Genomic DNA, 44,074 nt, shown 5'->3' on the forward strand with positions numbered 1-44,074 from the left:
GGGGGTGGTGAGGCGGCGTACGACAGAACAGACGCCGGGCCTTCGGGCTTTCGGGCTTTCGGGCTTTCGGGCTTTCGGGCTTTCGGGCTTTCGGGGCAGGGTGGTGAGCGGCGGGGCCGGGTGGAGGCGCCTGCGGCGGGCCGGGACCGGGGTCGCCGGTCGGGGGAAGCCCGGCGCGAGGAGGACCGTCGTCGCCCGGAGGCACGCGGGGTGCGGGTGCCCGGGCCGCGGCGCTAGCGGTTGCCGGGGGTGCGGCGCGGTGGGGCGGTGGTCTCCCGGAGGACGAGGCTGACGGGCATCTCCCGGTACGCGGGTTGGGGGGCGTCCGGGTCCTCCAGCTGCCGCAGCAGCAGTCGGGCCGCCTCCGCGCCCTGCTCCGCGACCGGCTGGGCGACCGTGGTCAGTCCTGCGACCTCGGCCAGTTCGTGGTCGTCGAAGCCGACCACCGACACGTCGTCCGGCGCCTTCAGCCGGTGCATGCGCAGCGCGCGCAGGGCGCCCATGGCCATCTCGTCGGACTGGGCGAACACGGCGGTCGGCGGACGCACCGCCGCGAGCAGTTCCGTCATGGCGCGCTCACCGCCCTTGACGGTGAAGTCGCCGTCCACCTCCAGCGCCGGATCGTGGTCGGCCCTGGCCTCGGCGAGCACGTCCAGGTAGGCGCGGCGGCGCTCGCCCGGCGTCGTCCACCGCTGCGGGCCGCTGGATCCGGAGATCATGCCGATCCTGCGGTGGCCGAGGTTCACCAGGTGCCGTACGGCGAGGGTGGCACCGGCCCGGTCGTCGATGCCGACGGCGGTGAAGCCCGGCCGGGGCCCGCCCACGGTGACGGCGAGCGGCACGCCCAGGGAGCGCAGCGCCGCCGCCTCCTCCTCGTCGGGGATGAGCAGGCACAGCACCGCGTCGACGCGTTTGCGGGCCGGCATGCGGGTGAAGAAGCGCTTCCTGGCCTCGGCGGAGCCGAGGTTGTACAGCAGCACGTCGTAGCCGGCGTCACTCAGCACCTGCTCGGCGCCGTCGAGGACCCTGCCGAAGAACCAGCGCCCCACGTAGGGGGCGACGACGCCGATGGTGGACGTGCGGCCACTGGCCAGAGCGGCCGCGGAGCGGGAGGCGGTGTAGCCGAGCGAGGCGGCGACGGCGGTGATCCGCGCCCGTACCTCCTCCGACACGCCGTCCCTGCCCCGCAGGGCGCGCGACACGGTGGACGCCGACACTCCGGCGGCACGTGCGACATCGGTGATGCTGACGGTCACGGCGGGTCCTCCCGGGCAGTTCTCCTCCGCCGTGCGTCACGGTGGTGTGAGCGGCGGGTGTCCAGACCGTAAACCCGACCTCCCGGTTGCGCAAGCGTTTGCGTTCATATTTACTTGGCGCGCTTTCAGGGCTGCGCTGAAGAGCCCGGCACACTACGCAATCGTTTGAGTTCCCGGCCGTAGGGCGCGGCTTCCCCGCTCGCACGCCCCGCCGGCGCCCCCCGACATCGCGACACCCGCAGGAGTGGTCCATGCGCTACGCCCCGCCCGGTCTCTGTGTGAACGACTTCGCGGTCCTCCGCGCCGGGGACGGCACGTACACCGTGCTGCACCTCCAGGGCCCGTGGACCGAGGACTTCGACCACCTGAGGATGGAGACCTCGTACGGCAGGGCCACCTCGGCGGATCTCGTGCGGTGGGAAGCTCAGGGACCGGCGTTCGGCACCGGCCTGCCGGGCCGCTTCGACCAGCGGGCCGTGTGGACCATGCACCCCTTCCGCCACGGCGACGGGATGGCGATGCTCTACACCGGAATGGGGGGCCTGACCCCCGGCGGCTGGCCGCTCCAGGCGGTGGGCCTGGCGTACTCGGACCGTCTCGACGGCACCGGGTGGCGGCGGCACGGCACGGGGCCGGTCGTCGAAGCGGACCCGCGCTGGTACCGCACCGGTGAACACATGGGCTGGCGCGACCCGTTCGTGGTGCGCAACGACGACGACACCGCCTGGGCCATGGTGGTCTGCGCAAGCGACGCCTCCCTGCCGGTGGACCGCGGCGGCTGCGTCGGGCTGGCGACCTCCACGGACCTGGAGCACTGGGAGGTGCACCCGCCGCTGATCTCACCGGGCGACGTCGACGAGCTGGAGTGCCCGGTGCTCGAACGGCTGGACGACGGGTCGTGGCTGCTGCTCGGCTCCATAGGCGCCACCCGCGGCTTCGAGGCGTGGACGGCGCCCCGGCTGGAGGGCCCGTGGCGGCGCCGCGGGCAGCTCGGCCCGTCCGGCGCGTACGCACCCCGGGTGGTCGCCGCCCCCGACGGCTCCCGCGTCGTCCTGCACACCACTCCGCGGAGGGTCGGCCTCACCGACGCCGGCGCCCCCTGCCGCGGCATGCTCGCGCAACCCAAGCTGCTCGTCACGCCCGCCGAAGCCCCGCCGTACCTGGCCTGGTGGCCGGGGCTCGACCGGTGGCTCGGGGCGACGCCCACCGGCACGGGAGAGCCCGGCGCGGAGGAAGCCGGCGGGGCGGAGCTCCTCCACGCCGTCGGCGACGTGGCGGTCGCGGGGCCGGTCGACGTCGTCCTGCGGCGGCATCCGACCGGCGCCGGTGCCGAGCCGGCGCTCACCGTGTCGTACGACGGCGCGGCGGAGCTGCGGATCAGCGGCCCGGGGGGCGCCGTGCTCGCCCGGACCTCCCTCGGCACGCCGGCCGGGTCACTGCGCGTCCTGACCGTCGGCGAGTACGTCGAGGTGTACGCGGACGGGGTGTTCGTGCTGACCGCGCTCAGCTACTCCGGCCGCCCGGTGGCGTGGACGGCCGCCGCGGAGGGCGGTGTGCACCGGGTGCCGGTGCGGCCGGTCCGGCTGCCGGACCCGGCGCGGGACGACGCGTCGGCCGTGTGGCCCGGTCCCGCCGTGCCGGTCGCGTAGCGGGCCGTGCCGGCCGCCGCTCCGGCGCGACGTTCCGCAGGCCCCGGCCGAGGCTCCACCGCAGGGCCCGCCGCGGTCGTGGGCACTCCCCCGTCACCCCCGGCCCCTCCGGGACGGGGGCCGCGGCGGGGGCGAGGACTCAGGGGCGCGTCGCCGCCTCCAGCATCGTGTGCCGGGACAGCCGTGCGTCCACGGACCACGGGCCCGCCCCCACGGCGAGCAGGAACGCGCTGCCGCACAGCAGCGCCAGGTCCGTGCGGGCCGCGTGGGCGAAGTCCCACCAGCCCGCCATGTCGGTGAACAGCGGGGCGCCGCCCCAGAGGATCGGCACCTTCGTGACGAGGAGGGCCCCCGTCATGTTGACGACCATGGGGGCCGCGGCGAGCCGGGTGAGCAGTCCGGCCAGCAGCAGTCCGCAGACGACCTCCAGCGTGCCGTCGACGTAGCCGAGGAAGCCCGGCACGGGGAGGCCGGCCCGGTCGAAGCGGCCCGCGCCCAGCTCTCCGGGGCGGACGAACTTCAGCAAGCCCTCGCAGACGAACACGGCGCCCGCGGACAACCGGACGAGGAGCACCGCGCCCGGCGCCTCCGTGTGCAGCAGGTGCGTGCGGCGGGACACGGCCGCCGAGGGCCTCGTCAGCGTCCAGGGAGCAGTCATGGCGGGGCACGTCCTTCACACTCGGCTCTGTCCTGCGTCCCCGCCATCCTGCGCGCCCGTGCCGGTCGGCAGAACGGCACATCGGGCCGTTCCCACCTACGGGGGACGCCGGGACCGTCTCCCCGCAGTGCTCCGTCCGGCACGGGACGCCGCGGTGCGGAGGGACCCCCGGCCCGCCCCGGCGGCCCACAGGCCCTGGGACGCGCCGGGGCCGCGGCGGCAGTCTGGACGCAGGAGGATTCCGCGAGGGCGGACCGCGGCCGGACCGGGCACCCGGACGGCAGCGGGGCCGGCCGGGACGCAAGCAGGAGGTGGACGCGATGCTCGCTGCACCGCGCACTGTGAGCGACGTGATGACGCACACGGCGATCGCCGTCGGGCGGCGCGCTTCGTACAAGGAGATCGTGGCGCTCATGGAGCAGTGGCAGGTCAGTGCCCTGCCCGTGCTGGAGGGCGAGGGGCGGGTGATCGGCGTCGTCTCCGAGGCCGACCTGCTGCCGAAGGAGGAGTTCCGGGACGACGCCGGGTCCCTCGCCGGTGGTGGGTCCCTCACGGACGCTGCCAAGGCCGAGGCGGTGTACGCCGAGGACCTGATGTCCGCCCCGGCGGTCACCGTGCACGCCGACGCGACCCTGGCCGAGGCGGCGCGGATCATGGCACGGCGGCAGGTGAAGCGACTGCCGGTGGTCGACGGCGTCGGACTCCTGGAAGGCGTGGTGAGCCGCAGCGACCTGCTGAAGGTGTTCCTGCGCCCCGACGAGGAGATCGCCGAGGAGATCCGCACGTCGGTGCTGCCCGAGGTGCCGGGGGCGGCGGGCACGGGCGTGACCGTGCAGGACGGCGTGGCCACGCTCTCCGGACCGCTGCACGACCGCGCGCTCGTGCCGCTGTTGGCGCGGGCGGTGCGCGCCGTGGAGGGAGTCGTGGACATCCGGCTCGACCTGGCAGGCGGCTGACGGCAGGGAGGCCGCCGGGTGGCCGCTCGACCACTCGGGCGGCCACGCGGCGGCCGGGCGTGGACGGGTGGGCCGGGACACGGCCGCGTGCACCACACCCCGCCTTCACCGCCACCGCCACGCGCCTTCACGACCTGAGCGCCGCGGCCTCCCGGCCGCGGCGTTGCGTACCGGGTGAGGCACCGGGCCGGCGGCGGCTCAGCCGGGACGGTGGACGAAGTGGTGGACGTGGGCGTCCGGGCCGGGGAAGAAGAGCGTCACCCGTCCCGTGTCGGACCATCTGACCTCGAACGGGGGTGTGCCGTCGGCATGGCGTACGGCGACCACCTCGCCGTCGCGGCGGGGCACCCCCAGGACCGGGCCGTCCACGACGATCCGGTCCCCGGGCGCCGCGTGCATGGCTCCGCCGTGTTCCCGTTCGTGTGCGTGCGCGTTCATCGGCGTCTCCACTCGTGGGTGTCTCGTGGGTGTCCCGGGCCGCCTCGTGGGCATCAGCCCGCCGGCTCCGGCACGGTCACGACCGGGCACTCGGCCCGCTGGAGCAGTCCGTGGACGACCGAGCCGAGCCGCATGCCGGTGTAGCCGCCGTGCCCGCGCCGCCCGACGACGACCGCCAACGCGTCATGGGAGGCGAGCGCCAGCTCCTCGACCGGGTGGCCCCGCAGGACGTGACCGGTGAACGGCACCCCCGGGTACTTCTCCGGCCAGCCCGCGACGGCCGAGGCCAGCAGGCGGTGCCGCTCCCCGGCCGCCGCCGCCTCGTCGCCCGCGGGCCCTCCCACGAGGGCGCCCAGGTTCTCCGGCAGCAGGTCGCCCAGCGGCACGCGCGGGTGCGGCCACACCCAGACGGCCCGCACGGACGCGCCGAGCAGCTGCGCCTCCTCCAGGGCGAACGCCAGCGCGGCCCTGGACGGCTCACTCCCGTCGATACCGACGACCAGGTGGGCGGGGCCCCGCGGCGTGCGCGGCTCGTCGGCCACCACGGCGACGGGGCAGGAGGCCCGCGCGCTCACCGGCACCGTCACGGAACTGGAGCTGAACAGCTCCGCCGAGCGGCCGAGCCTCCGCGACCCCAGGACGATCACCAGTGCCCGGTGCGAGCAGCCGCACAGGACGGCCGCGGGTCCTCCGTCGAGGAGTTCCGTGGTGACGGGGAGCCCGCCGTGGGCGGCGGCCACCCAGGCGGACTCGTCGGCGAGCACCTCCGCGCCTTCCGTGCGCAGCGCCGCCCGGTGCGCCGAGTCCGCCACCCGGTGCCGGCGGCTGCCGTGCGGCAGGTCGTGCAGCACCGGCACGGTGAGGACCAGGTGCAGCGGGACGCCCCGGCGGGCGGCCTCGTCGGCCGCCCAGCCCACCGCGGGCCTGGACCCGCCGCGCGGGTCCACTCCGACGACGATCACGGGTGCTTCCCTGCGCTCGTGCTCATGGGGTCCTCGCGGTGCCGTCATCGTTGCTCACTCCTCCCCCTCCCGTGGCGTGGCGCCGGCCGTGCCGCCCACCGCCTCACCCGGTGTCCCCTCCTCCGTGTCGGCGGAGGCGCGGGGCACGATCGCGACGGGGCAGTGGGCGTGGTGCAGTACCGCGTGCGTGACGTGTCCGAGGGACCGGCCGATCCCGAAGGGCGGCCGGTGCGCCCCCAGGACCAGCAGGCCGGCGTGGTGGGAGGCTTCGACGAGGAGTCCGGGGACGGAGCGCGATCCCTCCACCTCGGTGGTCACGGTCAGGCCGGGGAACTCGGCGCGGAGCGTCTCGGCGAGGCGTCCGGTCTCGCGGACCCGGTCCCTGGCGACTCCGTCGATGTCGTCGAGGAGGACGGCCGCCGTTCCGACGTGGGCGAGGGGCGCCCAGACCGTGAGCAGCCGCAGTTCCGCCTTGCGTGCCTCGGCTTCGCGGGCCGCGTAGCGGGCCCACGGGAGGTCGTCCGAGCCGCGCACGGCGGCGACGACGGCGCCGTCGCCCGGCCGTTCGTCGCCGCCGCGCACGACGATGACGGGCACCTTGGCGCGTGCGGCGACACCGAGTCCGACGGAGCCGAGCAGCAGGGCGCCGAACCCGCCGAGGCCCCGGCTGCCGACGACGATGGTGCCGTCCGCGCCCGCCGCCTCCCGCAGGGCCGTGACGGCCTCGCGGGAGCTGTACTCCTTGGTGACGGCCAGGTCCGGGAAGCGTTCCTCGACCAGTTCGGCGGTCTCGGCGAGGAGGTCGCGGCCGGCTTCCCGCGCCTTCTCGATGGTCTCGACGGACGCGTAGAGGGCGCGGTTGTCGGTACCCGACGCGTGAACGAGATGCAGGGGCCGGCGGCGCCGGTCGGCCTCGGCCGCTGCCCACAGGGCTGCGGAGCGGGCCTGCACGGAGCCGTCGACGCCCGCGACGACGGGCCCGAGGTCGCCGGCACCGACGGCCGGTGCGGCCGGTCCCTGGGTGGTGTCGTGGTTCATGGCTCCTCCTGAGGGGCTGGGGCCGGTCGTCCGGCCGCGCGGTGTCCGCGCTGTGCCACCACGCTCGCACCGCGGGCGGCGGGCCGGCAGGGGCCCGCGGGGCAGCGTCACGGGCCGAACGTCCCTGCCGGGTGCCGGGTACCCGTTCCATGCTGGAGAGTGCCTGCCCTTCGCGGGGCGGGGCCGGAAGGACGGTGCCGACCATGTCCGACGTGACCACCACCGACCTGTATGAGGTGACGATGGCCCTCTCGTACGTCCGGGAGGGCATGGACCGGCCCGCCACCTTCAGCCTCTTCGTGCGGGGGCTGCCTCCCGGGCGCGGGTTCCTCGTCAGCGCGGGCCTCGAACCGGCCCTCGACTACCTGTCCGGTTTCCGGGTGACGCGGGCGGACGTGCGGCGCTTCGCGGCCGCCCTGGACCGGGGCCCGGAGGCGCTGGAACCACTGCTGGGACTGGCCTTCGAGGGCGAGGTGCGGGGGGTGCCCGAAGGGCGGGTGGTGCACGCCGGGGAACCGCTGTTGGAGGTGACGGCGCCGCTGCCGCAGGCCCAGCTGGTCGAGACGTACCTGCTGTCGCTGGTGAGCCACCAGACGGCCGTCGCGTCGAAGGCCGCCCGCTGTGTGCTGGCGGCGGGCGGGCATCCGGTGGTCGACTTCTCGTTGCGCCGCACGCACGGGCCGCAGGCCGGCTTCCAGGCGGCCAGGACAGCAGGGCTGGTCGGCTTCGCCGGCACGAGCAACGTCGCCGCGGCGACCCGCCTCGGGCTTCCCGCGTCGGGCACGATGGCCCACTCGTACGTCGAGGCGTTCCCCGACGAGGAGGCGGCGTTCCGCGCCTTCGCCCGCGCCCACCCGGGCCCCGTGACGTTCCTGGTCGACACGTACGACACCGAGCGCGGGGTGGCGGTGGCGGCGCGGGTGCTGCGCGACCTGCACCGCGGCGCGGGCTGCGGCGTCCGGCTGGACAGCGGCGACCTGGACGCGCTGTCGCGGCGGACCCGGGAACTGCTGGACGCGGCGGGCCTGCCGGAGGTGCGGATCGTCGTCAGCGGCGGCCTCGACGAGTACGGGGTCGACGCGCTGGTGCGGGCGGGCGCGCCGGTCGACGTGTACGCCGTGGGCACCAAGGTCGGGACGTCGGCGGACGCCCCGTACCTCGATTCGGCGTACAAGCTCGTCGAGTACGACGGCCGGCCGGTGATGAAGCTGTCGTCGGCGAAGGTGACGGCACCGGGCCGCAAGCAGGTGTTCCGCACGCCGGGCGGGCCCGACGTGCTGGCGCTGCGGGACGAGCCGCGGCCCGACGGCGCGGAGCCGCTGCTGCGCACGGTGATGCGCGGCGGGCGGCGGCTCGGCCCGCCGGGCGACCTGGCGTCCGCGCACGCCCGGTTCGTGAGGGACGTGACGGCGCTGCCGGCGGCCGCCCGGCGGGTGCGCGACCCGGAGCCGCCGGTGCCGCAGGTGTCGCCCCGCCTGGCCGCGCTCACGGAGGGGGTGCGGGAGCGGCTGGTGGAGCAGGCGAAGGCGGCGGGCGGGAGCCGATGACACCGGACGCGGTACCGGCGGGGGCGGTACCGCGTACGCCGGTACCGGCGGCGGTCGGCGGGCCCCTGCCCTCGGTCGGCCCCGCTGAGGCACCGCGGGCCCCCGCGCCGGGTGGAGGCACCCGCCTGACCCGCCGCCGCGGACCTTCCGGGCAGGCCGGGCCCGCAGGTGAGCGGGGCTCACGGAGGCCGTGTCACCGCGCCGCCCGGCTCCGCAGACCGCGTGGGCACGACCTGGCGCGGGCGGGCCCGGCGTGGCGGATCACGGCGGGGAAGGGACGTTCGGACCGCCGACGGACCGGTCGGGCCCTCCCGCCGCGCCAGGGGGGCGGCGAGGCTGGAGGCAGGGAGGCCCGACATGACCGACGCACGGAGCACGACCACGCACGGCCCGCACGCCGTCATGGCGGGGCTGGACGGCTCCCCGGAGAGCGCGGCGGCGGCCGCCTGGGCCGCCGACGAGGCGGCGCTGAGGAACGCGCCGCTCCACCTCGTCCACGCCCTGGAGGAACGCCCCGCGCCGGGCGCAACCGAGCACGCGCAGCGGCTGCTGCGGGTCGCGGTGGCGCGGGCGCAGCGGGCCCACCCGGGTCTCACCGTCGCCACGGGGACGCCGACGGGCCGCAGCACCGCCGCGGCGCTGGCCTCCGGGACGGGACCGGACGGCCCGGCGGGGCTGCTGGTGCTGGGGTCCCGCGGACGGGGCGCGCTGGCAGGCTTCCTCGCGGGCTCGGTGGGCCTCGCGGTGGCCGGGGCGGCTCGCTGCCCCGTCGTACTGGTACGGCGGCGGGGTGGCAGTCACCCGCAGCCGGATACCGCGGCGGCCGCCGGACCCGGCGGTGCCGCGGAGCAGGGCGGCACCGGGGCGCCGGGACGCACCCCGGCCGCGGCCGGGGACGTCGTCGTCGGCGTGGACGTCTTCGAGCCCTGCGGCGACCTGCTCGCCTTCGCGTTCGAGGAGGCCGCGGTGCGGGGCTGCGCCCTGCACGCGCTGCACTGCTGGTCGCTGCCCGCCGCGTACGGCTACGCGGCGGCGGTCGACCCGGACATCCGCACGCAGGTGGCCCGCCAGGTCTCCGGCAGCCTCACCGACCTGCTGCTGCCGTGGCGCCGGAAGCACCCGTCCGTACCGGTGGTGGCGCGCACGGTCCCCGGGCCGGCCGCGGCCGAGCTGGTGCGGGCCGCCGAAGGCGCCGCCATGCTGGTCGTGGGCCGCCGTGCGGCCCTGCTGCCGTTCGGACCGCGTCTGGGCCATGTGGCCCACGCGGTGATCCATCACGCGGCCCTGCCGGTCGCCGTGGTTCCCCACGGCGAGTAGGCGGGCCGCCCGGCCCTGGAGGAGAAGGCCGCCATGCAGGTGCGCTCCCTCGACACCGACACCGTGACGTCCCTCGTCGCGGACGCCACGACGGCGCCGTCCATGCACAACGCGCAGCCGTGGCTGTTCCGGTACGCGCGCGGCACGGGTGTGCTGCGGATGCGGATGGACCCGGCGCGCGCCATGCCGCACGCGGACCCGGACCACCGTGCCCTGCACGTCGGCTGCGGCGCCGCGCTGTTCAACCTGCGGGTGGCGGCGGCCCGCGCCGGATGGGAGCCGGGCATCACCCTGCTGCCCGATCCGGCGGACCCCGAAGTGCTCGCGGACGTGGTATTCGGCAAGCCCGTCGCGGCGGACGACCGGCTCGCCGACCTGTACCCGGCACTCGCCAGGCGGCGTACGAACCGGTTCCCGTTCACCGAGGAGGCCGTTCCGCAGGCGGTGCGCGACGAACTGAGCGGTGCCGCTCTGGCGGAGGGCGCGCGGCTGGTGTTCCTCGACGCCTGGCAGACGGAGGCGGTGCTGGAGCTGGTGCGGGACGCGGAGGCCGAGGAGGCCTCGGACGCGGGGAAGCGGGCCGAGGTGGCCCGCTGGACGTGGCGTGCGGAGTCCGCCGACGACCCGGGCCGGGCCGAAGGCATCCCGAGCTACGCGCTGGGCCCGCGCCGGCACGGGGGACGGGCTCCGGTCCGGGACTTCGCGGCGTCGGAGCGGCCCGCGGGGCGGGGCACGGCGGTGTTCGAGCAGATGCCGTGCCTGGCCGTGCTGGGCACCCGGCAGGACCGTCCCGTGGACTGGCTGCACGCCGGGCAGGCCGTGGAGCGGGTGCTGCTCCAGGCCACGTTGGACGGCCTCGCCACATCGCTGAACTCGCACGCCCTGGAGTGGCCGGAGCTGCGGTGGGCGGTGCGCGACCCGCGGTCGGCGATGGGACACGCCCAGATGCTCATCCGGTTCGGGTACGGCCCGGAGGTTCCCGCGACCCCCCGGCGGCCCGTCGAGGAGGTCCTGCGCGTCGACGAGGCGGGCTGAAGCCGGGGCCCCGGCACGTGGCGGTCGCGTACGCGCGGGGCCGGCCCCGCCGGAGGCGTGCGGCGCCGGCGGCGTACCGCCGGCCCTGCCGGTGCGCCGCGGGTGGGCGAACGTCGGACGGCGGCATTCCGAGCGACACGGGGGCGGCTCCGCAACGCCGTGGCGGCGGCGCTGGCGGGCGTCGACACGGCCGGCGACCGCGGGCCGGTGAGGACCGGGGCCGACCGGGCCGCCGCCCTGCCCACCGCCGGCCCTCCGCCCTGGCGTGGTCCTGGGCCGTCGGAACCAGGGCCGGCGCCCGATGGCACCCGGCCGGGTGATCCCTATGATCACTGCCAGCCACGCCCACGGGTCCGGCCCCCGGCTCCCCGTGGGTCTCTTCTGACGACGAGGTGGGACCCATGCCGGCCGACGCCACGGCTCACATCCGCATCGCACGGCCCTCGCGCGACCTCGGCGCGGCGGAACGCTTCTGGGTCTCGGGGCTCGGCCTCGACGTCCTGTACCGGCACGCCGCGGACGGTACCCCCGGGGACAGTTCGCTCCTGATGGCCGGCTGGCACCTGGAACTCGTCCACGATCCCGCCGCTCCCCTGGAGCCGCAGCCGACGGCGGAGGACCTGCTGGTCGTCTACCTCGGCGAACCGGTGCCCTCATCCCTCGTGGGACGACTGGAGCGGCACGGTGGGAAGCGGGTGCCCGCTCACAACCCGTACTGGGACACCTGGGGCGTGACCGTCCAGGACCCCGACGGCTATCTGCTGGTGCTGTCCACGCGTGACTGGTCCCACGCGTAGGCACCCGCGAACGCGCTGCCGCACGGCCACGCCGGGCCCCCGCCGCGGGGGCCGGATCCGCGGGGCGGGCAGGACACCGGCAGGCGAGGCGACCGGCAGAGCGTGGTCAGGCGCCGTGGGGGGCGGCGCCGCCGTGCCGGTGACCCGGCGGCGGTACCTCGTCCCCGCCCGGCTCGTGGGTGTGGTGCACGTGGATGCGGCGGCCCGTCACGCGGCGGGGCGCGACGGCCACCCACAGGTCGCGTTCGCCGCCCGCCCACGGGGTGGTGAAGGCCGCCTCCTCCAGGACGCGGACCTCGTCGACGCCCGCGACCTCGCGTGCGGGCCCGACGAGCAGCACGCTCCAGCCCTGGCTGAACAGGTCGTCGATGTGGTCCACCTCGAACGCGATGTCGCCCGCGCCGGTGCGTGCCGCCCGTGAGGGCGCCGACCCCGGCTGGGTGCGGAACGCCACCTCCCGGCCGCTGACGAGGTAGTTGACGGGGAGGATGGCGGGGCCTTCGTGCGACGTGACGGCGACCCGGCCGACGCCGTGGGTGCCGAGCAGCTGCCACGCCTCGTCGGCGCCGAGCTCGACGAGCTCCGGGTGGTACGCGGCACGGCCGGTGCCCGGGGTGAGCTCCTCGCCGCCGCCGGTGAGGGCGACGACGGTGGTCTCCAGCGCGTCCGCGAGGCGCAACAGGAACCCCATGCCGGGGGTGGCGGTCTGCTCCTCCAGGTACTGGATGTACCCGGGGGCGGAGCCGGCCCGCAGGGCGACCTCCTCCCGGGACAGCCCGAGCTGCTCGCGGCGGGCGGCGACGCGGCGCCCGATGTCCCCCTTCAGGTGCTCAGGTCCTGGCATGGCATCACGGTATCCGCGCGACCCGCCGCCCGCATGCGCGGCGCGGCAGGGGCGTCCGCGGGGCCGGCCCCGCCCCGGCACGGGGGCCTCTCCTGCTCGCGCCCCGGCTCGGGCCGGCCGGGGCACGGCGGGTCACGGTGCCGTACGGCGCCCGGGCGGGGTGCGGGCCCCCGGAGGGGCGGTCAGCTCGCACCGTACGTCCACGACGCCCTCCACCGCGCGGGTGCGGCGCTCGGCCACCGGGATGAGGGCGGCGTCGCGCACCGCCCCGGTGAGGGTGACCGTGCCCCGGTCGACGTGCACGCCGATGCCCCGGTGCGAGACGACGAAGAGCCGCTCCACGACGTCCCGCCGCACCTCCGCGGCGATGTCCCGGTCCGGCCGCAGGAACCCCTTCAGCAGGTCCGCCCGGCTGACGATGCCGCACAGCACCCCGTCGCCGTCCACCACCGGCAGCCGCTTCACGCCGCGTCCGGCCATCAGCCGGGCGGCGTGCGGCAGGGTGGCCCCGGCTGTCACGGTGACGGCGGGGCTGGACATCAGCTCCGCGGCGGTCACCGCGCCCGCCTTCGCGTAGTCGGTGAGCCGCAGCCGCTGGTCGACCAGCGAGGGATCGGTGTCGCGGAGCTCCTCCTTGGGCAGCAGGTCCGCCTCCGACACCACGCCGACGACGCGGCCCTCGCCCTCCACGACCGGTACGGCCGTGACGTGCCGTGTCCGCAGCGCGGTCACGATCTCCTTGTACGTCGCGTCGGGACCGACGGCGACGACCGGTGACGTCATGACGTCACCGACGGTACGGGGAGCGGTGCGCCGATCCATGGGTGCGCCCTTCGCCGAAGTGCTCAGTACGCTCGTAAGAACCGTCGCACTGTCGGGGGTACGTCCGGTAGGGCCGGTCGGACCGACGCCGGTGTCCCGGGCGGCCCCTGCGGGCCCGTGGCCCGGTGACCGAGGCTGGGGCCGACGTGCGCGGGGTCCGTCAGGAGGTTCCCATGAGCAGAACCGCAGCACCGAGGATCAACAGCGTGCCCGCCCCGCACCGGGAGCGGCTCATGACACTGGCCCGGGAGGTCGCCTTCGAGCCGGGCGACCGGCTGTTCGACGAGCAGCAGCCCGCGGACCGCTTCTGGGTCGTGAAGACGGGGGCGGTCACGCTCGACGCGCGGGTGCCGGGTCGGCGTCCCGCCGAGGTCCAGATGCTGGGCCACGGCGACCTGGTGGGCCTGTCCTGGCTGTTCCCCCCGTACGAGTGGGAGCTCGGTGCCGGGGCCATGAGCCTGGTGCGGGCCTGGGAGTTCGACGCGGTGGCGGTGCGCACCCTGTGCGCGGCGGAGCCGGCGTTCGGGTACGCGTTGACGCTGTGGGTGGGGCAGGTGCTCTCCCACCGGCTGCAGGCGACCCGGGTCAGGCTCCTCGACCTGTACGCACCGCACGCGACCAGCGCGGTGTGATCCGGGCGGCCCCCGCCCCACCCCGGGCGCGGGGCCGCGGGCCGCGCCCCGCGCCGGGGCGGGCGACGGGCGGTCGGCGGCGGAAAGGGCCACCCGCTTCTCGCGGATCCCGATGGCGCGGTGCACGGCCGTCAGTCGCTTGTCCCCGCCTCTCGTCAGCCCTTTCCGCCGCTGCCGGGAAACCACCGCCCGGGGGCGCGCCGCCAGGGCCGAACGGTCCCCGGGCGGCCGGTGGCACCGCGCCGCTGCGGCGCGCGGGGCCGGCCGGGGGGCATCCTCGAAGGCGGCGGGGATTCGTGGAGCGAGCACCGAGAAGGGACGGCGTCCAGCGATGAGGCACCGCAGCGTGGCCGATCTGATGACCCCCGAGGCCGTCGCCGTGCAGCCCGGCACTTCGTTCAAGGAGATCGCCCGGCTGCTCGACGAGTACGGCATCACGGCGGTCCCCGTCGTGGACGACGAGGAGCAGCCGGTCGGCGTGGTGTCGGAGGCGGACCTGCTGCGCCGCCACACCGGGGCCGACGACGGGGCGCGCACCGCGCAGGGGCTCATGTCCAGCCCGGCGATCGTGGCCCGGCCGGAGTGGAGCGCGGTGGAGGCGGCGCGCGTGATGGAGAGGCACCGGATCAAGCGCCTGCCGGTGGTGGACGCGGCGGGGCGGCTCATCGGCGTGCTCAGCCGCAGTGACCTGCTACAGCTGTTCCTGCGGCGTGACCGGGCGATCCAGGAGGAGATCCTGGAGGACGTGGTGACACGGACCCTGGGGCTGCCGCCGTCGGCCGTGACCGTCGACGTGCACGACGGCGCGGTCACGCTCAGCGGCACGCTGGAGCGGCGGAGCCTGGTGCCGATCGTGGAGCGGCTGTGCGAGAGCGTCGACGGGGTGGTGGCGGTGGACACCCGTCTCGCGTACGAGTGGGACGACACGGAGCCGGTGACGGCCTGACGTCCGGCACCGCGCCGGCGGCCCCCGCCCGGCACACGCGTCTGTCCGGTGTGTCCGTCCGGTGCCTGCACGGCCGGTGTGCGGGGCCCTCCGGCACCGGTGCCGGACTTCGGCGGCCGCTCGTCGGGCGGCGCCGGACGCCCGTGTGCGTGACCGGCTGTCGGCGGCCCTCGGCGGAGGGGAGGGCGACCGCCGCGAAGGCCGCGGCGTCGGGAGGCCGTCCTGGGTCCTGCGCTGCCCCGGGAGGGCCGCGCCCGCCCGGCGCCGTACCCGCGCGCCGGCGGCAGGGGCGTACCGGGAGGAAGCCGCACGGTGGCCCCGCGGTGCCGCCCGCTGCCCGCCGTCCGGTGCCGGAACGCCGGGGCGGGCGGGCAGCGGTGTGGCGGGCCGCCTGCGGTGGAGCGCGGCGGCCGGGGCGGGCGTACCCGGGTGGGGGCCTCGCCGTCGGTCCCGTGGGGTCAGCGGCCCGGGGTGGACCAGCCGTACGGCGCCTCCTCCTCGCGTTCACCGGCCAGGCCGGCGCCCTGCTCGCCGATGTCCTTGTAGGCGAGGCGCATCAGCTGCCGCGCGAGATCGCTCATGGCGCGGCTCGCCGCGAGCTCGTCGCCGATCAGCGGGACGTCGGTGTCGTCCGGGTTGCACCGTGCCGTGCCGTGGCCGGTGAGCCTGGACGAGCCCGTGTCGAGGACGGCACGGGCCTCGGTGGTGCCCTCGTCCTCCAGCAGGTCCATGTCGATCTTCCACTCCAGCGTCCGGGTCATGGTGTGCCTCCTCGACGCGTCGGACGGCGGCGGACTGCGAGACGTCCGCTCCTCTCTACAGGATCCCCCCGCGCCCCCGCCTCGACGACCCGGGCGGCCGGCGGGGCGGGGCGCGTCGCCCGGGTCTTCCCTGCGCCGGGCGGGGGGTACGGAACGGCCCCCGGTTTACCGGCGGGTGGCCGGGGAAACGGGGCCTACCGGCCCTTCGCCCGCGGCCCCGGGGGAGGGCAGGCTGGGAGCGCCCCCACCGCAGAGGGGGCACGGGTCGCGTACCCGTACGACGAACCTCACGGAGGAAGCGCCATGGCGAACGAGGCCCCGACGAACCGCGCGATCGCGGTGGGCGTGGACGGCTCACCGGAGAGCCTTGCCGCCGCCGACTGGGCGGCCAGGGAGGCCGCGCACCGGGGGATGCCGCTGCACCTCGTGCACGCCTGGCTGTGGCAGCCCCTGGACGTGCCGCTGGCACAGGACCGCGAGGCGGAGGCGCAGCGGGCGCAGGCGGTGCTGGACGAGGCGGTGGCGGCGGTCAGGTCCGCGCACCCCGGGGCGGCCGTGACGGCCGAGGTGGTGCAGGACACGCCGGTGCCGGCGCTGCTCGCGGCGGCGAAGGACGCGGAGATGCTGGTGCTCGGCACGCGCGGGCACGGTGCCCTCGTCGGGTTCCTGCTCGGCTCCTACGGCCAGCAGGTGATCGCGGCCGCGGAGCGGCCGGTGGTGTCGGTGCGGGCCGCGGCGCAGGACCGGCGGCCCGCCTCGGTGCTGGACGCCGCGGAGGTCGTGGTGGGCCAGCAGGGCGGCCCGCAGGAGAGCGCGGCGGTGCTGGGCTTCGCCTTCCAGGAGGCCGCGGCCCGTGGTGTCGGCGTCCGGGCGGTGCGGGCCTGGAGCCTGCCGCCGCTGTACGCGTACAGCCCGGGATCGCTGCGCCTGGCGGACGAGGCGGGCGGCCTGGAGCCGTACGAGCGCAAGGCGCTGGCGGAGGCGCTGGCCCCGTGGCGGGAGCGGTACCCGGACGTGCCGGTCACCGAGCACGTGGAGATCGGCGGCGGCGGCCAGGTGTTGCTGTCGGCGGCCGAGGGCGCGGGGCTCCTCGTGGTGGGCCGCCGGGTGCGGCACGCGCCGGTGGGGCCGCGCATCGGGTCGGTGGCGCACGCGGCGCTGCACCACGCGCGGTGCCCGGTCGCGGTCGTCCCGCACGACTGAGCCCGGTGCCAGGCGCCCCGGGGACCGCGCGGCGGTTCCCGGGGCGCCTGGCACCGTCACGGGGGCGGCACCGCCTGCCGGGCCGTCGGCCCGTCGCCGGCCGGTGCGGCCCGGCGCCCGCGCGGCGCGGTCGGTCGCTCCCGGGCGGACGCCGGAACCCGCCGCCCGCCCGGGCGTGCCGGCGGCGAGCCGCACGCGAGGGGCGTGCACGGAGTGCCGGGCACACGGACGGAGGGGGTGGTGGCCGCGGCCACCACCCCCTCCGCGGGTCCTTCTTCAGTGTCTGCGGGCTCCCGTGTCCTGCTGGGAACGGCCGCCGAGGGCCTGGGTGGCGATGACGGCGGCCTGCACGCGGCGCTCCACGCCGAGCTTGGCCAGCAGCCGGGAGATGTTGTTCTTCACGGTCTTCTCCGCGAGGTAGAGCCGCTTGCCGATCTCACGGTTGGTGAGCCCCTCCCCCACCAGGGCGAGGATCTCCCGTTCGCGGTCGGTGAGCCCGGTCAGGCCGTCCGGCTGCGCCTCCTCGCGGCCACCGCGCAGCCGGGCCATCACGCGGGCCGTGGCCCCCGGGTCCAGCATGGACTGGCCGGATGCGACCGTGCGGACCGCGTTGACGAGGTCGGTGCCGCTGATCTGCTTCAGGACGTAGCCGGACGCGCCCGCCATGATCGCGTCGAGCAGCGCCTCCTCGTCGTCGAACGAGGTGAGCATCAGGCAGGCCAGCTCCGGCATGCGGGAGCGCAGTTCGCGGCAGACGCTGACACCGTCGCCGTCGGGCAGCCGCACGTCCAGGACGGCCACCTGGGGGCGCAGGGCGGGCACGCGCACGAGGGCCTGCTCAGCGGTGGCGGCCTCGCCGACGACAGTCAGGTCTGGTTCGGCGTCCAGCAGGTCGTGCACGCCGCGGCGCACCACCTCGTGGTCGTCGAGGAGGAACACCCTGACGGGCTCCTGGCCCTGTGCCGCGGCGCCGTGGCTGTCCGTCATCACACTCTCACTTCATGGGTCCCGGGGTGCCGCGGTGCACGGCACGCCTCGATCCTGCCCCGGGTGGGGCCGTCCTGCCAGGGCCGGATGGCCCTCTTGGCCGGTTCGGGCCCGGAAGCGGTCCGCAAGGGGTCCGTTCGGCCCTGGCCCGGGCGGCGGTCGCGCGGGGAGGCTGGGATGTCCGGTCGAGTAGAGGGTGTTTGCAGATGAACCACGAGGCCGTACGGCAGCCGGCGGTGGACCGCCGCGACGCCGTGGCACCGCGCCGCATGAGACAACTGAGCCGCGACGAGGCGCTGCGGCTTCTGGGGTCGGTGTCGCTGGGCCGGATCGTCTTCACCCAGCAGGCGCTGCCGGCGATCCGTCCGGTGAACCACCTGGTGGACGGCGAGGACGTCGTCGTCCGGTTCCACGACGGTGCGACGCTGGCGTCGATCGCGGCGCCGGCGGGGTCGCCGGGGATCGTCGTCGCGTACGAGGCGGACGTCATCGACCCGGACACGCACCTGGGGTGGAGCGTGGTCGTCACAGGCTACGCGGGGCTGGTCGTCGACCCCGCGGAGCGCAGCCGGTACGAGGCGCTGCTGCGTCCGTGGGTGGCGCCACAGGGCACGATGAGCCACGCGTTGCGCATCCGGCCCGACCTGGTGACGGGCTTTCAGCTGATGGTCGCGGACGCGCACGCCGGCGACGGCGCCGCGGCGCGGACGCGCACGGCGGGCTGAGACGTCCGCTCCCCCGCCCCTTGCCGCCGCGCGCGGCGGACGGGGTAGGTCGTCCGCCCGCCCCCGTGGACGTGCGGTCGGCCGGGTGCTTCCGCCCCCTGACGGCGGGGCGCGGCGCGCTGAGCGCTCCGGCGCCCACCCGTTTCGGCACGGCGGGCCGAAGACGTCCGCTCGGTGCCCGGGGCGTGCGGCCGGCCGGGGGCTTCCGCGGCCTTCCGGTCCGGGGCGTGCGGCGGCCGGGTCCTGCCGTGGCCCCGGCCCCGGCCGGCCCGTTCACGCGTCCTGGTTGAGGGGCGCGGCCCAGGTGATCCTGCTGCCGCCTTCGGCGGGGCCGGTGATCTCCATGGTGCCGCCGACGCTGCGGGCCCGTTCCCCGAGGTTGACGAGTCCGCTGCGGCGGCCCTCCTCGGGGATTCCCCGGCCGTTGTCCGTGACGGTGAGGACCACCTCGACGGGGGTGGCCTGGAGGTTCACCTCCAGGCGGGTGGCGTGGGCGTGCCGTGCGGCGTTGCTGAGGAGCTCGGTCAGTGCGGCCACCAGGTGGTCGGCGACCTGCGGGGGCACGTCCGTGTCGAGGAGGCCCTCCATGCTGAGCCGGGGCGGGAAGCCGAGGGTCGTCGCCGCCTCGCCGACTGCGCGGGCGACGCGGGCGCGGAGGCTCGGCCCGGTCTCCTCCTCCCGGGCACGCAGGCCGAAGATGGTCGACCGGATGATCTTGATGGTCTCGTCGAGGTCCCCGACGGCCCGGGCGACGCGTTCGGCCGCGCCGGGGTTCTCGACCAGACGGGCCGCGCTCTGCAGGGTCATGCCGGTGGCGAAGAGCCGCTGGATCGCGAGGTCGTGCAGGTCCCTGGCGATGCGGTCGCGGTCCTCCAGCAGCGCCAGGTGCTCGGCGTCGCGGCGCCGCTCGGCCAGCTCCAGGGCGACGGCGGCCTGCCCCGCGAAGGCGATGAGGGGGCCGAGCTCGCCTTCCGTGAAGCCCGGTTCGGTGTCGGCGCGGGCGAGCAGCAGCACGCCCCGCACGTTCTCGGCGCCGGTGCCGAGCGGGACGGCCACGGCGGGGCCGAGACCGTCGAAGCGGCGGGGGCCGGCGTTGTACCGGTCGTCCTTGGGGAGGTCGGGGGTGACGGCGGGGGTGCCCGCGGTGTAGGCGGCGCCGGACAGGGTGCCCTCGACGGGGACGACGAGGCCGCTGCGGGCGTCCTCCTCGCTGCCCCTGGCCAGTTCGACGACCAGGTCGGTGGTGCCCGGGACGGGTACGGACACGTCGGCGAGCACGGCGCCGGTGATCTCCTGGGCGCGTCGGGCGATCAGTTCGAGGACGTCGAGGCGGGCGCTGCCGGAGAGGAGGCTGCGGGTGATCTCGGCGTTGGCCTCCAGCCAGCGGCGCTGCCGCTGGGAGCTCTCGTAGAGGCGGGCGTTGTCGATGGCGACGCCGGCGGCGACGGACAGGGTGGTGATGATGCCCTCGTCCTCGGCGTCGAACTCCTGCCCGCCGTGCTTGTCGGTGAGGTAGAGGTTGCCGAAGACCTCGTCACGGACGCGGATGGGCACGCCGAGGAAGGTCTTCATCGGCGGGTGGTTCGCGGGGAAGCCGTACGAGTGGGGGTGGGCGTGGATGTCGGAGGTGCGCAGCGGCTCCGGCCGGCGGATGATCTCGCCGAGCAGGCCGTGTCCGGAGGGCAGCGGGCCGATGCGGGCGACTTCGTCGTCGGTGAGGCCGACGGTGAGGAACCGCGACAGGGTGCGCCCGTCGGGTCCGATGACGCCGAGGGCGGCGTAGCGGGCGTCGACGAGGAGCGCGGCGGCTTCGACGATGCGCCTGAGGACCTGGGTGAGGTCGAGTTCGCGGCCGACGGAGACGACGGCCTCCAGCAGGCTGTGGACCCGGTCGCGGGTGCCGCGGGCGGCGTTGATGCGGGCCTGGAGCTCCTCCAGCAGTTCGTCCAGCCGCATCTGCGGCATCCGCGACAGGGCCTCGTCGGCTCCCACGGGCCGCCTCCTTCTTCCGTGCTCACCCGGTTGGCTCACCTCCGTCAGGGTATCGGCCCGCCGTCGCCGCGCGGGGCGGGCCGCGGAAGACCGCGGCAGGGCCGGTCGGTCCCGGCCGCGGGGCCTGCGGACCTGCCGCGGGGACACCGCGACGGGGAGGCTGGTGGGGGCGGTGGCACACGCCTCGGGGGCCGGGCGGTGGCACGCTGGTCGTGGAGGCACCGCCGCCGATCCTCCCGTACGAGGAAGCGAGGACGCACTGCCATGGTCCGCTATGTGTACGACTTCTCCGAAGGCGGCCGGGACAGGGCCGACCTGCTGGGCGGCAAGGGCGCCAACCTCGCCGAGATGGTGCGGATGGGCCTGCCGGTGCCGCCCGGCTTCACGGTGACGACGGAGGCGTGCCGGGTGTACCTGGCGACCGGCGCCCCGCCGCCGGAGCTGGACGGTGAGATCGCCGCGCACCTGGAGCGCCTGGAGCAGGCCGCGGGGCGGCGGCTGGGGCAGGTCGACGACCCGCTGCTGCTGTCGGTGCGGTCGGGGGCGCGGTTCTCGATGCCGGGGATGATGGAGACGATCCTCGACATCGGGCTGAACGACCTGTCGGTGCTCGGGCTGGCGAAGACGCCGGAGCGGGAACGGTTCGCCTGGGACTCCTACCGCCGCCTCGTGCAGATGTTCGGCACGACGGTGATGGGCGTGGACGGCGCGCTGTTCGAGGAGGTGCTGTCGCGGATCGAGCACCAGCACCACGTGGCGGACGACGCGCACCTCGACGCCTGCGACCTGATCAGGACGGTGGAGACGTTCAAGGACATCGTCAGGGAGCAGACCGGGGAGGACTTCCCGCAGGACCCGCACGAGCAGCTGCGGCGCGCGGTGCTGGCGGTGTTCGGCTCGTGGAACGCCGAGCGGGCCCGCGTCTACCGCCGCCGGGAGCACATCCCCGACGACCTGGGGACGGCGGTGAACATCCAGACCATGGTGTTCGGCAACCGCGGCGCCGACTCCGGGAGCGGCGTGGCCTTCACCCGGGACCCGGCGACGGGCCGCCCCGGCGTGTACGGGGACTACCTCGCGGACGCGCAGGGCGAGGACGTGGTGTCCGGCACGCGCGACGCGGTGCCCCTGGAGGAGCTGCGGCGCCTCGACCCGGCGTCGTACGAGGAGCTGTGCGGGCACATGCGGCGGCTGGAGGAGCACTACCGCGACCTGTGCGACATCGAGTTCACCATCGAGCAGGGCCGGCTGTGGATGCTCCAGACCCGCGTCGGCAAGCGCACCGCGCAGGCGGCGTTCGGGATCGCGGGGCAGCTCGTCGACGAGGGGCGCATCAGCCTGGACGAGGCGCTGTCGCGGGTGAGCGGTGAGGGGCTGGCGCGGCTGATGTTCCCTCGTTTCGACACGTCGGGCGCCGGGGAGCCGGTGGCCCGCGGGGTGGCGGCCTCGCCGGGGGCGGCCGTCGGGGCGGCGGTGTTCACGTCGGCGGAGGCGGTGCGGCGGGCGGCGGCGGGCGAGCGGGTCGTGCTGGTGCGGCCGGAGACCACGCCCGACGACCTGCCCGGCATGGTGGCGGCGCAGGCGGTGCTGACCAGCAGGGGCGGCAAGACGAGTCACGCGGCGGTGGTGGCCCGCGGCATGGGCAAGGTGTGCGTGTGCGGGGCCGAAGCGGTGTCGGTGGATGTGCCGGGGCGGCGCTGCACGGTGGGGGAGGTGACCGTCACGGAGGGGCAGGTGGTGTCCGTCGACGGCTCGGAGGGCCGGGTGTACCTGGGCGAGGTGCCGCTGGTCGACTCCGTGGTGATGCGGTACTTCGAGGAGGGCGGGCGGCCGGGCCCGGACGCCGAACAGGTGGTGCGGGACGTGCACCGGCTGATGGAGCGGGCGGACGGGCTGCGTCGCCTGGAGGTACGGGCGAACGCCGACACCCCGGAGGACGCGGCGCGGGCGCGGCGGTTCGGGGCGGCGGGGATCGGGCTGTGCCGCACGGAGCACATGTTCCTCGGTGAGCGCAGCCGCCTGGTGGAGGCGATGATCCTCGCGGCGGACGACGCGGAACGTGAGGCGGCGCTCGCCGCGCTGCTGCCGCTGCAGCGGGGTGACTTCGCGGGCATCCTGGAGGCGATGGACGGGCTGCCGGTGACGATCCGGCTGCTGGACCCGCCGCTGCACGAGTTCCTGCCGGACCGCACGGAGCTGGCGGTGCGGGTGGCGCGGGCGGAGGCGTCGGGGCGGGAGGCCGACCCGCGGGACGTGGCGCTGCTGGCGGCGGTCACGCGGATGCGGGAGCAGAACCCGATGCTGGGCCTGCGCGGGGTACGGCTGGGACTGGTCGTGCCGGGCCTGGTGGCGATGCAGGTGCGGGCGGTCGCCGAGGCGGTCGTGGAGCGCCTGCGGGCCGGCGGTGCGCCCCGCGCGCAGATCATGGTGCCGCTGGTGGGCGCCGTGACCGAACTGCACCTCGTACGGGAGGAGGTGGAGCGGGTGCTGGCGCAGGTGTCCGAGGAGACCGGGGTGCGCGTCGAGTGCCCGGTGGGCACGATGATCGAGCTGCCGCGGGCGGCGCTGACGGCGGGACGCATCGCGCGGGACGCGGACTTCTTCTCCTTCGGCACGAACGACCTGACGCAGACCACCTGGGGGTTCTCGCGGGACGACGTGGAGGCCGCGTTCTTCCCCGCGTACCTGGAGCGCGGCGTCTTCGACGTGTCACCGTTCGAGTCGCTGGACCGGGAGGGCGTGGGCCGGCTGGTCGAACTGGCCGTCGCCGAGGGCCGGGAGGCCCGCCCGGACCTGGAGGTCGGCGTGTGCGGAGAGCACGGCGGCGACCCGGAGTCGGTGCACTTCTTCCACTCCGCCGACCTGGACTACGTGTCGTGTTCCCCGTTCCGCGTCCCGGTGGCCAGGCTGGAGGCGGGCCGCGCGACCCTGCGGGGCCCGGCGGACGGCGACGCCACCCGCTGAGCGGGGGGCGCCGCCGGTCCGTGGCGGGACGGCCGCCCCGCTACGGCAGCGGGGTTCCTCCGGTGGCGTTGACGATCTCACCGGTGATGTAGCCGGCGCCGGACGACGCGAGGAACACGTACGCGGGCGCCATCTCGGCCGGCTGGGCGGCGCGCCCCAGCGAGGCCTGCTTCCCGAACTCGGCGGTCTCCGGCATGGTCGCGGGGATCAGCGGCGTCCACACCGGACCGGGTGCCACCGCGTTGACGCGGATGCCGCGCGGCGCCAGCATCTGCGCGAGGCCCTGCGTGAACGTCACGATGCCGCCCTTGGTCATGGCGTAGTCCAGCAGCGGCGGGCTCGGCTTGTACGCCTGCACGGACGTGGTGTTGATGATGCAGCCGCCCTTCGGGATGTGCGGCAGGGCGAACTTGCTGAGCCAGAACAGGGCGTACAGGTTCGTCCTGACGACCCGGTCGAACTGCTCGGTCGTGACGGCTTCGATGCCGTCCGGCTGCGCCATCTGGAAGGCGGCGTTGTTGACGAGGACGTCGATCCGGCCGAACGCGTCCACCGCCCGGTCCACGAGGTCCCGGCACGCCTGCTCCTCCCGGATGTCGCAGGGCACGGGCACGGCCCGGCGTCCGGCGTCCTCGACCAGGCGGGCCGTCTCGGCGGCCTCCCCCTCCTCCTCGGGCAGGTGCGTGAAGAGCACGTCGGCTCCCTCACGGGCGTAGGCCAGGCAGACGGCCCTGCCGATACCGGAGTCGCCGCCCGTGATGACGGCGGCGCGGTCGGCGAGCACCCCGTGCCCCCGGTACGACTCCTCACCGTGGTCGGGCCGCGGATCCATGGCCTCCGTCCAGCCGGGAGGGCGCTGGTGCTGCTCCGGATAGTCCGGTCGTGGATGGCGGGTGACCGGGTTCTCGGACTCACGGTCAGCGGTCATGGTGATCGGTACCTCCCTCGGCTCGGCGCGGCTGCTCCGCCCGTCCCGCGTTCCCCGCAGGCTCGCGCCGAATCCCCGGGGCGCAGCCCGTGCCGTGCGCCGACCGGCCCCCGCACCGACCGTCCCGGGGGCCCGCGCCGGGGGCCGGGGGCCTTCCGGGGCGGGGCCGGGGGCCCCTGCCGGGCGCGGGGCGGGCGGGACGATCGTCCTCGGGTACGGGACTTTCGGCCTTGGTTCGGCGAAAGGGGTGCTGCCACGGCTCACCCGGCTGCTAGACAGTGAGGGCCTGCGTTTCCGCGGTGAACCCATCCCGCCGCCCTGGCTTTTCGAGGAGTCCCATGCTGTCGGCCGAATCGGCTGCTCTCGTCCGCGCCACCCTGCCCGCCGTGGGCGGCGCGCTGGACGAGATCACCACCCGCTTCTACGCCTCCATGTTCGAGGCCCACCCCGAACTGCTGGACGGCATGTTCAACCGGGGCAACCAGGCCAGCGGGCAGCAGCGCAGGGCCCTCGCCGGCTCCGTCGCCGCGTTCGCCGGGGCCCTGCTGGCCGACCCGGAGGCCCGGCCGGACCGGCTGCTGTCCCGGATCGCGCACAAGCACGCCGCGGTCGGTGTCACCGACGACCAGTACACGATCGTCCACAAGTACCTGTTCGGCGCGATAGCCGAGGTGCTGGGCGAGGCCGTGACGCCGGAGGTCGCCGCCGCGTGGGACGAGGTGTACTGGCTGATGGCCGGCGCCCTCATCGCGCAGGAGGCGCGGCTCTACCTGGAGGCGCAGGTGCGGCCCGGCCACCCGTGGCGTGAGTGGACGGTCGTCGAACGGCGCGAGGAGACCGCCGACACGGTGTCGTTCCTGCTGCGCCCGGCCGACGGCGCGCCCGCCCCCGCCGCCCGCGCGGGCCAGTACGTGAGCGTGCGGGTGCGGATGCCCGACGGGGTGCACCAGCTGCGCCAGTACACCCTGTCGTCGGCGCCCGGCGAGGAGCTCCGGCGCATCACCGTCAAGCGGGTCGAGGGCGCGGGCGGTGCGCCGGACGGAGAGGTCTCGAACCTGCTGCACCGCAGCGTCGCCGCCGGGGACGTGCTGACGCTGTCGGCGCCGTTCGGGGACGTCGTGCTCGACACGGCGGAGCGCCCGCTGGTGCTGGTCTCGGCGGGTATCGGCTGCACGCCGATGGTGGCCATGCTGGAGCACCTCGCGGCCACCGGCTCCGGCCGCCCCGTGACCGTGCTGCACGCCGACCGCTCCCCCGCCGAGCACGCCCTGCGCGCCGACACGGCCCGGCTGGTGGCCGGACCGGCCGACGCCCGTGCCTTCTTCTGGTACGAGGAGGGCGCGGAGGCGGTTCCTGGGGCGCGCTCCGGCCGCATGGACCTCGCGGACCTGGACGGCGTCGATGTGCCGTCGGACGCGGACGTGTACCTGTGCGGTCCGCTGCCGTTCATGCGCGCCGTGCGCGGGCAGCTGCTGGCGGCCGGGGTCCCGGCGCGGTCGGTGCGGTACGAGGTGTTCGGCCCCGACCTGTGGCTCGCGGACGCCGCCTGACGGTACGTCGGCGTCTCCGGGCAGAGGGCACTTGACGGCACGTCAGGGCCCCTTTCCCTCCGCCCGCCCGGCTTCGCACCCCCGGCCGGCCGACACCGGGCGGGCGGGCCCCGGGCGGGCGTGAGTGGTCGGCGCGGGGACGCCGGAGCCCACGCCCGGGACACGCCGCCGCGGCCGCCGGGGCGGGCGGAGCCGGCAAGGGGCACTCCGTCACGGCGCGCCGGAGTGCGTCCCACCGGCGGCGGGCCGGACACCCGGCCAAGCACCGCAGCACCGCACCACGCCCCGCCACGACAGCCGGACCTCACCCCTCCCGAACGGTCGGTGAGCGGAGGAGGTTGGATGGCTGCGTGGTGAGACGAAAGCAGCAGCGACCACCCTTCGGCATGCCGAAGGGCGTCGTCCTGCTCGCGACGCCGGAAGGCTGGCGCCACAGTGTCCACACCGCGGATGGCGGGACGGTCTGCGGGCGCCTCGCCGACGTGCCGGCCGGCGCCGATCCGGCCGAGGCACGGGCCGCCACGGCGACCCTGGTCGCACGACTCGCACGCGACGTCCACGCAGTCGACGTCGACGTGACGTGGGAGCCGCCCCGGGGCCCCGGCTCCTGGAGCGCCCGGGTGACCGTTGCCGCCCCCTCCGAGCACGCGGGGTGACACGACAGGCCAAGGACCGCCCCGCACCCGATCTCCGAAACGCCTCAGGCGTGTTCGGCCACGGCACGGCTCGCGGGTCCTCCCTGGAGGACCGGGTCGCGCGTCCTGGCGAGGACGAGCAGCACGTGGTGGGCGCCGCCGCCTCGGGGACGGCGGCCGCGGAGGATGTTGTCGTCATGCAGGGGACGAGCGTCCGCACAGGTGCTGGTGACGCAGCCGACCGGGAAGGCACCTCGGTCGTCCCGTACAAGCGTTGGACGGTGGCGCTCCTCGTGATGTCCACGGGCGTGGTGCGTGCGCAGCGCTGGAGACGGGTGTCACCTGGCGGGGGGCCGCGTCGTTCGCCGCGGGAAACACCGAGCGGCGGTCCTGCACCTGATCGGGTGACGGGTTCCGAGGACAGCCCCGACGGTGAGGGGGGCGGGCGCCGTCGGCACCGGCACGGAACCGGCTCCGAGGCGGGGAAGTCCCCGCGGCCCGGGAGCCGCCGACGGGCAGAGCCGCCGCGCCGGCCGTGGGCGCGGAGACCCGGGGCGGTGTGGGCGGTCGTTCGCACGGGAGTCGCCGCGCCCGGCCTGCTCACGCGCGGGCGCGTGCGGTCAGGCGGTGTCCGCCCGGTGGTGGGGCGGCAGGGGCCGCAGCCGGCACCGTACGGGGCCCTGCGCGCGCAGGGTGATGCCCGCGGTGACCGGCACGGCGGTGTCGACGGCCTCCAGCCCGTACGACTGGAGGATCATGGCCAGGGACAGGACGGACTCCAGCATCGAGAAGTGCTGGCCGATACAGGCCCGCGGTCCGCCGCCGAACGGGAACCAGGCGTAACGCGGGCGTTCCTTCTCCTGGTCGGGGGTGAACCGGTCGGGGTCGAAGCGCTCGGGCTCGTCCCAGTAACGGGTGTGGCGGTGCGTCACCCAGGGCGCGACGACCACGTCGGCGCCGGCCGGGATGGTGTGGCCGTCGATGCGGGTGGCGGCGACGGCGCGGCGACCGATGACGGGGCCCGCCGGGTACAGCCTCATGGCCTCCTTGAGGACACGGGTCAGGTACGGCAGCGCGTCGAGGTCGCCGGCGGCCGGGGTGCGGCCGCCCAGCACGCGCACGGCCTCCTCGCGGCCACGTTCCTGCTGTTCGGGGTGGAGCGCCAGCAGGTGCAGGGCGAAGGCCAGCGAGGTGGCGGTCGTCTCGTGCCCGGCGAGCAGGAAGACCAGCACCTGGTCGCGGAGCTCGGCCGCGTCCAGGGTGCCGTCCTCACCGCCGTCGGCGAGGGCGAGCAGGCCGAGCAGGTCGTCCGTCCCGCCGGGGTCGCCGGTGGCTCCCGTGGCGCTGCCGTCGCAGCGGCGTGCTCGGATGATGCGGTCGCACTCGGCGTACAGCTCGGCCATCGCGGCGGCCGCCCGGCGGTTGGCGGGGGTGGGCCAGTGCCGGGGGGCGGTGGCGGGTGAGAACGCGCGTCGCAGGACGTAGTCGCCGATGACGGGGAAGCAGCGTTCGACGACGCAGACGGCCGACTCGACGTCGGTGCCGAAGAGGATCCGGGCGACGGCCCGCAGGGTGAGCCGCGTCATCTCGGCGGAGACGTCGACGACGCCTCCGGGCGCGTCCCGCCAGGCCTCGGTGACGGCGGCGGTCTCGGCGGTGACGGCGTCGGCGTAGCCGTCGACCCGGCGGCGGGTGAACAGTGGCTGCACCAGGCGGCGCTGCCGCAGATACACCTCGTCCTGACTGGTGAGCAGGCCGTTGCCGAAGGACTCGCGGACCTCCTGGTAGAAGACGTTGTCCTTGCGGAAGTTGGCCGATTCGGTGGCCAGGACCTGCTGGGCCCCCTCGGCGGAGAACACCCCGTACAGCTCGGTCCGCAGCCCGGGCGGGCCCGCGGTGATCCGGACGACGTCGCCGTGTTCGCGGTACGCGGCGAGGAAGGTGCCGAGCGGATCCCGCTTGAGGTCGAGCATGGAGCCGACGAGCGGCAGCCCCGCGGGGCCCGCGATCTGTGTGCTGGTGATGGTCATGCGTCTCCCCTGAGCCGGTCCAGGCAGCCCTGGACGACCCCGTTGTGGCGGGCCGGGCACTGAGCCGATTCTGCCCCGTGAGCCCGGGCCGGGAAGCGGTCATCCCGGGACCCGGCCGGTTCACCCGCCGCCTTCGACCGGATTCCGGACACATCGGGAAGGTCCGCGGGGGGGGCCCCGGCGGTTGCCCGTACCGGTGCGCGGGAGGCCACGGTGTGCGGGATCGGGCCGCTGCGCGTCGGCGGCGGGCGCTGCCCGGGGCGCGGTGGAGGGCCGGGGCGCGCTCCGGTGCCCGCGGCGGGCCCGCAGACCGGGGTAAAGTACCCCTCCGGGTATGTGGTGAGGAGTGGGTGGCGTGGAACTGGATCTCGCGGGAGCCGAGCTGAAGTCGGTGCTGAACCGGCTGCGCCGGGCGCAGGGCCAGATCTCCGGGGTGATCCGGATGATCGAGGAGGGCCGCGACTGCGAGGCGGTCGTGACCCAGTTGGCCGCGGCGTCCCGGGCGTTGGACCGGGCCGGCTTCGCGATCATCGCGACGGGCCTTCAGCAGTGCCTCACCGGCCTCGGGGACGGTGAGGCACCGGAGGCGGACCGCGAGGAGGTGCGCGCACGCCTGGAGAAGCTCTTCCTCTCCCTGGCCTGAGCCGGGCGGGCCAGGCCGGGCGGCGCTTGGCGCACACGCGCCGACCCCGCCGTCGTGGATCGCCGTTCCACCGGCTGCCTCGGCCGACGGGAGGGCGGGCGCCGTGCGCGCACCGGCCGCACGGGCACCAGCGGCCCGTCAGCCCCGTACGGCCCGACGGGGCGTCCGGAGGACCGGGCACCTGAGACAGCCCGCGGGCCGGCCCGGCCCTGCGTGCCACCACGGCGAGCCGCCCCGGTTCCGGACGCGGGCGGGCAGACGGAGCCCCTCGCGTCAGCGGGGAGTCCCGACCCTGCCCCCTGCGCGGTCGGCCGGCGGCTGTCCCGAGGGACCGGCGCGTCGCCCCGGGGCGCCGGGGCCGCACCGCCCGCGGGCCCTTCGCCTGCTGCGTACCGCTCCGCCGCGGAGGCACCCCCCGGGCTCCGCTCCGTGTGTGTCACCGCCGGGCCGCGTCCGCCGCCATGAACGCCGCCACGGCCAGCAGGAGCCATCCGAACACCCGGCTCAGGGTTTCGGGTCGGACGCGGGCGGCCAGGCGCCTGCCGTCCCAGGCGCCGAGGACGGCGGCGCCGGTGAAGGGCGCCACCACCGCCCAGTCCAGGGCGGTTGCCGCGCCGGAGCGGGCGGTCAGCGCCGCGAGCGCGTTGACGGTGATCACCAGGAGGCTGGTGCCGACGGCCGCGCGCATGCGCAGCCCGACGACCCCCACCAACGCAGGAACGGCGAGGAAGCCGCCGCCGACGCCGAGGAAGCCGGTGACCCCGCCGAGCGCGGCCCCGGCGGCCGCGGCCCGCACCGGCCGGACCGGCGCACCCGCGTCCTCGTCCGCCTGGGGCTTGCCGCGCAGCATCCGCAGGGCCGCCAGGACGGCGACGGCGGCGAACGCGGCGGTCAGGGCGCGCCGCGGGACCCCGTCGGCGAGGGCCCCGGCCAGAGCGGCGGGCCCGACGCCGGCCACGGCGAACAGCGCGCCGGCCGCCCACCGGACCCGCCCGTCGCGGGCGTGGCCGTAGAGGGCCGTGGCGGAGGTGACGACGACGATCAGCAGGCTCGCGGTGGCGGCGTCGACGGGGCGGAAGCCGAGCAGGTAGATCAGCGCGGGCACGGCGAGGACGCCGCCGCCCCCGCCGAGCGCGCCGAGGGCGAGTCCCACGGCCGCTCCCGCGGCCAGGGCGAGGAGCAGTGCGCTCACGCGATCGAGCCGCGGTTGCCGTGCGGGTCGACGACGGGGAATCCGGCCTGCGCCCATGCGCGCATGCCGCCCTCGACGTCCACGGCGTGCGCCCCGCGCTCGGCGAGGAGCCGGGCGGCCTGCTGGGAACGCTGCCCGGACCGGCAGATCACGACGAGGGGGCGGTCCCTGGCCGGCTCGGGGAGGGCCGCCCGGGCGAGGAGGCCGGACAGCGGGGCGTGGACGGCTCCGGGCGCGTGGCCCGCCTGCCACTCCGCGGCCTCCCGCACATCGAGGAGTACGGCTCCGTCACCGCCCCGCAGCCGGTCGTGGGCCTGCTCGGCACTGACCCGGCCCGGGTCCGCTCCGGCCGCGGCCCGCAGCGCGGCGAAGGCGTCCGGGTCGAAGGCGTCGTCCACGGCGACGACGTCGCGGCCCTCCGCGTCCAGCAGGGAGGCGGCGATGGCGGCGCGCATGCCGCCCGCGCAGTGCACCCACACCGTGCCGGCGGGCAGGTCCCGGGTGCGGCGGCGCAGCAGGTGGACGGGGATGTGGACGGAGCCTTCGATGTGGCCGGCGGCCCGCTCGGCGGCACGGCGCACGTCCAGGACGACGAGGCCGGGGTCCGCGGCCAGTGCGGCGGCGAGCTCGGCGAAGCCGGCGCGGCGGAAGGAGCGGGGTGCCTCGCCGGGGCGCAGCCAGTCCGCGGGGGTGCCCACGGAGGCCGCCGCGGGGCGGTCGATGCCGACGCGGGCCAGTTCGCGCTGGGCGTCGGCGAGGCGGGCGGCGGAGTCGGCGAGGAGGGTGACGGGCCGCCCCCAGGGGATGAGCCAGGCCAGGTAGGTGGCGAGTGCGCCGTCGGCCTCCAGATTGTACGCGCCGGCCACGTGGCCTTCGGCGAAGGCGACGCGGCTGCGCAGGTCGACGACCCATTCGCCGGCGGCGAGCCGGGCGGCGATCTCGTGGGCGTCCGCCCGCGCGGGCGGGGTGAGGTCGATCGGGGTGGGGCCGGCGGCGTTCAGGGGGCCCATGTGGGCGTAGTAGGCGGGGATGTCGTCGAGCGCGGCGAGCAGGTCGGCGACGAAGGTGTCGGCGTCCTTGGCGAAGGCGTCGTTGGCGGTCTTCTCAGTGCCGATGGTGGTGGTGTCGGCGCCGTCGACGCTGGTGGAGGAGCAGAAACTGCCGAAGCCGTGGGTGGGGAGGACGGCGGTGGCGTCGGGGAGTTCGCGGGCGAGCCGGTGGGCGGAGGCGTACTGGTCGCGGGCGAGCCGTTCGGTGAGGCGGGGCTCGACGAGGTCGGGGCGGCCGACGGTGCCGATCAGCAGGGAGCCGCCGGTGAACGCGGCGACCGGGGTGCCGGCGTCCTCCAGGACGTACGCCGTGTGGTGCGGGGTGTGGCCGGGGGTGGCCATGGCCCGCAGTTCCAGGGCGTTGTCGACCGGATGCCGGTCGGTGTCGCGCACGGGGGTGTGCGGGAAGGAGACGCGGGCGTCGGCGGGGACGAGGTAGGGGGCTCCCGTGACGCGGGCTAGTTCGAGGCCGCCGGTGACGTAGTCGTTGTGGACGTGGGTCTCCACGACGAGGACGATGCGCACGCCGCGCCGTGCGGCCGCGGCGAGGACGCGGTCGATGTCGCGGGGCGGGTCGACGGCGACGGCGCGGCGGTCGCCTCCGGCGAGGTAGCTCCGGTTGCCGAGTCCTTGCGTCTCGATGGTGTCGACGAAGAACACGAGGGCACTCCTTCCGGTGGTGCCCAGGGGTGCGGGTGTTACCCCCGGGGGTATATAGGCACCCTATCACGGGTACCCCGGGGGGTATTTTTGAAGCGGATTCCGCGCCGGCGCAAGGCGAGAACGAGCCGTCCGCCTCCCACTCCGACGCCGACGGCCCGGCCGCGCCCCTCCGGGCGCGGCCGGGCCGTCGGCGTCGCCCTGCCGGGCGGCGGAGTCAGGGGCGGCGTGGCTCCACGATCATCGGGACGCGGTCCGGGTGGGCCACGGCGGAGGCGACCTCCTTGGGGGTGTGCCCCGGCGCGGGCCGCAGCCGCCACTGCGCGAGGATCGTCGCCAGGGCGATGGTCGCCTCCGTCCAGACGAACGCGTCCCCGATGCACTTGCGGTTCCCGGCCCCGAACGGGATGTACGCCTGCCGGCCGATCTCCGCCCGCCGCTCCGGCAGCCACCGGTCCGGGTCGAAGCGGTCGGGGTCCGGGTACAGCCCGGGGTCGCGGTGCATCGCGTACAGGCTGAACGCCACCTCGGTGCCTTCGGGGAACCGGTGCCCGCCCAGTTCGACGGGAGCGGTCGCCCGCCGCATCAGCAGGGTGACTCCGTGCAGCCGGATGACCTCGTCGAGCACCCGGCGCACCGCCGCCAGCCGCGGGACGTCCTCGACGGTGACGGGGCGGTCGCCGACGACCTCCGCGATCTCCGCCACCAGCTCCTCCTCGACCCCGGGGTGACGGGCCAGTTCGTGGAAGGTCCAGGCGAGCGTGGACGCCGTGGTCTCGGCGCCCGCGAAGAGGATCGTGCTGAGCTCGTCCCGCACCTCGGTGTCCGTGAGGGATTCGCCGGTCTCCGCGTCACGGGCGGCCAGGAGCACCGACAGCAGGTCGTTGTGGTCGGTGGGGCCGGACCTGCGGGTGGTGGCGACCACCTCGTCGATCACCCGCCGCAGGCGCGCGGCCGCGGCGTCGAAGTCGCGGTTGGCCTTGATGGGCAGCCGGTCGAGGAACTTCGGGGACGCCGCCCGTATGAGCATGTTCTTCAGGACGACCGGCAGGTTCTCCCGTACGGCCTCGACCGCGGGCAGGCCGATGTCCGTGGAGAACAGGGTCTTGGCGAGGGTCTCCACCGCGTACCCGGCCATCGCCTGCTCCATCTCGATCTCCTGGCCGGGGGTCCAGGAGTCGGCCAGTGCCCGCGCGTTGTCGCTCATGACCGCGGCGTACGTGTGGATGCGCTGCGGATGGAACATCGGCTGGATGAGCCTGCGGTGCCTGCGGTGCTCCTCGCCGCCCGCGGTGGCGAGCCCGTTCCCGGCGAGCGGGCGCAGTCGGTCGAAGAGACGCCCCTTCTCGAAGCTCCTGGCCTGGCGGACCGTCACTTCGTGGACCAGCTCCGCGGAGGTCACGATGTAGACGGGCATCGTGCCGAGGTCGACCCGGACGACGTCGCCGTCGCTCCGGAGGGACTTGAGGAAGCCCAGCGGGTTGCGCCAGAGCTTCCAGGCGTGCCCCAGCAGCGGTACGGCCCCTGGGGCGCGGGGCACCGATTCCAACCCGATTGACGCCACTGACACCGAAGAATCCTTTGCTCTAGCTGTGGGCGGTCTGTCGCGGCAGCCGGCGGCCGGACCCTGCGCCCGCGTCCGTGTACGCGGCCTCCGGCAGGAGGTCCCACCACCACCGCACGACTGGGATGTCCAGCGGCTTCCTGCTGTCGTCCACGGGGGTGTCGCGGAAGAAGGACGGCATGTCCGCAGGGTCATCGGGCGTCGTGTACCTGACAGAGCTGATGCCCCAGTCCTCGGCCCCCCTGATGAAGTGGCCGATGCTCCGCAGGTACTGCCCCAGCTGCGGGCTGCCGTGCCGGGTCAGGTGCGCGGTCAGGTCCGCGTACAGGCACATCACCCGGTCGCGCTGGGAGATGGCCTCGGCGAGCGCCTGCTCGGGGGTGAGACCGTCGTGCTCCTCCATCACGCGCAGGGCGTTGAGGTAGTAGCCGGTGGCCTTCTTCTCCTTCTTCTCCTTGTGGTACGAGAAGATGTCGTTGTCCCACGTGATGATGAAGGACGCCATCTCGGTGACCGCCCGCACCTCGGTGCGGTCCCGCTCGTGGGGCTGGAGCTCGTAGCCGTGCCCCATCTCCAGCAACGGCAGCACCACTGTGGTGGCTCCGTCGTACAGGCGCATCAGGGTGTAGTCGTTCAGCTGCGGCACCGTCCCGGAGCGGCGGTAGCCGGCCTCCCACACGACGGCGAAGAAGTACTCACGCAGGGTGTCCACCCAGCGCGCGGCCTGCCCTGCCGTGCCGTACCGGTCGACCCGCAGGCGCAGGTCGCGCAGCCCGGCCGCCAGCGGGTCGTCCAGCATGAGCGGCGCCTCCGGGTTGTGCGCGACGCGCAGCAGCCGGTGGAGCTCACCGGCCAGGTCGCCCGGCCGGCGGCCCAGTTCGCCCTCCTCGCAGTGGCCGTCGTCCACGCCGAACAGCCAGAGGATGAAGTCCGCGAGGAGGGAGACCACCTCCTCGCGCCCCTCCGGGAGGATGCGCGCCGCGAATGTGCCGATCTCCTGGGCGACCAGGCGGCCCCGCAGCTCCTCGGAGCCTATGCGGAAGGTCTCCGCCCAGGCCGCGGTCTGGACGTCGGCCTCCGCGTGGCACGGATGGATCGCCGGCGGGATCGGCGAGTAGATCGGCGGCACTGTCAGCCCGGGCCCCACTGCGGCCTCCCTCTCGTCGCGAAGAAGCGACGGGTCACTAGCGCAATATCCGTCAGAGTCCTGTCAACTCACGGCACTTGCACCACAAGAATGATCAACTCTGGCGCATAGTAGTCACCCGTGCACCCACTTCCAACAGGACGATTGCCGTGTAAACGACACGGTCCCGGCCGGTCGGACGCCCTGACCACCGTCAGCGGCTCAGTGGCCGGATCCGAACAGCGCGCTCCACCACGTCCGCCGCACCGGCCTCCCGTCGCCGGTCCGCGCCGCCGGGGGCCGGTCCGAGGCCACCTGCTCGGGCAGCGGCCCCGGGGACGTCGAGGCGAAGTCCCGCGGCGCACTGCCCGGCCCCGACCGGCGCACCGGCGCCGGCGGCGTGAACTGCACGGGCAGGGCGTCCAGACGCTTCGACATCCAGGCCGCCGACCAGCGCAGCTCGGTCTCCGGGACGGCGAGGCGCAGGTCGGGCAGGCGGGCGAGCAGCGTGTCGATGCCGGTGTCGGCGATGGCCCTGCCGATGTCCTGGCCGGGGCACTCGTGCGGCCCGCTGCTGAACGCCAGGTGGGCCCGGTTGCCGAGCAGCGGGCGGTCCAGGTCGGGGCGGATCTCCGGGTCGACGTTGCCCGCCGCCAGTCCCAGCAGCAGCATGTCGCCCTCCCTGATCTGCCGGCCCCCGAGCACGGTGTCCCCGGTGGCCCACCGGCCGGTGATGGCGGAGAGCGGCGGCTCGTCCCACAGCACCTGCTCCAGGGCGTCCGGCAGCGTCATGTGGCCGCCGGCCAGGTTGGCACGGAAGCGCCGGTCGGTCAGCACCAGGTGCAGGGTGTTGGCGATCAGGTTGACCGTCGTCTCGTTCGCGGCGACGAGCACCAGCCGCAGGTGCTCCATGACCTCGTCGTCGCCGAGCCCCGCCTCGTGCGCCATCAGCCGGCTCGCGAAGTCGTGTCCGGGGCGCTCCCGCTTCCGCTCGACCAGCGTACGGAGGGTCTTGACCACGAAGTCGTTGCTGGCGAGCGCGGTCTCACTGCCCTTCATGAGGTCGAGCGCCGCGTCCACGAGCTTCGGTCCGTAGTCCTCCGGCATGCCGAAGAGCTGGGTCATCACCAGCATCGGGAGCTTCTCCGCGAAGTCCCCGATCAGTTCGGCCTGGCCGGTGGCGGCGACCGAGTCGACGAGCTGGTCGGTGTAGCGGATGACGTACCGGCGGATGCCTCGGCGGTCGAACCCGTCCAGACCGTCCCGCACGGCCGACCGCAGCCGCTCGTGGTCCGCGCCGTCCGCGAACACGCACAGCGGCTGCCACTCCACCATCGGGCGCAGCGGCGAGTCGGCGGGCACCCGGTGCTCCCGGAACATGCGCCACAGCCGGGAGTCGTTGGAGAACCGCGAAGGCGACCGCATCACCTCCAGGTTCTCCCGGTGCCCGAGCACCAGCCAGGCCGGCAGGTCGCCGTGGAGGAGGACCGGGGCCACCGGGCCGTGCTCGGCGCGCAGGACCTCGTACAGGGCCTTCGGGTCGGCCTCCGCCTCCGGGCCGTACAGGCGGCGCAGGATCCCGCCGTCCATGCCGTGCGCGGGGCAGCCCGGCGGCGGGGCCAGGCCGGCGGACGGTGCCGGGGGAAAGGCGTGAGGCGCGGAGTCGGGCGGGGTCATGACGCCTCCTGGGTCGTGACGAGGTTCTGCAGGTAGCGCATCAGCGTCATCAGGATGTCGCGGCTGGAGGTGCGGTCCCGGGCGTCGCACGGCACGATCGGCACGTGGGCCGGCAGGTCGAGCGCCGCCCGCAGCTCCTCGACCGGGTACGCGGGCGCGTCCGGGAAGCTGTTCACGGCGACCACGAACGGCACGCCGCGCTCCTCCAGGCGGCCCAGCACGTCGAAGCTGACCTCCAGCCGCCGCGTGTCGACCAGCACCACGGCACCGAGCGCACCCTCGAAGAGGCCGCGCCACAGGAACCAGAAGCGTTCCTGCCCGGGTGTGCCGAACAGGTACAGCACCAGTTCCTGGTTGATGCTGATGCGGCCGAAGTCCATGGCGACCGTGGTCGACGTCTTGCCGTCGACGCCCGAGGTGTCGTCGACGCCGACCCCGGCCTGGGTCATCGTCTCCTCGGTGGTGAGCGGGCGGATCTCGCTGACGGAGCCGACGAAGGTGGTCTTGCCGACGCCGAACCCGCCCACGATCACCACCTTCACCGCGGTGGTCGCGGTCTCGGGCAGGGCGTCCTCGGTCCGCGGCCCCCGAACCGCGGTGCCGGCGCCCTGCTCGGAGCCGGGCTGCTCAGAGCTTCTGAAGTCCATCGATAACTGCCTCTATCAACGCGGGGTCGGGGAGTTGGGCCGGAGGGATCGGGGGTCGCGCGAGGACCCGGTTCTCGGCGAGGAGATCACCGAGGAGCACCGTCACGACACTGACCGGGAGGCCGGTGTACGCGGAGATCTCGGCCACGGACAGCGGTGACTGGCACATGCGTACGATCGTCGCGTGCTCCGGCTGCATGCCGGGTTTCACCCCCGACTTCGCCACGATCAACGTGACGAGGTCGAGGTCGACGGGCGCCGACCCGCCGCTGCGACCCCCCGTGATCACGTAGAGCCGTTCGGGGCTTGAGTCCTCCCAGTCCCCGCCGCCCGCATCGCTCACCTGGCGCCCTGCCCGTCCTGCCGCGGCGGGCTGCTCAGGTGCTCTCCGATCCGCAGGACGAGGTCGCGCATGCGCTGGCCCATCAGCCCCGCGTCCACGCCCTCGTCGGCGAGCACGGCGAGGTACGCGCCCTCTCCCGCGGCCATCAGGTAGAAGAACCCGCCGTCCAGTTCGATCACGACGAGCCGCATCCGGCCGTCGCTGTGCGGCAGTTCGGTGGCGACGGCGCCGGCGAGGGACTGCAGGCCGGCGCAGGCCGCGGCGAGCCGGTCGGCGGTGTCGTTGTCCGCGCCGTACTGGGCCATGCGCAGGCCGTCGGCGGAGAGCACGACCACGTTCCGGGTCTGCGGGACTCCTTCCGCGAGGTCCTTGAGCATCCAGTCCATATTGGCCTGCTGCTTGATCATTGCTGCGTGTTCCCCTTGCTGCTTGCGTCGGTGGGCTCCCCGGTCAGGCCGCTCTGGAAGGCGGCCAGCCACATGCCGGGCTGCACCTGCGGGTGCTGACCCTGCTCGGGACCCGTGGCGGCGGGCGTCGGCGACGTCTCACCGGTGGATGCGGCGGGTGCGGAGGCCGGGGCGGCGGCGCCCTGCGGCGGTGCGCCGAACGGCTTCCTGCGGCGGCGCTGGGGCAGTCCGTTCGGGGTCCGCTCGACCATCGGGGGCGCCTCGGGGGCCGCCACCGGCCCGGTGGCCGGACGCTCGGTGCGGGCGGGCCCCGGGACGGGGGGCGCGGCCGGGACGGTGGTGTGGGGCACGGAGGTGGCGCCGATGCCGTGGGCGAGGCCGGAGGCGCCGGCGACGGTGGTGATCAGCTCCTGGGGGACCACCACGACGGCGCGCACACCCCCGTACGCGGAGGAGCGCAGACTGACCTGGAAGCCGTACGCCTGGGCGAGGCGGCCGACGACGGCGAGGCCGAGGCGCGGGGTCTCCCCGAGGTCGTTCAGGTCGATGCCCTGCTGGGCCTGGCGCAGCATCCGCTCGGCGCGCTTGCGCGCCTCCTCGCTCATCGAGACGCCGCCGTCCTCGATCTCGACGGCGATGCCCGACTGCACGTCCACGGCGGTCAGGTGGACGCGGGTCTGCGGCGGCGAGTAGCGGGTGGCGTTGTCGAGCAGCTCGGCCAGCGTGTGGATGAGCGGCTCGACGGCGGGGCCGGTGACGGCGACCTCGGTGACCGAGTGCAGTTCGACCCGCTGGTAGTCGATGATGCGGGACATGGCGCCGCGCAGCACGCTGTAGAGGGGGACGGCCCTGCTCCACTGGCGGCCGGGGCGGGTGCCGCCCAGGACGGCGATGGAGTCCGCGAGGCGGCCGATGAGGGCGGTGCCGTGGTCGATGCGCAGCAGGTCGCCGAAGACGTCCGGCCGGTTGCCGTGGCGGTCCTCCATCGCCCGCAGTTCGGTGGCCTGCTGGTGCACGATGGCCTGGACGCGTCGGGCGATGTTGACGAAGGCGCGCTGCGCCGACTCGCGCAGGTCCTCCTCGGCGACGACGGCGTCGACGACCACGCGGACGACGGCCTGGTGTTCCTCCGGGGCGTTGATGGAGGCGAGCACGTCCTCGGGGAACTCCCCTCGGCGCAGTCGCTCCACGGCGTCCGGGAGCAGGGTCCCGGCCAGGTGGGCGGTCTCGGCGTGGCGCCGGGCCAGGGCGGTGTCGCGGGCGGCGACCGCGGCCCGCGCCTCCGCCAGCAGGCGCCCCCTGCGGGAGACCTCGGTTCCCAGCGCCGCCAGGGTGAGGGCGGCGACCGCCCCCAGAGCCCCCACGGGGCCCCGCGCGGAAGCGGGAACCACGGCCACCAGGACTCCGGCGGCCACAGCGATCACAGCAGCGGGCAGCAGCCACACGAAAGATGCCGCGGACCGCGGGCTTCCACTTCCGGGCGACGATTCCTCACGGACCATCAGCACCCTCAAACCCATCGACGAGAAAGATCATATGACGACGGGCGTTGAGCATAGCCCTTTCGAGTGAAGCTGATTGACACAGGGTCATCTGATGGCCCGATGTTTTCCCAAGGTTCCGTTTTCAGAGGGGCGCTCGCGACCCGAAGGCCCCCAGCAGGGTCGCGTTTCCGCCACCCGGCCGCGGGCTTCGCAGGTCCACCGCGGTGCGCGCCGCCCCGGCGGCCACCCGTGGGCCTCGGGGCACACGGGCCCTCCGCCCCCTCCGCTACCGGCGGCGCCCCGTGGCGCGCAGGTAGGGGACGTCCAGGACGAGGGTCCCGTCGGTGGCGCGGTCGTGCGCGGCGAACAGTGCGGCGAGGTCGCCGCGGGCGGCCCGCCACCGGCCGGCGGCCTCCAGCGCGGCGCGGTGCTCGCGCAGGGGACCCGGCTTGTCCTCGAAGGCCGTGACGGCGTGTTCGAGGGACGGGTACGCAACACGCACGCGGACGACGCGGGTACGGAGGGTGACGGGCAGCGGAGCGAACCAGGCGCGCAGCGGCTCGGGCCTCCCCCACCGCGTGGGTGACGCGGCGGCCCGGGGCCACCCCAGATGGCGGGTGACGGTGGGGGCGATCCGGCCGAACACCCCGTCGGGGGTCCACGCGGCGACCGCGAGGAGCCCGCCGGGGCGGCAGACGCGGACCAGCTCCGCGGCGCAGCGCGCCGGGTCGGGGGCGAACATGACGCCGAAAGTGGACAGGACCACGTCGAACGCCCCGTCCGCGAAGGGCAGCGCCCGGGCGTCGCCCGCCACGAACCGGGTACGGACCGCGAGGTCCTCCCGGCGGGCGCGCCGGGCAGCCGTGCGGAGCAGACCGGTCTCCGGGTCGAGGCCCGTGACACGGGCGCCCGCGCGGGCCGCAGCGAGGGCGGCGGGGCCCGAGCCGGTGCCGACGTCGAGGACCCTCGGCCGGGCCCCGCTCCGCGGGCCGAGGAGCGCGAGGGCGTGGGCGGTCACGTGGTCGGCGGCGTGCGCCCAGGCGTCCCCCGCGGCGGTGTAGTCGCCGTCGCCCCAACCGGTGTTCACCGGTGGCACCCGCCGTCCGGCCGGCCGGGGTGGGCGCCGTCCTCCGGATCGCGGTCCGGGCCGTGGACGGCGACCCCGTCGGCGGCGAGCGCCTCGGGGATTCCGGCGAGTGCGGGCAGCCGCTCGATGTGGTGGACGCCCGCCGGCAGGGTGCCGGCGAGGGCCGCGCGGGTGACGTGGGCGGCGACCAGGCCGGTGACCCTGCTCTGCTGCCGCCCCGTCAGCGTGCAGGTGGTGCGGCGGGCTCCGCGCAGGGCGTCGACGCGCAGGGCGAAGCGGTCACCGCCGGCGTGCACGCGGCGGAAGACGCGCACCAGCAGGTCCCGCACGCGCGGGTGGCGGGCCGCGCCGCGGACGGCGAACAGCGCGGCGGTGAGCGCCGCGGAGTCCAGGCACAGGCGGGTCGTGGCGTCGGGGACGCCGAGCCCGGCCCGCAGGGTGTACTGGTCGGAGAACGGGAAGGGGTGGGCGGTCCGCGTCCCGAAGCCGGGGAGCTCGACACGGGCGGACCGGGCCCCGCCCGCGGACCGGGCCAGGCCCTCGACGGTCCAGCGGACGGCGTCCTCGCCGTGCCGTTCGCCGGAGCCCAGCAGGACGGTGGTGTCGATGCGGTCCGCCGCTCCGCCGAGTTCCCGGTGGGCGCGCGCGGCCAGCAGGTTGGTGAGGCCGGGTGCGACGCCCACGCTGAGGACGGCCGTCGCGCCGGTCGCGGTGGCGAGGTCGTGCAGGGCGGCGGTGCCGTCCAGCAGCCGGCGGGTGGCGCCGACGTCGACGAGGTGCAGCCCGCGTGCGAGGCACAGCCGCGCCACGCCGGGGTCCGGGGGCTCCACGCACAGCACCACCGCCGCCAGGTCGGCCAGCCCGTCGAGGACCCGGCCGAACGCGGCCGGGTCCGTCACGTCGACGCGGACGCCCCTGCTGCGCCCCGCGGGCAGGACCCGGTCGGGGTACCAGGCGGCGAGCGTGGAGGTGACGGTGGCGCCGACCGCTCCGTGGCCGCCGACGACGAGGATCCGACCCGATTTCACTGTAGTCATACTCTAGTGAATCACACTGTAGTGTCACTACAGTCAACACCGGCAGACCGCCTGGAGGACCCGTGACCGCTCCCACGTCCCGCGCGGAGAAGGCCCGCCGCACCCGCCTGCGCATGCTCGACGCCGCCGCCGGGCTCTTCACCGAGCGCGGCTGGGCGGGGACGACGGTGGAGGACATCGCGCGCACGGCCGGAGTCGGCGTCCAGACCGTGTACTTCACGTTCGGCACCAAGCGCGCCCTGCTGAAGGAACTGCTGGACACCGCCGTCGCCGGGGACACCGACCCGGTCGCCACCCTGGACCGCCCCTGGGCCCACGAGGTCCTCGACGCCCAGGAGCCGGCCCGCCAGCTGGGCCTGCAGGCGGCGGGCGCGCGACGGATCCTGGAGCGGGCGGCGCCCGTCCTGGACGTGGTGCGGGGCGCGGCGGCCTCCGACGCGGAACTGGCGGAGCTGTGGCGGGTCAACGTGTCCCAGCGGCACGCCGTGCAACTGCGCTTCGCCGAGGCCCTGGTGACGAAGACCGGCGGGGCACTGCGCGGCGGGCACGACGCCGGGTCCGCTGCGGACGTGGCGGCGGCGCTGCTCGGACCGGAGACCTACGGGCTGCTGGTCGGCGGCCGGGGGTGGACACCGGAGCGCTGGGAGCACTGGGCGGCCGACGCCCTCGTACGCCAACTGCTGCCGTGACGGGCGACGGTACGGGAACGGGCGCCGGCCGGCCGGCGGAGCGACGGCCCGGCGTACGAAACCGACCACATAAGACCCGGTTTGACGCACGCATATACGAGGGTTGACGCAATGGGGAAGTTCCGTTGACGGCGCTCTCGGAGGTGGGTCATTCTCGACTCGCCCGCAGCGGCACACCCCCCGTGACGCCCGTTCCGCGCCGTCCTGCCGCTCGCCGTCGCCCGGAAGGAACCGATCCGTGGACAGCAGCAGCTACCTCTTAGTAGTCGCCCGCAGGCCAGGCACCGCCACCGGCGGGCCACCCGACCCCTCGTCCTTCGCGCAGATACTGGAGCACGTCGCCGGGATGCGGCACGTGCACTTCACCGGCAACCCGAAGGGGGCCCTGGAACTGGACGACCAGGCGTACGGCTCGTCGTGGGTGCGGACGGCCTGGGAAGCGCTGCTGGCGCTGCGGGACTTCGCGGACGCGGCGATGGAGGGCGGGGCGCACGGCGACTTCCGCACCTGGTGCGAGCACGCGCCGCGGGGTGCGCACACCATCTCGCCCCGCAAGATCGTCAGACGCGAGTCGAAGACGGTCAAGGCCAACCCGTGCTGGCGGCGGCAGCGGACCTTCCCCGTACCGGAGTACGTCCACCCCAGCCGCCGCCTGTTCATGGGCGCGCACCTGCGGATCGGCTCCGGCAACACGGTCGCCCCGCGGCTGCACTACTTCGACGGGGCGTGCGCACGGCACGGCGTGTTCATCGGCTACATCGGCCCGCACCTGACCAACACGCTCACCTGACACGACCGCGGGCCGGCTGGGAGGTCCCGGCCGGCCCGCGGTCCCGCGCGTTCAGCTGACGGCGGCGGAGAGGTTCTCGGAGAGGACGCTCTCCACCAGGTGCGACAGGGCGCTGTCGCCCTTGACGGCGGTGGAGTTCTCCGCGCACTGCTGGTCCTGCGTGTCGTTGAGCAGGTCCTGGACACCGACGTTGATGAGCAGGATGTTCTGGACGTCCGCAGCGACCGGGATGCCGGCGCACAGCTTGTTCAGCGAACCCTGGACGGCGCTGAACTGCGGGCTCATCTCGCCACCGGTGACGGTGTTGCCGTACGCCTGCTCGGCGTAGTTGCCGTTCTGCGTGTCCACGAGGTGGTCGCCCGTGGCGAACGCCATCGGGGCGCCCGCGCCGAGCGCGGCGGCGGCAATACCGGCGGAGGCAACAACCTTCTTGATCATGAATCTTCCTTCTCGTCGGGGGACCCGCGGCCGGGTCCCCCTGCTAACCGGCAGGCCCCCGGCACGTCACGGCCGACGGGGGCGAAAGGGGCACATTCACCCGTGTGCCGCACACGAGCGGCCGTTCACCAGGCTCCGTCACCGACCGGCCGCCCCGGCGGTTCAGCGTCCCCCAACGGCGTGACCTGGCCGGGAGCCGGCGGCACCCACGGGTCGTGGTCGTCGCCGAGCCAGTCCCCCACCGGCTTGACGGCACCGAGCGGAGCGGCGGGCGGCAGGTCGGCGGCCCCTGCGTCGTCGTAGTCGTACCAGGGCAGACCGGCACTGGTGTACGCCGCGCGGTCGACGGGGGACGGGGGCGGTTCCTCCCCCGTGATGCGGCGCCAGTCCGGCGGGGTGACGAGGTGGACGAAGACCCGGCCGGAGGGCTCCGCCGACCAGTCGGCGAGGGGCCGGTCGTCCCGGTACACGTCCTGGTGCATGCTGCCGCCCGCGCCGAGCCCCATCGCCGCGGCCCGGCGCGGGGCGCCGCGGACCGCGCCCGGTGCGGCGCCGGGCGCCGCGGGGCC

At 75.4% G+C, this 44,074-nt stretch carries 40 protein-coding genes and 1 pseudogene; 16 read left to right on the forward strand and 25 right to left on the reverse strand.

Annotated features, from left to right (window positions below; translation table 11 throughout):
• Nucleotides 1-233: 233 nt before the first annotated feature.
• Nucleotides 234-1,256 carry a LacI family DNA-binding transcriptional regulator gene (locus BJP40_RS26300; protein ID WP_071282932.1) on the reverse strand — a complete coding sequence of 341 codons (1,023 nt, stop codon included), beginning with the start codon at nucleotides 1,254-1,256 and terminating at the stop codon, nucleotides 234-236.
• Between the two features lie 251 nt (nucleotides 1,257-1,507).
• On the opposite strand from BJP40_RS26300, the gene BJP40_RS26305 reads away from it, so the two are divergent.
• Nucleotides 1,508-2,905, forward strand: coding sequence for a mucin-1 (locus tag BJP40_RS26305; RefSeq protein WP_071282933.1), 1,398 nt, complete (start codon nucleotides 1,508-1,510; stop codon nucleotides 2,903-2,905).
• Nucleotides 2,906-3,044: 139 nt separating this feature from the next.
• Here the strand turns inward: BJP40_RS26305 and BJP40_RS26310 are convergent, their stop codons facing one another.
• Nucleotides 3,045-3,563, reverse strand: a complete 519-nt coding sequence (locus tag BJP40_RS26310) for a DoxX family protein (protein ID WP_079171488.1) — start codon at nucleotides 3,561-3,563, stop codon at nucleotides 3,045-3,047.
• 320 nt (nucleotides 3,564-3,883) lie between these two features.
• On the opposite strand from BJP40_RS26310, the gene BJP40_RS26315 reads away from it, so the two are divergent.
• Nucleotides 3,884-4,519, forward strand: coding sequence for a CBS domain-containing protein (locus tag BJP40_RS26315; RefSeq protein WP_071282934.1), 636 nt, complete (start codon nucleotides 3,884-3,886; stop codon nucleotides 4,517-4,519).
• Between the two features lie 198 nt (nucleotides 4,520-4,717).
• Here BJP40_RS26315 and BJP40_RS26320 read toward each other — a convergent pair whose 3' ends face one another.
• From BJP40_RS26320 to BJP40_RS26330, 3 genes are read right to left on the reverse strand one after another with little or no spacing between them, the layout of a single operon-like run.
• Nucleotides 4,718-4,957: a DUF1918 domain-containing protein gene (locus BJP40_RS26320; protein WP_371258698.1), complete on the reverse strand. Its 240-nt coding sequence runs from the start codon at nucleotides 4,955-4,957 to the stop codon at nucleotides 4,718-4,720.
• Nucleotides 4,958-5,010: 53 nt separating this feature from the next.
• Entirely contained in the window at nucleotides 5,011-5,967 is a 957-nt protein-coding gene (locus BJP40_RS26325; RefSeq protein ID WP_071282935.1) for a universal stress protein, read from the reverse strand.
• 6 nt (nucleotides 5,968-5,973) lie between these two features.
• Nucleotides 5,974-6,957: a universal stress protein gene (locus BJP40_RS26330; RefSeq protein WP_071282936.1), complete on the reverse strand. Its 984-nt coding sequence runs from the start codon at nucleotides 6,955-6,957 to the stop codon at nucleotides 5,974-5,976.
• A 203-nt stretch (nucleotides 6,958-7,160) separates the two neighbouring features.
• Between BJP40_RS26330 and BJP40_RS26335 the strand changes: the two genes are divergently transcribed.
• The 4 genes from BJP40_RS26335 to BJP40_RS26350 all read left to right on the forward strand — a co-directional run bounded on the left by BJP40_RS26335 (nucleotide 7,161) and on the right by BJP40_RS26350 (nucleotide 11,653).
• The gene (locus tag BJP40_RS26335) at nucleotides 7,161-8,504 is read left to right on the forward strand and encodes a nicotinate phosphoribosyltransferase (protein ID WP_071282937.1); all 1,344 of its coding nucleotides are present in this window, start codon (nucleotides 7,161-7,163) and stop codon (nucleotides 8,502-8,504) included.
• 357 nt (nucleotides 8,505-8,861) lie between these two features.
• Nucleotides 8,862-9,821, forward strand: a complete 960-nt coding sequence (locus BJP40_RS26340) for a universal stress protein (RefSeq protein WP_079171489.1) — start codon at nucleotides 8,862-8,864, stop codon at nucleotides 9,819-9,821.
• A 33-nt stretch (nucleotides 9,822-9,854) separates the two neighbouring features.
• Nucleotides 9,855-10,856, forward strand: coding sequence for a nitroreductase (locus tag BJP40_RS26345; RefSeq protein ID WP_071282938.1), 1,002 nt, complete (start codon nucleotides 9,855-9,857; stop codon nucleotides 10,854-10,856).
• 401 nt (nucleotides 10,857-11,257) lie between these two features.
• Complete coding sequence (locus tag BJP40_RS26350) at nucleotides 11,258-11,653, forward strand: VOC family protein (RefSeq protein ID WP_071282939.1); 396 nt, start codon at nucleotides 11,258-11,260, stop codon at nucleotides 11,651-11,653.
• Nucleotides 11,654-11,759: 106 nt separating this feature from the next.
• Here BJP40_RS26350 and BJP40_RS26355 read toward each other — a convergent pair whose 3' ends face one another.
• Together BJP40_RS26355 and BJP40_RS26360 are read right to left on the reverse strand one after the other, a co-directional pair.
• On the reverse strand, nucleotides 11,760-12,497 hold the full coding sequence (locus BJP40_RS26355) for a pyridoxamine 5'-phosphate oxidase family protein (protein WP_079171490.1): 738 nt from the start codon (nucleotides 12,495-12,497) through the stop codon (nucleotides 11,760-11,762).
• A gap of 132 nt (nucleotides 12,498-12,629) precedes the next feature.
• A complete protein-coding gene (locus tag BJP40_RS26360) occupies nucleotides 12,630-13,280 on the reverse strand; it encodes a CBS domain-containing protein (RefSeq protein WP_371258699.1) in 651 nt (216 codons plus the stop codon).
• Between the two features lie 212 nt (nucleotides 13,281-13,492).
• Here BJP40_RS26360 and BJP40_RS26365 point away from each other — a divergent pair, with 212 nt between their 5' ends.
• Both BJP40_RS26365 and BJP40_RS26370 read left to right on the forward strand, forming a co-directional pair.
• A complete protein-coding gene (locus tag BJP40_RS26365) occupies nucleotides 13,493-13,951 on the forward strand; it encodes a cyclic nucleotide-binding domain-containing protein (RefSeq protein WP_071264053.1) in 459 nt (152 codons plus the stop codon).
• Between the two features lie 331 nt (nucleotides 13,952-14,282).
• A complete protein-coding gene (locus BJP40_RS26370; protein WP_071282940.1) occupies nucleotides 14,283-14,897 on the forward strand; it encodes a CBS domain-containing protein in 615 nt (204 codons plus the stop codon).
• A gap of 458 nt (nucleotides 14,898-15,355) precedes the next feature.
• Here the strand turns inward: BJP40_RS26370 and BJP40_RS26375 are convergent, their stop codons facing one another.
• Nucleotides 15,356-15,658, reverse strand: coding sequence for a DUF1876 domain-containing protein (locus BJP40_RS26375; protein WP_071282941.1), 303 nt, complete (start codon nucleotides 15,656-15,658; stop codon nucleotides 15,356-15,358).
• Nucleotides 15,659-15,961: 303 nt separating this feature from the next.
• Here BJP40_RS26375 and BJP40_RS26380 point away from each other — a divergent pair, with 303 nt between their 5' ends.
• On the forward strand, nucleotides 15,962-16,861 hold the full coding sequence (locus BJP40_RS26380; protein WP_071282942.1) for a universal stress protein: 900 nt from the start codon (nucleotides 15,962-15,964) through the stop codon (nucleotides 16,859-16,861).
• A 276-nt stretch (nucleotides 16,862-17,137) separates the two neighbouring features.
• On the opposite strand, the gene BJP40_RS26385 is transcribed toward BJP40_RS26380, so the two are convergent.
• On the reverse strand, nucleotides 17,138-17,848 hold the full coding sequence (locus tag BJP40_RS26385; protein ID WP_071269681.1) for a response regulator transcription factor: 711 nt from the start codon (nucleotides 17,846-17,848) through the stop codon (nucleotides 17,138-17,140).
• A 206-nt stretch (nucleotides 17,849-18,054) separates the two neighbouring features.
• On the opposite strand from BJP40_RS26385, the gene BJP40_RS26390 reads away from it, so the two are divergent.
• Entirely contained in the window at nucleotides 18,055-18,573 is a 519-nt protein-coding gene (locus BJP40_RS26390) for a pyridoxamine 5'-phosphate oxidase family protein (protein WP_071282943.1), read from the forward strand.
• A gap of 273 nt (nucleotides 18,574-18,846) precedes the next feature.
• On the opposite strand, the gene BJP40_RS26395 is transcribed toward BJP40_RS26390, so the two are convergent.
• Nucleotides 18,847-20,529: a GAF domain-containing protein gene (locus BJP40_RS26395; RefSeq protein ID WP_079171493.1), complete on the reverse strand. Its 1,683-nt coding sequence runs from the start codon at nucleotides 20,527-20,529 to the stop codon at nucleotides 18,847-18,849.
• Nucleotides 20,530-20,829: 300 nt separating this feature from the next.
• Between BJP40_RS26395 and ppdK the strand changes: the two genes are divergently transcribed.
• Nucleotides 20,830-23,529, forward strand: a complete 2,700-nt coding sequence (gene ppdK, locus BJP40_RS26400; RefSeq protein ID WP_071282945.1) for a pyruvate, phosphate dikinase — start codon at nucleotides 20,830-20,832, stop codon at nucleotides 23,527-23,529.
• A gap of 40 nt (nucleotides 23,530-23,569) precedes the next feature.
• Here ppdK and BJP40_RS26405 read toward each other — a convergent pair whose 3' ends face one another.
• The gene (locus tag BJP40_RS26405) at nucleotides 23,570-24,457 is read right to left on the reverse strand and encodes an SDR family oxidoreductase (RefSeq protein ID WP_071282946.1); all 888 of its coding nucleotides are present in this window, start codon (nucleotides 24,455-24,457) and stop codon (nucleotides 23,570-23,572) included.
• A gap of 338 nt (nucleotides 24,458-24,795) precedes the next feature.
• On the opposite strand from BJP40_RS26405, the gene BJP40_RS26410 reads away from it, so the two are divergent.
• Nucleotides 24,796-26,007: a globin domain-containing protein gene (locus BJP40_RS26410; protein WP_071282947.1), complete on the forward strand. Its 1,212-nt coding sequence runs from the start codon at nucleotides 24,796-24,798 to the stop codon at nucleotides 26,005-26,007.
• Between the two features lie 350 nt (nucleotides 26,008-26,357).
• Complete coding sequence (locus BJP40_RS26415) at nucleotides 26,358-26,663, forward strand: hypothetical protein (RefSeq protein WP_143066032.1); 306 nt, start codon at nucleotides 26,358-26,360, stop codon at nucleotides 26,661-26,663.
• 599 nt (nucleotides 26,664-27,262) lie between these two features.
• Here the strand turns inward: BJP40_RS26415 and BJP40_RS26420 are convergent.
• Nucleotides 27,263-28,672 (reverse strand): cytochrome P450, encoded by a 1,410-nt coding sequence (locus BJP40_RS26420; protein WP_071282949.1) that lies wholly within the window; start codon nucleotides 28,670-28,672, stop codon nucleotides 27,263-27,265.
• Nucleotides 28,673-29,027: 355 nt separating this feature from the next.
• Here BJP40_RS26420 and BJP40_RS26425 point away from each other — a divergent pair, with 355 nt between their 5' ends.
• Nucleotides 29,028-29,315 (forward strand): metal-sensitive transcriptional regulator, encoded by a 288-nt coding sequence (locus BJP40_RS26425; RefSeq protein ID WP_071282950.1) that lies wholly within the window; start codon nucleotides 29,028-29,030, stop codon nucleotides 29,313-29,315.
• Between the two features lie 436 nt (nucleotides 29,316-29,751).
• On the opposite strand, the gene BJP40_RS26430 is transcribed toward BJP40_RS26425, so the two are convergent.
• From BJP40_RS26430 to BJP40_RS26480, 11 genes are all read right to left on the reverse strand, one after another.
• The gene (locus BJP40_RS26430) at nucleotides 29,752-30,507 is read right to left on the reverse strand and encodes a sulfite exporter TauE/SafE family protein (protein ID WP_071282951.1); all 756 of its coding nucleotides are present in this window, start codon (nucleotides 30,505-30,507) and stop codon (nucleotides 29,752-29,754) included.
• Nucleotides 30,504-32,216: a rhodanese-like domain-containing protein gene (locus BJP40_RS26435; protein WP_071282952.1), complete on the reverse strand. Its 1,713-nt coding sequence runs from the start codon at nucleotides 32,214-32,216 to the stop codon at nucleotides 30,504-30,506. The genes BJP40_RS26430 and BJP40_RS26435 overlap by 4 nt, the downstream gene beginning before the upstream one ends.
• 217 nt (nucleotides 32,217-32,433) lie before the next feature.
• On the reverse strand, nucleotides 32,434-33,786 hold the full coding sequence (locus BJP40_RS26440; RefSeq protein WP_226962809.1) for a cytochrome P450: 1,353 nt from the start codon (nucleotides 33,784-33,786) through the stop codon (nucleotides 32,434-32,436).
• A 16-nt stretch (nucleotides 33,787-33,802) separates the two neighbouring features.
• A complete protein-coding gene (locus tag BJP40_RS26445; protein ID WP_071282953.1) occupies nucleotides 33,803-34,927 on the reverse strand; it encodes a selina-4(15),7(11)-diene synthase in 1,125 nt (374 codons plus the stop codon).
• A 201-nt stretch (nucleotides 34,928-35,128) separates the two neighbouring features.
• Nucleotides 35,129-36,583 carry a cytochrome P450 gene (locus BJP40_RS26450; protein ID WP_071282954.1) on the reverse strand — a complete coding sequence of 485 codons (1,455 nt, stop codon included), beginning with the start codon at nucleotides 36,581-36,583 and terminating at the stop codon, nucleotides 35,129-35,131.
• Nucleotides 36,580-37,230, reverse strand: a complete 651-nt coding sequence (locus tag BJP40_RS26455; protein WP_071264994.1) for an ATP/GTP-binding protein — start codon at nucleotides 37,228-37,230, stop codon at nucleotides 36,580-36,582. The genes BJP40_RS26450 and BJP40_RS26455 overlap by 4 nt, the downstream gene beginning before the upstream one ends.
• Nucleotides 37,211-37,573 carry a DUF742 domain-containing protein gene (locus BJP40_RS26460; protein WP_071264996.1) on the reverse strand — a complete coding sequence of 121 codons (363 nt, stop codon included), beginning with the start codon at nucleotides 37,571-37,573 and terminating at the stop codon, nucleotides 37,211-37,213. Before BJP40_RS26460 ends, BJP40_RS26455 begins: the two co-directional genes overlap by 20 nt.
• On the reverse strand, nucleotides 37,570-37,980 hold the full coding sequence (locus BJP40_RS26465; RefSeq protein ID WP_071264998.1) for a roadblock/LC7 domain-containing protein: 411 nt from the start codon (nucleotides 37,978-37,980) through the stop codon (nucleotides 37,570-37,572). Before BJP40_RS26465 ends, BJP40_RS26460 begins: the two co-directional genes overlap by 4 nt.
• Complete coding sequence (locus BJP40_RS26470; protein ID WP_071282955.1) at nucleotides 37,977-39,482, reverse strand: sensor histidine kinase KdpD; 1,506 nt, start codon at nucleotides 39,480-39,482, stop codon at nucleotides 37,977-37,979. The genes BJP40_RS26465 and BJP40_RS26470 overlap by 4 nt, the downstream gene beginning before the upstream one ends.
• Nucleotides 39,483-39,750: 268 nt before the next feature.
• Complete coding sequence (locus BJP40_RS26475) at nucleotides 39,751-40,551, reverse strand: class I SAM-dependent methyltransferase (protein WP_218153240.1); 801 nt, start codon at nucleotides 40,549-40,551, stop codon at nucleotides 39,751-39,753.
• Nucleotides 40,548-41,588 carry a saccharopine dehydrogenase gene (locus BJP40_RS26480; protein WP_226962808.1) on the reverse strand — a complete coding sequence of 347 codons (1,041 nt, stop codon included), beginning with the start codon at nucleotides 41,586-41,588 and terminating at the stop codon, nucleotides 40,548-40,550. Before BJP40_RS26480 ends, BJP40_RS26475 begins: the two co-directional genes overlap by 4 nt.
• Before the next feature lie 62 nt (nucleotides 41,589-41,650).
• Between BJP40_RS26480 and BJP40_RS26485 the strand changes: the two genes are divergently transcribed.
• Together BJP40_RS26485 and BJP40_RS26490 are read left to right on the forward strand one after the other, a co-directional pair.
• Nucleotides 41,651-42,277: a TetR/AcrR family transcriptional regulator gene (locus BJP40_RS26485; protein ID WP_226962807.1), complete on the forward strand. Its 627-nt coding sequence runs from the start codon at nucleotides 41,651-41,653 to the stop codon at nucleotides 42,275-42,277.
• A gap of 238 nt (nucleotides 42,278-42,515) precedes the next feature.
• Nucleotides 42,516-43,067: a hypothetical protein gene (locus BJP40_RS26490; protein ID WP_143066033.1), complete on the forward strand. Its 552-nt coding sequence runs from the start codon at nucleotides 42,516-42,518 to the stop codon at nucleotides 43,065-43,067.
• A 51-nt stretch (nucleotides 43,068-43,118) separates the two neighbouring features.
• Here BJP40_RS26490 and BJP40_RS26495 read toward each other — a convergent pair whose 3' ends face one another.
• Together BJP40_RS26495 and BJP40_RS26500 are read right to left on the reverse strand one after the other, a co-directional pair.
• On the reverse strand, nucleotides 43,119-43,505 hold the full coding sequence (locus tag BJP40_RS26495; protein WP_071265006.1) for a rodlin: 387 nt from the start codon (nucleotides 43,503-43,505) through the stop codon (nucleotides 43,119-43,121).
• A gap of 125 nt (nucleotides 43,506-43,630) precedes the next feature.
• A pseudogene (locus tag BJP40_RS26500) lies at nucleotides 43,631-44,074 on the reverse strand (hypothetical protein); the annotation flags it as partial.

This window comes from Streptomyces sp. CC53 (assembly GCF_001865245.1).
Classification (GTDB): Bacteria; Actinomycetota; Actinomycetes; order Streptomycetales; family Streptomycetaceae; genus Streptomyces.

Excerpts from the sequence above, each read along its gene's own strand:
- BJP40_RS26395 (WP_079171493.1), bottom strand. The coding sequence starts at position 20,529 with ATGCGGCTGGACGAACTGCTGGAGGAGCTCCAGGCCCGCATCAACGCC.
- BJP40_RS26325 (WP_071282935.1), bottom strand. The coding sequence starts at position 5,967 with ATGACGGCACCGCGAGGACCCCATGAGCACGAGCGCAGGGAAGCACCC.
- BJP40_RS26450 (WP_071282954.1), bottom strand. The coding sequence starts at position 36,583 with ATGACCCCGCCCGACTCCGCGCCTCACGCCTTTCCCCCGGCACCGTCC.
- BJP40_RS26305 (WP_071282933.1), top strand. The coding sequence starts at position 1,508 with ATGCGCTACGCCCCGCCCGGTCTCTGTGTGAACGACTTCGCGGTCCTC.
- BJP40_RS26365 (WP_071264053.1), top strand. The coding sequence starts at position 13,493 with ATGAGCAGAACCGCAGCACCGAGGATCAACAGCGTGCCCGCCCCGCAC.
- BJP40_RS26360 (WP_371258699.1), bottom strand. The coding sequence starts at position 13,280 with ATGACGTCACCGGTCGTCGCCGTCGGTCCCGACGCGACGTACAAGGAG.
- BJP40_RS26315 (WP_071282934.1), top strand. The coding sequence starts at position 3,884 with ATGCTCGCTGCACCGCGCACTGTGAGCGACGTGATGACGCACACGGCG.
- BJP40_RS26495 (WP_071265006.1), bottom strand. The coding sequence starts at position 43,505 with ATGATCAAGAAGGTTGTTGCCTCCGCCGGTATTGCCGCCGCCGCGCTC.
- BJP40_RS26335 (WP_071282937.1), top strand. The coding sequence starts at position 7,161 with ATGTCCGACGTGACCACCACCGACCTGTATGAGGTGACGATGGCCCTC.
- BJP40_RS26350 (WP_071282939.1), top strand. The coding sequence starts at position 11,258 with ATGCCGGCCGACGCCACGGCTCACATCCGCATCGCACGGCCCTCGCGC.
- BJP40_RS26320 (WP_371258698.1), bottom strand. The coding sequence starts at position 4,957 with ATGAACGCGCACGCACACGAACGGGAACACGGCGGAGCCATGCACGCG.
- BJP40_RS26375 (WP_071282941.1), bottom strand. The coding sequence starts at position 15,658 with ATGACCCGGACGCTGGAGTGGAAGATCGACATGGACCTGCTGGAGGAC.
- BJP40_RS26310 (WP_079171488.1), bottom strand. The coding sequence starts at position 3,563 with ATGACTGCTCCCTGGACGCTGACGAGGCCCTCGGCGGCCGTGTCCCGC.
- BJP40_RS26455 (WP_071264994.1), bottom strand. The coding sequence starts at position 37,230 with ATGGACTTCAGAAGCTCTGAGCAGCCCGGCTCCGAGCAGGGCGCCGGC.
- BJP40_RS26380 (WP_071282942.1), top strand. The coding sequence starts at position 15,962 with ATGGCGAACGAGGCCCCGACGAACCGCGCGATCGCGGTGGGCGTGGAC.
- BJP40_RS26480 (WP_226962808.1), bottom strand. The coding sequence starts at position 41,588 with ATGACTACAGTGAAATCGGGTCGGATCCTCGTCGTCGGCGGCCACGGA.
- BJP40_RS26410 (WP_071282947.1), top strand. The coding sequence starts at position 24,796 with ATGCTGTCGGCCGAATCGGCTGCTCTCGTCCGCGCCACCCTGCCCGCC.
- BJP40_RS26385 (WP_071269681.1), bottom strand. The coding sequence starts at position 17,848 with ATGACGGACAGCCACGGCGCCGCGGCACAGGGCCAGGAGCCCGTCAGG.
- BJP40_RS26405 (WP_071282946.1), bottom strand. The coding sequence starts at position 24,457 with ATGACCGCTGACCGTGAGTCCGAGAACCCGGTCACCCGCCATCCACGA.
- BJP40_RS26465 (WP_071264998.1), bottom strand. The coding sequence starts at position 37,980 with ATGATCAAGCAGCAGGCCAATATGGACTGGATGCTCAAGGACCTCGCG.
- BJP40_RS26470 (WP_071282955.1), bottom strand. The coding sequence starts at position 39,482 with ATGGTCCGTGAGGAATCGTCGCCCGGAAGTGGAAGCCCGCGGTCCGCG.
- BJP40_RS26420 (WP_071282949.1), bottom strand. The coding sequence starts at position 28,672 with ATGACCATCACCAGCACACAGATCGCGGGCCCCGCGGGGCTGCCGCTC.
- BJP40_RS26345 (WP_071282938.1), top strand. The coding sequence starts at position 9,855 with ATGCAGGTGCGCTCCCTCGACACCGACACCGTGACGTCCCTCGTCGCG.
- BJP40_RS26340 (WP_079171489.1), top strand. The coding sequence starts at position 8,862 with ATGACCGACGCACGGAGCACGACCACGCACGGCCCGCACGCCGTCATG.
- BJP40_RS26390 (WP_071282943.1), top strand. The coding sequence starts at position 18,055 with ATGAACCACGAGGCCGTACGGCAGCCGGCGGTGGACCGCCGCGACGCC.
- ppdK (WP_071282945.1), top strand. The coding sequence starts at position 20,830 with ATGGTCCGCTATGTGTACGACTTCTCCGAAGGCGGCCGGGACAGGGCC.
- BJP40_RS26370 (WP_071282940.1), top strand. The coding sequence starts at position 14,283 with ATGAGGCACCGCAGCGTGGCCGATCTGATGACCCCCGAGGCCGTCGCC.
- BJP40_RS26355 (WP_079171490.1), bottom strand. The coding sequence starts at position 12,497 with ATGCCAGGACCTGAGCACCTGAAGGGGGACATCGGGCGCCGCGTCGCC.
- BJP40_RS26330 (WP_071282936.1), bottom strand. The coding sequence starts at position 6,957 with ATGAACCACGACACCACCCAGGGACCGGCCGCACCGGCCGTCGGTGCC.